The 56,482-nt window shown below is 68.3% G+C and carries 54 protein-coding genes and 1 pseudogene (1 of these 55 cut by a window edge); 37 read left to right on the forward strand and 18 right to left on the reverse strand.

The features are described 5' to 3' along the window. The 6 genes and pseudogenes from LWW89_RS05170 to LWW89_RS05195 form a co-directional block, all read left to right on the forward strand. A pseudogene (locus LWW89_RS05170) lies at positions 1-131 on the forward strand (acetyl-CoA C-acyltransferase); the annotation flags it as partial. A 185-nt stretch (positions 132-316) separates the two neighbouring features. Beyond that, positions 317-1,783 (forward strand): HAMP domain-containing sensor histidine kinase, encoded by a 1,467-nt coding sequence (locus LWW89_RS05175; RefSeq protein ID WP_293262189.1) that lies wholly within the window; start codon positions 317-319, stop codon positions 1,781-1,783. A gap of 31 nt (positions 1,784-1,814) precedes the next feature. Further along, positions 1,815-2,324, forward strand: coding sequence for a hypothetical protein (locus tag LWW89_RS05180; RefSeq protein WP_293262192.1), 510 nt, complete (start codon positions 1,815-1,817; stop codon positions 2,322-2,324). 1 nt (position 2,325) lies between these two features. Continuing rightward, positions 2,326-3,714: a sigma 54-interacting transcriptional regulator gene (locus LWW89_RS05185; protein ID WP_293262196.1), complete on the forward strand. Its 1,389-nt coding sequence runs from the start codon at positions 2,326-2,328 to the stop codon at positions 3,712-3,714. 624 nt (positions 3,715-4,338) lie between these two features. After that, entirely contained in the window at positions 4,339-4,764 is a 426-nt protein-coding gene (locus LWW89_RS05190) for a hypothetical protein (RefSeq protein ID WP_293262199.1), read from the forward strand. A gap of 43 nt (positions 4,765-4,807) precedes the next feature. Then, positions 4,808-5,572: a glycine zipper 2TM domain-containing protein gene (locus LWW89_RS05195; RefSeq protein WP_293262202.1), complete on the forward strand. Its 765-nt coding sequence runs from the start codon at positions 4,808-4,810 to the stop codon at positions 5,570-5,572. A gap of 175 nt (positions 5,573-5,747) precedes the next feature. Here LWW89_RS05195 and LWW89_RS05200 read toward each other — a convergent pair whose 3' ends face one another. After that, on the reverse strand, positions 5,748-6,560 hold the full coding sequence (locus LWW89_RS05200) for an inositol monophosphatase family protein (RefSeq protein ID WP_293262205.1): 813 nt from the start codon (positions 6,558-6,560) through the stop codon (positions 5,748-5,750). Between the two features lie 174 nt (positions 6,561-6,734). Here LWW89_RS05200 and LWW89_RS05205 point away from each other — a divergent pair, with 174 nt between their 5' ends. The 13 genes from LWW89_RS05205 (at position 6,735) to LWW89_RS05265 (ending at position 16,400) form a co-directional block, all read left to right on the forward strand. Next, positions 6,735-7,556 (forward strand): RNA methyltransferase, encoded by an 822-nt coding sequence (locus LWW89_RS05205; protein ID WP_293262208.1) that lies wholly within the window; start codon positions 6,735-6,737, stop codon positions 7,554-7,556. A gap of 143 nt (positions 7,557-7,699) precedes the next feature. Then, the gene (gene cysE / locus LWW89_RS05210) at positions 7,700-8,461 is read left to right on the forward strand and encodes a serine O-acetyltransferase (protein WP_293262211.1); all 762 of its coding nucleotides are present in this window, start codon (positions 7,700-7,702) and stop codon (positions 8,459-8,461) included. Positions 8,462-8,606: 145 nt separating this feature from the next. Then, on the forward strand, positions 8,607-9,122 hold the full coding sequence (iscR, locus tag LWW89_RS05215) for a Fe-S cluster assembly transcriptional regulator IscR (RefSeq protein ID WP_293262214.1): 516 nt from the start codon (positions 8,607-8,609) through the stop codon (positions 9,120-9,122). A 33-nt stretch (positions 9,123-9,155) separates the two neighbouring features. Then, positions 9,156-10,316 (forward strand): cysteine desulfurase family protein, encoded by a 1,161-nt coding sequence (locus LWW89_RS05220; protein ID WP_293262217.1) that lies wholly within the window; start codon positions 9,156-9,158, stop codon positions 10,314-10,316. A 67-nt stretch (positions 10,317-10,383) separates the two neighbouring features. Further along, entirely contained in the window at positions 10,384-11,592 is a 1,209-nt protein-coding gene (locus LWW89_RS05225; RefSeq protein ID WP_365781105.1) for an IscS subfamily cysteine desulfurase, read from the forward strand. A gap of 55 nt (positions 11,593-11,647) precedes the next feature. After that, a complete protein-coding gene (gene iscU, locus LWW89_RS05230; RefSeq protein WP_054620627.1) occupies positions 11,648-12,034 on the forward strand; it encodes a Fe-S cluster assembly scaffold IscU in 387 nt (128 codons plus the stop codon). A 71-nt stretch (positions 12,035-12,105) separates the two neighbouring features. Further along, on the forward strand, positions 12,106-12,429 hold the full coding sequence (iscA, locus tag LWW89_RS05235) for an iron-sulfur cluster assembly protein IscA (RefSeq protein WP_293262233.1): 324 nt from the start codon (positions 12,106-12,108) through the stop codon (positions 12,427-12,429). Then, positions 12,429-12,959 (forward strand): Fe-S protein assembly co-chaperone HscB, encoded by a 531-nt coding sequence (gene hscB, locus LWW89_RS05240; protein WP_293262236.1) that lies wholly within the window; start codon positions 12,429-12,431, stop codon positions 12,957-12,959. Before iscA ends, hscB begins: the two co-directional genes overlap by 1 nt. Before the next feature lie 131 nt (positions 12,960-13,090). Continuing rightward, positions 13,091-14,995 (forward strand): Fe-S protein assembly chaperone HscA, encoded by a 1,905-nt coding sequence (gene hscA, locus LWW89_RS05245; RefSeq protein ID WP_293262239.1) that lies wholly within the window; start codon positions 13,091-13,093, stop codon positions 14,993-14,995. Continuing rightward, positions 14,992-15,333, forward strand: coding sequence for an ISC system 2Fe-2S type ferredoxin (gene fdx / locus LWW89_RS05250; protein ID WP_293262242.1), 342 nt, complete (start codon positions 14,992-14,994; stop codon positions 15,331-15,333). The genes hscA and fdx overlap by 4 nt, the downstream gene beginning before the upstream one ends. A gap of 5 nt (positions 15,334-15,338) precedes the next feature. Beyond that, positions 15,339-15,542, forward strand: coding sequence for a Fe-S cluster assembly protein IscX (gene iscX / locus LWW89_RS05255; protein ID WP_293262245.1), 204 nt, complete (start codon positions 15,339-15,341; stop codon positions 15,540-15,542). A gap of 40 nt (positions 15,543-15,582) precedes the next feature. Then, a complete protein-coding gene (locus LWW89_RS05260; protein WP_334158856.1) occupies positions 15,583-15,975 on the forward strand; it encodes a DUF2237 domain-containing protein in 393 nt (130 codons plus the stop codon). A gap of 134 nt (positions 15,976-16,109) precedes the next feature. Then, positions 16,110-16,400, forward strand: a complete 291-nt coding sequence (locus LWW89_RS05265; RefSeq protein WP_293262250.1) for a YkgJ family cysteine cluster protein — start codon at positions 16,110-16,112, stop codon at positions 16,398-16,400. Between the two features lie 27 nt (positions 16,401-16,427). On the opposite strand, the gene LWW89_RS05270 is transcribed toward LWW89_RS05265, so the two are convergent. From LWW89_RS05270 to LWW89_RS05295, 6 genes are all read right to left on the reverse strand, one after another. After that, positions 16,428-18,014 carry an MFS transporter gene (locus LWW89_RS05270; RefSeq protein ID WP_293262253.1) on the reverse strand — a complete coding sequence of 529 codons (1,587 nt, stop codon included), beginning with the start codon at positions 18,012-18,014 and terminating at the stop codon, positions 16,428-16,430. Beyond that, a complete protein-coding gene (locus LWW89_RS05275) occupies positions 18,011-18,484 on the reverse strand; it encodes a DoxX family protein (protein WP_293262256.1) in 474 nt (157 codons plus the stop codon). Before LWW89_RS05275 ends, LWW89_RS05270 begins: the two co-directional genes overlap by 4 nt. A 10-nt stretch (positions 18,485-18,494) precedes the next feature. Then, positions 18,495-20,384, reverse strand: a complete 1,890-nt coding sequence (locus tag LWW89_RS05280) for an amidohydrolase (RefSeq protein WP_293262259.1) — start codon at positions 20,382-20,384, stop codon at positions 18,495-18,497. Next, positions 20,381-20,659 carry a XapX domain-containing protein gene (locus tag LWW89_RS05285; protein ID WP_293262262.1) on the reverse strand — a complete coding sequence of 93 codons (279 nt, stop codon included), beginning with the start codon at positions 20,657-20,659 and terminating at the stop codon, positions 20,381-20,383. Before LWW89_RS05285 ends, LWW89_RS05280 begins: the two co-directional genes overlap by 4 nt. 129 nt (positions 20,660-20,788) lie before the next feature. After that, positions 20,789-21,484 (reverse strand): hydrolase, encoded by a 696-nt coding sequence (locus LWW89_RS05290; protein ID WP_293262265.1) that lies wholly within the window; start codon positions 21,482-21,484, stop codon positions 20,789-20,791. Positions 21,485-21,631: 147 nt separating this feature from the next. Further along, positions 21,632-22,333 carry a pirin family protein gene (locus tag LWW89_RS05295; RefSeq protein WP_293262268.1) on the reverse strand — a complete coding sequence of 234 codons (702 nt, stop codon included), beginning with the start codon at positions 22,331-22,333 and terminating at the stop codon, positions 21,632-21,634. 142 nt (positions 22,334-22,475) lie between these two features. Here LWW89_RS05295 and LWW89_RS05300 point away from each other — a divergent pair, with 142 nt between their 5' ends. From LWW89_RS05300 to LWW89_RS05310, 3 genes are all read left to right on the forward strand, one after another. After that, positions 22,476-23,402 carry a LysR family transcriptional regulator gene (locus LWW89_RS05300; protein ID WP_293262271.1) on the forward strand — a complete coding sequence of 309 codons (927 nt, stop codon included), beginning with the start codon at positions 22,476-22,478 and terminating at the stop codon, positions 23,400-23,402. A 1,173-nt stretch (positions 23,403-24,575) separates the two neighbouring features. Continuing rightward, positions 24,576-25,073, forward strand: coding sequence for a hypothetical protein (locus LWW89_RS05305; protein WP_293262274.1), 498 nt, complete (start codon positions 24,576-24,578; stop codon positions 25,071-25,073). 108 nt (positions 25,074-25,181) lie between these two features. Continuing rightward, a complete protein-coding gene (locus tag LWW89_RS05310) occupies positions 25,182-25,679 on the forward strand; it encodes a hypothetical protein (protein ID WP_293262277.1) in 498 nt (165 codons plus the stop codon). A 211-nt stretch (positions 25,680-25,890) separates the two neighbouring features. Here LWW89_RS05310 and LWW89_RS05315 read toward each other — a convergent pair whose 3' ends face one another. From LWW89_RS05315 to LWW89_RS05335, 5 genes are all read right to left on the reverse strand, one after another. Continuing rightward, positions 25,891-26,757 carry a cation diffusion facilitator family transporter gene (locus LWW89_RS05315; protein WP_293262280.1) on the reverse strand — a complete coding sequence of 289 codons (867 nt, stop codon included), beginning with the start codon at positions 26,755-26,757 and terminating at the stop codon, positions 25,891-25,893. A 143-nt stretch (positions 26,758-26,900) separates the two neighbouring features. Further along, entirely contained in the window at positions 26,901-27,746 is an 846-nt protein-coding gene (gene serB, locus LWW89_RS05320; protein WP_293262283.1) for a phosphoserine phosphatase SerB, read from the reverse strand. Between the two features lie 68 nt (positions 27,747-27,814). Beyond that, positions 27,815-28,888 (reverse strand): 3-deoxy-7-phosphoheptulonate synthase, encoded by a 1,074-nt coding sequence (locus tag LWW89_RS05325; protein WP_293262286.1) that lies wholly within the window; start codon positions 28,886-28,888, stop codon positions 27,815-27,817. A 58-nt stretch (positions 28,889-28,946) separates the two neighbouring features. Continuing rightward, complete coding sequence (gene mfd, locus LWW89_RS05330; protein ID WP_293262955.1) at positions 28,947-32,399, reverse strand: transcription-repair coupling factor; 3,453 nt, start codon at positions 32,397-32,399, stop codon at positions 28,947-28,949. Positions 32,400-32,601: 202 nt separating this feature from the next. Continuing rightward, positions 32,602-33,033 carry a DUF2721 domain-containing protein gene (locus LWW89_RS05335; protein ID WP_293262289.1) on the reverse strand — a complete coding sequence of 144 codons (432 nt, stop codon included), beginning with the start codon at positions 33,031-33,033 and terminating at the stop codon, positions 32,602-32,604. A 121-nt stretch (positions 33,034-33,154) separates the two neighbouring features. Here LWW89_RS05335 and LWW89_RS05340 point away from each other — a divergent pair, with 121 nt between their 5' ends. Continuing rightward, positions 33,155-34,171, forward strand: a complete 1,017-nt coding sequence (locus LWW89_RS05340; RefSeq protein WP_293262292.1) for a TOBE domain-containing protein — start codon at positions 33,155-33,157, stop codon at positions 34,169-34,171. Between the two features lie 16 nt (positions 34,172-34,187). On the opposite strand, the gene LWW89_RS05345 is transcribed toward LWW89_RS05340, so the two are convergent. Then, positions 34,188-34,883 carry a hypothetical protein gene (locus LWW89_RS05345; RefSeq protein WP_293262295.1) on the reverse strand — a complete coding sequence of 232 codons (696 nt, stop codon included), beginning with the start codon at positions 34,881-34,883 and terminating at the stop codon, positions 34,188-34,190. Between the two features lies 1 nt (position 34,884). Beyond that, positions 34,885-36,165, reverse strand: coding sequence for an MgtC/SapB family protein (locus LWW89_RS05350; RefSeq protein WP_293262298.1), 1,281 nt, complete (start codon positions 36,163-36,165; stop codon positions 34,885-34,887). A gap of 266 nt (positions 36,166-36,431) precedes the next feature. Here LWW89_RS05350 and ispD point away from each other — a divergent pair, with 266 nt between their 5' ends. From ispD to LWW89_RS05375, 5 genes are all read left to right on the forward strand, one after another. After that, positions 36,432-37,157, forward strand: coding sequence for a 2-C-methyl-D-erythritol 4-phosphate cytidylyltransferase (gene ispD / locus LWW89_RS05355; protein WP_293262301.1), 726 nt, complete (start codon positions 36,432-36,434; stop codon positions 37,155-37,157). 39 nt (positions 37,158-37,196) lie between these two features. Further along, positions 37,197-37,709 carry a 2-C-methyl-D-erythritol 2,4-cyclodiphosphate synthase gene (gene ispF, locus LWW89_RS05360; protein ID WP_293262304.1) on the forward strand — a complete coding sequence of 171 codons (513 nt, stop codon included), beginning with the start codon at positions 37,197-37,199 and terminating at the stop codon, positions 37,707-37,709. Positions 37,710-37,751: 42 nt separating this feature from the next. Then, positions 37,752-39,149, forward strand: a complete 1,398-nt coding sequence (locus LWW89_RS05365) for an HD-GYP domain-containing protein (RefSeq protein ID WP_293262307.1) — start codon at positions 37,752-37,754, stop codon at positions 39,147-39,149. A 115-nt stretch (positions 39,150-39,264) separates the two neighbouring features. Next, positions 39,265-41,757 carry an EAL domain-containing protein gene (locus LWW89_RS05370; protein ID WP_293262958.1) on the forward strand — a complete coding sequence of 831 codons (2,493 nt, stop codon included), beginning with the start codon at positions 39,265-39,267 and terminating at the stop codon, positions 41,755-41,757. Then, complete coding sequence (locus LWW89_RS05375) at positions 41,757-42,605, forward strand: HDOD domain-containing protein (protein ID WP_293262310.1); 849 nt, start codon at positions 41,757-41,759, stop codon at positions 42,603-42,605. The genes LWW89_RS05370 and LWW89_RS05375 overlap by 1 nt, the downstream gene beginning before the upstream one ends. A gap of 103 nt (positions 42,606-42,708) precedes the next feature. Here LWW89_RS05375 and LWW89_RS05380 read toward each other — a convergent pair whose 3' ends face one another. Both LWW89_RS05380 and ompR read right to left on the reverse strand, forming a co-directional pair. Beyond that, entirely contained in the window at positions 42,709-44,091 is a 1,383-nt protein-coding gene (locus LWW89_RS05380) for an ATP-binding protein (protein WP_293262313.1), read from the reverse strand. Beyond that, entirely contained in the window at positions 44,088-44,849 is a 762-nt protein-coding gene (ompR, locus tag LWW89_RS05385) for a two-component system response regulator OmpR (RefSeq protein WP_293262316.1), read from the reverse strand. Before ompR ends, LWW89_RS05380 begins: the two co-directional genes overlap by 4 nt. Before the next feature lie 214 nt (positions 44,850-45,063). On the opposite strand from ompR, the gene LWW89_RS05390 reads away from it, so the two are divergent. From LWW89_RS05390 to LWW89_RS05430, 9 genes are all read left to right on the forward strand, one after another. Continuing rightward, on the forward strand, positions 45,064-45,630 hold the full coding sequence (locus tag LWW89_RS05390; RefSeq protein ID WP_293262319.1) for a DUF3106 domain-containing protein: 567 nt from the start codon (positions 45,064-45,066) through the stop codon (positions 45,628-45,630). A gap of 147 nt (positions 45,631-45,777) precedes the next feature. Further along, positions 45,778-47,334, forward strand: a complete 1,557-nt coding sequence (locus LWW89_RS05395) for a DUF1800 domain-containing protein (protein ID WP_293262322.1) — start codon at positions 45,778-45,780, stop codon at positions 47,332-47,334. Positions 47,335-47,343: 9 nt separating this feature from the next. Further along, positions 47,344-48,567 (forward strand): DUF1501 domain-containing protein, encoded by a 1,224-nt coding sequence (locus LWW89_RS05400; protein WP_293262325.1) that lies wholly within the window; start codon positions 47,344-47,346, stop codon positions 48,565-48,567. Positions 48,568-48,705: 138 nt separating this feature from the next. After that, a complete protein-coding gene (tsaB, locus tag LWW89_RS05405; protein ID WP_293262328.1) occupies positions 48,706-49,434 on the forward strand; it encodes a tRNA (adenosine(37)-N6)-threonylcarbamoyltransferase complex dimerization subunit type 1 TsaB in 729 nt (242 codons plus the stop codon). Further along, complete coding sequence (rimI, locus tag LWW89_RS05410; protein WP_293262331.1) at positions 49,431-49,904, forward strand: ribosomal protein S18-alanine N-acetyltransferase; 474 nt, start codon at positions 49,431-49,433, stop codon at positions 49,902-49,904. Before tsaB ends, rimI begins: the two co-directional genes overlap by 4 nt. Beyond that, positions 49,901-50,731 carry a uracil-DNA glycosylase gene (locus LWW89_RS05415; RefSeq protein ID WP_293262334.1) on the forward strand — a complete coding sequence of 277 codons (831 nt, stop codon included), beginning with the start codon at positions 49,901-49,903 and terminating at the stop codon, positions 50,729-50,731. Before rimI ends, LWW89_RS05415 begins: the two co-directional genes overlap by 4 nt. Positions 50,732-50,876: 145 nt before the next feature. Beyond that, entirely contained in the window at positions 50,877-51,560 is a 684-nt protein-coding gene (locus LWW89_RS05420) for a LemA family protein (RefSeq protein WP_293262337.1), read from the forward strand. Positions 51,561-51,744: 184 nt separating this feature from the next. After that, positions 51,745-52,512, forward strand: coding sequence for a TPM domain-containing protein (locus LWW89_RS05425; protein WP_293262340.1), 768 nt, complete (start codon positions 51,745-51,747; stop codon positions 52,510-52,512). 1 nt (position 52,513) lies between these two features. After that, positions 52,514-53,017: a TPM domain-containing protein gene (locus LWW89_RS05430; RefSeq protein WP_293262343.1), complete on the forward strand. Its 504-nt coding sequence runs from the start codon at positions 52,514-52,516 to the stop codon at positions 53,015-53,017. A 306-nt stretch (positions 53,018-53,323) separates the two neighbouring features. Here the strand turns inward: LWW89_RS05430 and LWW89_RS05435 are convergent, their stop codons facing one another. Beyond that, the gene (locus LWW89_RS05435; protein ID WP_293262346.1) at positions 53,324-54,673 is read right to left on the reverse strand and encodes an HDOD domain-containing protein; all 1,350 of its coding nucleotides are present in this window, start codon (positions 54,671-54,673) and stop codon (positions 53,324-53,326) included. 149 nt (positions 54,674-54,822) lie between these two features. Further along, a protein-coding gene (gene acnA / locus LWW89_RS05440) for an aconitate hydratase AcnA (RefSeq protein WP_293262349.1) crosses the window boundary here: on the reverse strand, positions 54,823-56,482 show its 3' portion. 1,043 nt of this gene lie beyond the right edge of the window; only the last 1,660 of its 2,703 coding nucleotides appear in the window; its start codon lies off the right edge, out of view; the stop codon is at positions 54,823-54,825.

The following is a 56,482-nucleotide window of genomic DNA, read 5'->3' on the forward strand; positions in this document are numbered from 1 at the left end:
TGGGCGCCACCGGGGCGATCCGCACCGCCACCTTGCTGCACGGCCTGAAGCGCACTAAGGGCAAGTACGGCATGGTGACCATGTGCATCGGCACCGGCATGGGCGCCGCGGGGGTGTTCGAGGCGCTGTAGCCCCCATGGCGCGGGCGGACGGCGGGGAGGTCCGTGCCTCGTGCATCTGCCCATGCCTCCGGCAAGCCGCAACCCGGCGCAACTAGGCGCCGGGCAAGGCTTGGCAGGGAAGTCGCCGGGCCGGAAAAACGGGCCGGAGGCGGGCGTGTAGAATCGGCGGGTCGTTTTTTGCGCTGTCCGTCCCTTTGCCCTCCCGTCCCTCCGTTCCCCGCCGCCGCCTCGTCGCCCCGTCGTTCCGCACCCTGCTGACGGTGGCCTTTCTTCTGGCGGCCTTGCCCCTGGTCGGCGCCCTGGTGGAGAGCGTCACCGGCCTGGAGCGGTTGTCCGGCGAAGCCCGCCAGGCGGTCACCCAGGCCGCCGCCGGCGCCCGGGCCAGCCGGCAGCTGGCGGACCAGGCCCTGACCCTGGAGCGCATCGCCCGGCAGGTGGAAATCCTCGCCGACGCGAGCCTGATCGACGATTACAGCACGGTGCGCCAGCGCTTCAAGGCCACCTCCAGCGAACTGGCCCTGCTGCCCCTGTCCGAGGACCAACTGGCCACCCTCAACCGGGCGGTGGAAAGCGAGGAGGCCCTGTTCGCCCGCCTGTCCGGCGCGGCCCGGGAAGGCACCCGCATGGCCGGCCTGGCCGAGGGCTACCGCAGCCTGTCGGACAGCGCCACCCGGCTCCTGGCGGCGAGCAACGAGATCAACGACCGGGAAGTGACCCGTCTCGCCACCCTGGCCGCCGACACCGAGCGCCAGCTGTGGTGGCGCCTCACCGCCATGATCGGCCTGTCCCTTACCGGCGCGGTGCTGGCCTCCTGGCTGGTGGCCCGTCCCCTGAAAGCCCTGGACCGGGCGGTGCGTCGCCTGGGGGAGGGGGATTTTTCCCGGCCGGTGGCGGTGAGCGGCCCCGCCGACTTCGAGGAGCTGGGCCGCCGCCTGGAATGGACCCGGCAGCGCCTGGCCGACCTGGAAGACCAGAAGCAGCGCCTGCTGCGCCACGTCTCCCACGAACTGAAAACGCCCCTCACCGCCCTGCGCGAGGGCGCGGCCCTGCTCAAGGAGGGCGCCCTGGGCGATCTCAGCCCGGCCCAGGGGGAGGTGGTGGGCATCCTGGACGACCAGGCCCGTCAACTCCAGGCCCTGATCGAGCGTTTTCTCGACTACCAGCGCGCCCTCCAGGACCTGGGGCGGGTCGAACTGATCCCCCTCGACCTGGCGGAACCCCTGCGGACGGCGGTGGATGCCCAGCGCCTGGCCGCCCAGGCCCGGGGCGTCGGCATCGCGGTGGCGGCCCCGGCGGCCCTGCGGGTGCGGGGCGACGCGGACAAGCTGGCCACGGTGATGGACAACCTGCTTTCCAACGCGGTCAAGTATTCCCCCGAAGGCGGCCAGGTTGCGGTGTGGCTCGCCGCAGAGGACGGCGCCGCCGTGCTGGAGGTCTGCGACCAGGGTCCGGGCATCGCGCCCGAGGCCCGGGACCAGGTCTTCCAGTGGTTCTACCGTGGCGCGCCGGGACATTCGGCCCTGGCCGGTTCGGGGCTCGGCCTGGCCATCGCCCGGGAGCTGGCCGAAGCCCAGGGCGGCCGCCTGACCCTGGAGGACGGGGCCGACCCGGACTACCCCGGCGCCGCCTTCCGCCTGACTTTGCCCTTGCTGGCCGATTGATCGGAAACACGCCGAATCCACCGGCCGGCCCATGAAAGACGCAACGATGATCCATTTCGACCCAACCGCGGCCCGGCGCTGGCTGCCCCGCCTGGCCCTGATCGCCCTGCTGCCCCTGGCGGCCTGCCAAAGCCTGCCGCCCCCCGCCAGCATGACCACCATCCCCGGCACCGAGGGTGCCCGGGTGCTGGACGCCCTGGCCCTGGGGCAGCGCGCCGCCCAGGCCGGCGGCGACGAGCAAAAGCGCGAGCTGACCCACGCCCAGCAGGCCTACGGTCGGGACAAGAGCCTGGAAAACCGCCTCAACCTGGCCACCCTGCTGGCCCTGCCCACGCCGACGCTGGGGGACGACGCCCGGGCCATCGCCCTGCTCGAACCGGTGGCCGGCGGCACCCCGGGGCCGGCCCGGGACTACGCCGGCTATCTGCTCGCCCAGTTGCGCGAGCGGGTGCGCGAGACCAAGTCATCCCGGCAGTTGAAGGACCAGGTGGATGCCCTGAAATCCCTGGAGCGCCAGTTCATCGAACGGGGAGGGCGCTGACATGGCCGCTGCCCCGTCCTCGTCCCCATCCAAGGCCCTGGCCGTGCCCGACATCCTGGTGGTGGACGACGAGCCGGACCTGCTGCGCCTGATCGGCCTGCGCCTGACCGCCGCCGGCTACACGGTCCAGTCCGCCGCCAGCGGCGAGGCCGCCCTGGCCCTGTTCGACGCCCATGCCGGCGCCCGGCCCCGGCTGGTGGTGACCGACCTGAAGATGGGCGGCATGGACGGCCTGGCCCTGTTCGACGCCCTGCAAAAGCGCGCCCCGGGCCTGCCGGTGATCGTGCTCACCGCCCACGGCACCATCCCCGACGCGGTGGAGGCGGTGCAGCGCGGCGTCTTCGGCTTCATCCCCAAGCCCTTCGAGGGCTCCACCCTGCTCGCCGAGGTGGAGCGGGCCCTGGCCCTGTCGGCCTTGCCGCCGGCCGCCGCCGGAGGAGGGGACTGGCGCGAGGGCATCATCGCCGTGGGCCCGGCCATGCGCACGGTGCTGGAGCGGGCCGAACTGGTGGCCGCCACCGACGCCCCGGTGCTGGTGCTGGGCGCCAGCGGCAGCGGCAAGGAAGTGCTGGCCCAGGCCATCCACCGGGCCGGCCCCCGGGCGGCCCGGCCCTTCGTCGCCATCAACTGCGCGGCGATCCCCGAGCACCTGCTCGAATCCGAACTGTTCGGCCACCGCAAGGGCGCCTTCACCGGCGCCGCCTACGACCACAAGGGCCTGTTCCAGCAGGCCGAGGGCGGCACCGTCTTTCTCGACGAGATCGGCGACATGCCCCTCATCCTCCAGGCCAAGCTGCTGCGTGTGTTGCAGGAGCGGGAGGTGCGCCCGGTGGGGGCCGCCGCCTCGGTGCCGGTGGATGTGCGGGTGATTTCCGCCACCCACCGCAACCTGGAGCAGGCCATCGCCGAGGGGCGCTTCCGCGAGGACCTCTATTACCGCCTCAACGTGGTGTCCCTGGTCCTGCCCCTGCTTTCCGAGCGGCGCGAGGACATCCCGGCCCTGGCGCGCCACTTCCTGCAACAGGCGGCGCAGCGCTACGGCCGCCCGGTGAGCGGCTTTGCCCCGGAGGCCCTGGAGTTGCTGGTGGCCGCCCCTTGGCCGGGCAACGTGCGCCAGTTGCAGAACGCGGTGGCCCAGGCCGTGGCTCTGACGCCCTCCGGCGTGGTGCCGGCGGAACGGGTGCGGGAGGCCCTGCGCGACGAGCCGGTGGCCCTGACCCCCCTGGACGAGGCCAAGCTGGCCTTCGAGCGGGACTACCTGGTGCGCCTGCTCAAGCTCACCGCCGGCAACGTCACCCAGGCCGCCCGCCTGGCCGAGCGCAACCGCACCGAGTTCTACCGGCTGCTGGAACGCCACAGCCTGGACCCCAAGCACTTCAAGGACGCCTGAGCCGGCCGGGGCCTGGGCCGGCACCTCGCCGGCCTAAGCCTGCCCGCACCTATCCGCACCTGTCCGACCTTCTCTGCGCTGGCATGGGCTTGTACGGGCCGAATCCGCCTGCGGCCGGCCGGTGTCGTGGCGGGGTTTTTTAGGACGATGTATTAATAAAATTCAAGTAACCGGCCGATGCAAAAGCAAAGGTCCGCGCCAGTTATCGACTTTGGCGCAACGCCTTCCTGAATGTATTAAAAAAATTCAAGTATCGGGCGCGGAAGCCCCGGCATCCCGGTAGAAAGTTCGGGGCCGCCGGCCCCGGTTCGCGTATTGGAAAAACGGCGGGGCGGTACTGGCTCCGGGAATGCCGTCGGGACTGGACGACAGGTTGTTTTTCCAGGCGGAACAATGGCTTGCCGGCGTTTTCTCATGCCGGCTGTTTCCAGGTGTCGTCCCGGCCCGACAGGTTTGCTGGGCGCAGGTGGGCTGCGGGCCTCGCCAGGGTCTTGTCCGTTCGGCCTGTTGTCATGCAGGTAATTGATTCATCGCGGTTTTCTCCATTGCGGCAGCGGCTTGGCACGGCTGTTGCGATGTAGGGAGCAACGGTGCCTGTTCGGTACCGACCCTGGAGAAAACAACATGTCTCGCTCTCGTTTCCTGCTCCCCGCCCTGGTGGCCGGCCTGGCCGCCGCCCTGCTGGGTGGCGCGACCCCGGCTCTGGCCTACGGCGGCGGCGAAGCCGTCCTGGGTGGTGCCATCGGCGGCGCCGCCGGGGCCGCCGTCGGTTCGGCGGTCGGCGGCCGCAACGGCGCCATCGTCGGTGGCGCCCTGGGCGCGGCCACCGGCGTGGTCGTCGCCTCGTCTCCGGCGCCTTATTACGCGCCGCCGCCCCGGCCGGCCTACGTCTATGCCCCGCCGCCCCCGGTGGTCTATGCACCGCCTCCGGCGCCGGTCTATGTGGTGCCGAGCTACGGCCGTCCCGTCTATGCGCCTTACGGCTACTACGGCCCCCCGGGGCACTGGGGGCGCGAATGGCGCCATCACCGCCACTGGGATCGGGACTGATCCGCCCTGCCTTTTGCACCGATAAAAACACAGGAGATCCATCATGAACGCTTCCCCTGCCATCACTCCGACTTCCCTGGCTGCCGAGCAGCCTGCCAGCGCCGCTCCCGCCGCCAAGCCCCGCCTGCATCCGTTGCTCACCGCGGCGGCGGTGTCCGTCACCGTGTTCAGCCTGCTCGGCATCGCCGCAGTGACCGGCCTGCTGCCCCATGCCCAATCCACGGCGCCCTCCAGCCAGAGCGCCGCCGCCGAGGGGGCCGCCAAGGCCCTGATGTCCCCGGACGGGGCGTCCGGCCCGGCGCCGGCCGCTGCCACGGGCGGCCAGGCCGCTGCGCCTGTTGCACCATCTGAAACCCGGCCGGTGGCAGCGCCGCGCAGCCATCGCCAGGCGCCCTTGCAGGTCCGCTCCGGCGCGGGCGCCCAGCCCATGGCCAGCGCGGCCGAGGGCGCTCCGGCGGCTTCGGCTTCCGTCTGCGCCAGTTGCGGCGTGGTGGAGTCGGTGCGCGCCGTCGAGGTGGAAGGCAGCGGCAGCGGCCTGGGGGCTGTGGCCGGCGGCGTGACCGGCGGCCTGGTGGGCAACCAGATGGGCAACGGCAACGGCCGTACCGTCATGACCCTGCTGGGCGCGGTGGGCGGTGCCTTTGCCGGCAACGCCATCGAGAAGAACGTGCGCAAGGACACCGTGTACCGCATCACGGTGCGCATGGACGACGGTTCCTACCGCACCGTGTCCCAGTCCCACGTGCCGGCGGTGGCCGTGGGCGACAAGGTGAAGGTGATCAACGGCAGCGTGTCCGCCCGCTCCTGATTCCTATAGCAGTCCCCCGTATCGACTCCTCTTTCGATTCCTCCCGGTTCCTCCCTCTTGCCCGGCGCTTCGCTTTGCGACGCCGGGTTATTTTTTGGTGTGGAGGAGGCTGCATCCCAAGAAAAAACGGGAGCCCGCGGGCTCCCGTTTTCATTGGCGCGTTGCCATGGGCCGGTCAGGCCGGCAGGCGTTCGTCCCGGTGGCTCTGGATGATCTGCAACAGCTGGCCGAACACCTTAGGGTTGCCCGCCACCACGTTGCCGCTGTCCAGGTAGTTGGCTTCGCCGGCCAGGTCGGAGATCAGGCCGCCCGCTTCGAGGATGAGCAGGGAGCCGGCGGCGCTGTCCCAGGGGGCCAGGCCGAATTCCCAGAAGCCGTCGAGGCGGCCGCAGGCCACGTAGGCCAGGTCCAGGGCGGCGGCGCCCGGGCGACGCACGCCGGCGGTCTTTTCGGTGACTTCGCGGAAGATGTTCAGATAGGTATCCGCGTGGTCGAAGGTGCGGAAGGGAAAGCCGGTGCCGATCAGGGTGTCGGCCAGCTTGGCGCGGTTGGAGACGCGGATGCGGCGGTCGTTGAGGAAGGCGCCCCGGCCCCGGGTGGCGGTGAACAGCTCGTTGCGGTTGGGGTCGTAGACCACCGCCTGGGTGACCACGCCCTGGTGGGCGAGGGCGATGGAGACGGCGTACTGGGGAAAACCGTGGATGAAGTTGGTGGTGCCGTCCAGGGGATCGATGATCCACTGGAATTCCGCGCCCTGGGCGCCGCTGCCGGGGAAGGCACCGGTCTCTTCTGCTAGAATTCCGTAATTCGGATACGCTTCGCGCAGGACTTCGAGAATGGCCGCTTCGGCCGCCTGGTCCACCTCGGTGACGTAATCCTTGGGGCGCTTGGCCGCAACCCGGACGCTCTCCAGGTCCATGGAGGCACGGTTGATGATCTGACCGGCGCGGCGCGCCGCCTTGATGGCGATATTCAGGGCTGGATGCATGATGATAAAGAACCGAAGTGCGGAACCGGCAGGCCGGTTCCGTAGATGCGGGGCTGGTTGCCGGGCCGGACTGGAAGCCCAGCGGACCCGAGATCGCCAACCGCGCGAAACAAAATAGCAAATCGGGCGGCGCTTGCAGGCGCCGCCCGACTCGTTTGATGGCCGCATTTTACTATGAACACCGCAACCTCGCCTCTCCTTCCTTCCCCGGGTGCCGCAGACACAGCCTCGACGGCCCTGGCACTCATCCGCATCGTGCTGTGCCGGCCCAGTCATCCGGGCAACATCGGCGCCGCCGCCCGGGCGTTGAAGACCATGGGGCTGTCCCGCCTGGTGCTGGTGACCCCCAAGCTCTTCCCCGATCCCGAGGCCACCGCCCGGGCCGCCGGCTCCCAGGATGTGCTGGAGGCCGCCCGGGTATGCGACACCCTGGACGAGGCCCTGGACGGCACCGTCATGTCCCTGGCCCTGTCGGCGCGCAAGCGCGAGGTGGGGCCGCCCCCGCTGCCCGCCCGGGAGGCCGCCGCCGCCCTGGTGGACTTCGCCTCCCGGCCAGACGAAGACGGGGGAGGGGAGGTGGCCCTGGTGTTCGGCAACGAGACCGTGGGGCTGTCCAACGAAGAAGCGATGCGTTGCAGCCGGCTGGTGACCATTCCCGCCAACCCGTCCTACAGTTCCCTCAACCTGGGGGCGGCGGTCCAACTGCTGGCCTGGGAAGTGCGCATGGCCGCCTATGCCGGGCGGCCACCGGAATCCACTGTCGCCACGCCGTTCTCGTCCCCCGTCGCCACCTTCGGCGACGTGGAGGGGTTTTACGCCCACCTGGAGCGGGTGATGATCGACAGCGGCTTCCACAACCCGGACCAGCCCAAGCGCCTGGTGCCCAAGCTGCGCCGCCTGTTCGCCCGGGCCGGGCTGGAGCGGGACGAGGTGAACATCCTGCGCGGCCTGCTGTCGGCGGTCGAAGCGAAAATGTCCGGCCCCGGCGGCAAATAGTTGAGCAAAAAAGTCGGGTAATTTAGAATTCAGTTAATCGAAACGCCGTCGCGGCCAGGCGGGGCAGGGGTTGTCCCGCGGTTGTCACCGCAGTTGTCAAACATCCGGGCGCGTTTCACCACTTGAGAAAAGACCGTTCCATCATGTTCAAGCGCATGCGCGAAGACATCCGTTCCGTGTTCGACCGGGATCCGGCCGCCCGTTCCATGTGGGAGGTGCTGACCTGCTACCCGGGCATGCACGCGGTGTGGATGCACCGGGCCGCCCACTGGCTGTGGGGCCACCGGCTGCGCTGGCTGGCCCGCTTCACCTCGCATCTGGCGCGCTTCTTCACCGGCATCGAGATTCACCCCGGGGCCACCATCGGCCGCCGCTTCTTCATCGATCACGGCATGGGCGTGGTGATCGGCGAGACCGCCCTGATCGGCGACGACGTGACCCTCTATCACGGCGTCACCCTGGGGGGCACCTCGTGGAACAAGGGCAAGCGCCATCCCACCCTGGAAGACGGGGTGGTGGTGGGGGCCGGCGCCATGATCCTGGGACCCATCACCATCGGCGCCGGCGCCAAGGTCGGCTCCAATGCCGTGGTGGTCAAGGAAGTCCCGGCGGGCGGCACCGCAGTGGGCAACCCGGCCCGGCTGGTGCTGCGCGAGGATGCGGACAAGGACAAGGCACGCCAGGAAATGGCCCAGCAGATGGGCTTTTCCGCCTACGCCGTGGCCCGCAACGACGACGATCCCCTGGCCAAGGCCATCCACGGCCTGCTCGATCATGCGGTGGAAACCGACCGCCGCCTGGCGGTGCTGATCGCCCGCCTGGAACAGATGGGCTTGTCGGCGGAAGAGGCCCTGGCCACCGCCGACAAGTTCGACCCCAAATACTTGAGCAAAATAGTCGACTAAATAGTTGACTAAAAATGGAGGGTATCGGTATAGTTGACTAAACAAATCGGGTATTGGCGCCAGGCAAGGCTTGGGGCTGTCCGGTTGTCTCACGTCATCGAATCACCGAATTCCGGGTACCAAGTTACTCGACTGCGAGGTTGTCATGCGACTCACCACCAAGGGACGTTTTGCCGTCACGGCCATGATCGACCTGGCGCTTCGCGGTCAGGACGGGCCAGTCACCCTGGCCGGCATCAGCGAGCGGCAGAAGATTTCCCTCTCCTATCTCGAACAGCTCTTTGGCAAGCTGCGCCGCCACAAGTTGGTGGAGAGCGTGCGTGGCCCCGGCGGCGGCTACTGCATGGCCAAGCCCCTGGACCAGGTGTCCGTGGCCGACATCATCCGCGCCGTTGACGAGCCTCTGGACGCCACCCAGTGCGGCGGTCGCGAGAATTGTCACGGCGAGCACCGCTGCATGACCCACGACCTGTGGACCACCCTCAACACCAAGATGTACGAGTACCTGAGTTCGGTCTTCCTGGCCGACCTGGTGTCCCAGCAGCAGGCCCGTTTGGCCGAGGCCGAAGGGGCCGAGGCTGGCGGCGTGGCCGGCGGGGTGGCGAGCATTCCCGCCGCCAGCCTGCACCGCAATTCGGCCAAGTCCCTGGCTGCCGTGTGACCACCGGACGTTTGGCGATTTTCCGAGGCTGACGTGTTCGCCCCCACCTACCTGGACCACAACGCCACCACCCCGATTGCCCCGGAGGTGCTGGACGCCATGTTGCCCTACCTGCGCGAGCAGTACGGCAACGCCTCCAGCCGTCACGAGTACGGCCGGGCGGCGCGGCGCGCCGTGGACGAGGCCCGGGAGCAGGTGGCGATCGCGGTCGGCGCCCATCCCACCGAGGTGGTGTTCACCAGCGGCGGGTCGGAAGCCAACAACCTGTTCATCAAGGGCCTGTCCGCCGGTCACGCCCCGGGTGCCCTGGCCGTGTCGGCCATCGAGCACCCCTGCGTGATCAAACCCGCTGAGCAGTTGGCCCGGGCCGGCTGGGACCTGACCAAGATCGGCGTGGACGGCCTCGGGCGCATCGACCCGGCCGCCTACGGCGCGGCCTTGGCCAAGCGCCCGCTGTTCGCTTCCGTGATGCTCGCCAACAACGAGACTGGCGTGATTCAGGACGTGGCCGCCCTGGCGGGCCAAGCCCGGGACGCCGGCGTCTGGTTCCACACCGATGCGGTCCAAGCCCTGGGCAAGCGCCCGGTGGATTTCCGCGCCCTGGGCGTGGCGGCCATGACCGTGTCGAGCCATAAGATTTACGGCCCCAAGGGCGCCGCGGCCCTCATCCTCGACAAGCGGGTGGAGTTGCAGCCTTTGATCGCCGGCGGCGGCCACGAGCGCGGCCTGCGCTCGGGTACCGAGAACGTGGCGGCGATCGTCGGCTTCGGCCGCGCCTGCACCCTGGCGGCGGAACGCCTGGAGGCCCGCGCCACCCATGCCCGGGCCTTGCGCCGGCGCATCGAGGCGGGGCTGGCCGAGTTCGGCGCGACCCTGTTCGGCGCCCCCGCGGACGAGGCGCAGCGCCTGCCCAACACCACTTATTTTGCCTTTCCCGGCATCGACGGCGAGACCCTGGTGGGCAAGCTCGACCGGGACGGTTTTGCCTGCGCCAGCGGCGCGGCCTGCTCGTCGGCCAACCCGGAACCGTCCCACGTGCTCGCCGCCATGGGCGTGGAACCCGGCCTGGCCCGGGGCGCGGTGCGCCTCAGCGTCGGCGAGGGCAACACCCCGGACGACGCCGAGCGCTTCCTGAAAACTTTGAAACAGACGGTGGAACGCTTGAAAAGCCTATCCGCCCTGACTACTGCCTGAGCGGGCGCAGGCGGTAAAATACCGCCCGCCTCGCGATTACCCTGACTCAACGGAGCACAGAAAAATGCTGAAATTGCCGATCTACCTGGACTATTCGGCCACCACCCCGGTGGATCCCCGGGTCGCGGAAAAGATGATCCCCTTCCTGGTGGAGAATTTCGGCAACCCCGCTTCCCGTTCCCACTCCTTCGGCTGGACCGCCGAAGCGGCGGTGGAAGAGGCCCGGGAGCAGGTGGCGGCCCTGGTGAACGCCGATCCCAAGGAGATCGTGTGGACCTCCGGCGCCACCGAGTCGAACAACCTGGCGATCAAAGGCGCGGCGAATTTCTATTCCGGCAAGGGCAAGCACCTGATTACGGTGAAGACCGAGCACAAGGCCGTGCTCGACACCATGCGCGAACTGGAGCGCCAGGGTTTCGAAGTCACCTACCTGGACGTCCAGGACAACGGCCTGCTCGACCTGGAAGCGTTCAAGGCGGCGATCCGCCCCGACACCATCCTGGCCTCGGTGATGTACGTGAACAACGAGATCGGCGTGGTCCAGCCCATCGCCGAACTGGGCGAGATCTGCCGCGCCAAGGGCGTGATCTTCCACGTGGATTCCGCCCAGGCCACCGGCAAGGTGGACATCGACCTGAGCACGCTCAAGGTGGACCTGATGAGCTTCTCCGCCCACAAGACCTACGGCCCCAAGGGCATCGGCGCCCTGTACGTGCGCCGCAAGCCGCGCATCCGCCTCGAAGCCCAGATGCACGGCGGCGGCCATGAGCGCGGCATGCGCTCCGGCACCCTGGCCACCCACCAGATCGTCGGCATGGGCGAGGCCTTCCGCCTCGCCAAGGAAGAGATGGCCAGCGAGAATGCCCGCATCGCCAAGCTGCAACAGCGCTTGCTGAAGGGCCTCACCGACATGCAGGAAGTCTATGTGAACGGCGACCTGATCCACCGGGTGCCCCACAACTTGAACATTTCCTTCGCCTACGTGGAAGGCGAGTCGATGATCATGGCAGTCAAGGACCTGGCCGTGTCGTCCGGCTCCGCCTGCACTTCCGCCTCCCTGGAGCCGTCCTACGTGCTGCGCGCCCTGGGCCGCAACGACGAACTGGCCCACAGTTCGATCCGCTTCTCCATCGGCCGCTTCACCACCGAGGAAGAGATCGACTACACCATCGACCTGATGCACAAGAAGATCGGCAAGCTGCGCGAACTGTCGCCGCTCTGGGAAATGGTCCAGGAAGGCATCGACCTGAACACCGTGCAGTGGGCCGCCCACTAAGCCATCCGTAGCGCCAACAACGCGCCCGCGCACCCCCGACCCTAGGAGAAACATCATGGCATACAGCGTCAAAGTGCTGGATCACTACGAAAACCCCCGCAACGTCGGCTCCTTCACCAAGGACGAAGAAGGCGTCGGCACCGGCATGGTGGGCGCCCCCGCCTGCGGCGACGTGATGAAGCTGCAGATCAAGGTGGGCAAGGACGGTGTCATCGAGGACGCCAAGTTCAAGACCTACGGCTGCGGCTCCGCCATCGCCTCCAGCTCCCTGGTGACCGAATGGGTCAAGGGCAAGAGCCTGGACGAGGCCCTGGAGATCAAGAACACCCAGATCGCCGAGGAACTGGCCCTGCCGCCGGTGAAGATCCACTGCTCCATCCTCGCCGAGGACGCCATCAAGGCGGCCGTGGCCGACTACAAGAAGAAGCAGGACGACAAGTAATCCCGCCGCGGGCCGCTCACGAGGCGGGCCCGCCGGACTTCCGTTCTTCTTCGTCTTCTTCAGGAGTCATCATGGCTATCACTCTCACCGAAAGCGCCGCCAAGCACGTCACCGGCTTTCTTACCAAGCGCGGCAAGGGCGTCGGCCTGCGCCTGGGCGTGCGCACCAGCGGCTGTTCCGGCATGGCCTACAAGCTTGAGTTCGTCGACGAACTGGGCGACGAGGATCAGGTGTTCGAGAGCCATGGCGTCAAGGTGGTGATCGACCCCAAGAGCCTGCCCTACCTGGACGGCACCGAACTCGACTACGCCAAGGAAGGCCTCAACGAGGGGTTCAAGTTCAACAACCCCAACGTCAAGGATGAGTGCGGCTGCGGCGAGAGCTTCAAAGTCTGATGGACCTGAGCGCCAACTACTTCGCCCTGTTCGAGCTACCGACCACCTTCGAACTCGACCGGGCGGCCCTGGACAGCCGCTACCGGGTGTTGCAGGCCGAGGTCCATCCGGACCGCTTCGCCGGCAGCACCGACGCCGAGCGGCGCCGCTCGATGCAGTGGGCCACCCGGGTGAACGAGGGCTACCGCGTACTGCGCCGCCCCCTGGACCGGGCCCGCTACCTGCTCGAACTGCAGGGCTTCGACGTGGATGCCGAGCGCAACACGGCCATGGACCCCGAGTTCCTCATGGAGCAGATGGAGTGGCGCGAAGGCGTCATGGAGGCCCGGGCCGCCAGCGATCTGGCTGCCCTGGAGGACATCCACCGCCGCCTCAAGCACACCCTGGAAGCGCGCTACGACGAACTGGGCGAGTTGATCGACCAGCGCCAGGCTCATGCCGAGGCCGCCGGCAAGGTGCGGGAACTGATGTTCCTGGAAAAGCTGCTCAGCGAAGTGGACGACGCCCTGGCCGACCTGGAAGACGCCTGACCCGCACCCGAGCCGGCCGCCTGCCTTAGCCTGTACGCGCTACGGTCCGCCTCATTGGCGCCGGGCGGGGCAGGGCAGCCCCGGCTTGGTGTTTGGTTTCCACCGTATTCACCCTTTCTACTCCAAGACCCATGGCCCTTCTCCAGATCGCCGAACCCGGCCAGTCCGCCGCACCGCACGAACACAAGCTTGCCGTGGGCATCGACCTGGGCACCACCAATTCCCTGGTTGCTACCGTGCGCAGCGGCATGGCCAAGGTGCTCAACGACGAACAGGGCCGCTCCATGCTGCCCTCTGTGGTGCGCTACCTGCCCGACGGCAGCATCGAAGTGGGCCGGGAGGCCCAGCGCCACCAGGCCGACGATCCGCGCAACACCATCGTCTCGGTCAAGCGCTTCATGGGCCGCGGCCTTCAGGACATCGCCCATTCCGAGGCGCTGCCCTACGAATTCGAATCCGCCCCGGGCATGGTCCGGGTGCGCACCCGCGCCGGGGTGAAGAGCCCGGTGGAAGTCTCGGCGGAAATCCTCAAGTCCCTCAAGGGCCGGGCCGAGGCCGCCCTGGGCGGCGACCTGGTGGGGGTGGTGATCACCGTTCCCGCCTATTTCGACGACGCCCAGCGCCAGGCCACCAAGGACGCCGCCAAGTTGGCCGGCCTGAACGTGCTGCGCCTGCTCAACGAACCCACCGCCGCGGCCATCGCCTACGGCCTGGACAACAAGTCCGAGGGCGTTTTCGCCATTTACGACCTGGGCGGCGGCACCTTCGACATCTCGATTCTGCGCCTGGCCAAGGGCGTTTTCGAGGTGCTGTCCACCGGCGGCGATTCGGCCCTGGGCGGTGACGACTTCGACCACCGCATTTATTGTTGGATGCTGGAGGCGGCCAAGATCAGCCCGCCGTCCGCCGAGGACGCCCGCCGCCTGATGGAGCGCGCCCGGGAAGCCAAGGAATACCTGACCACCCACGACAACGCGCCGATCAACCTGCGCTTGAAGAGCGGCGAGACGGTGGACGTGGTGCTGACCACCGAGATCTTTACCGAGATCACCCAGACCCTGGTGTCCAAGACCATCCAGCCGGTGAAGAAGGCCCTGCGCGACGCCGGCCTGCGCCCGGACGACATCCAGGGCGTGGTGATGGTAGGCGGCGCCACCCGCATGCCCCAGATCCAGCGCGCCGTGGCTGAGTATTTCAAGCAGGAGCCTCTCAACAACCTGGACCCGGACAAGGTAGTGGCCCTGGGCGCCGCCAAGCAGGCCGACCTGCTCGCCGGCAACCGCACCAGCGACGACGATTGGCTGCTGCTCGACGTGATCCCCCTGTCCCTGGGGCTGGAAACCATGGGCGGGCTGACCGAGAAGATCATCCCGCGCAACTCCACCATCCCCATCGCCCGGGCCCAGGAATTCACCACCTTCAAGGACGGCCAGACCGCCCTGGCGGTGCACGTGGTCCAGGGCGAGCGCGAACTGGTGGCCGACTGCCGTTCCCTGGCCCGCTTCGAGCTGCGCGGCATCCCGCCCATGGTGGCCGGTGCCCCGCGCATCCGCGTCACCTTCCAGGTGGATGCGGACGGCCTGCTCTCGGTGACCGCCCGGGAGACCATCTCCGGCGTGGAATCCAGCGTCACCGTCAAGCCGTCCTACGGCCTGAGCGACGACGAGATCACCACCATGCTCCAGGACTCCATGGCCCACGCCAAGGATGACGCCTTCCTGCGCGCCCTGACCGAATCCCGCGTCGAAGCCCAGCGCCTGATCGAGGCCACCCAGGTGGCGCTCCATGAGGACGCCCACCTGCTCGATGCCGCCGAGCGCGAGAAGATCGACCAGGCCCTGGCCAAGCTCGCCGAGGTGATCCAGGGTGACAACCGCCGCACCCTCAACATGACCATGGACGCGCTGGTGGACGCCACCAACGAATTCGCCGCCCGTCGCATGGACCAATCCATCCGCCGCGCCCTGGCCGGCAAGAAAGTGACCGAAGTCGCCGACAGCGCCCTGGGCGCCGCGGCCGGAGAAGAAAAGCAATGACCCAGATCATCGTCCTGCCCCACGTCGAACTCTGCCCCGAAGGCGCCGTCATCGACGCCGAACCCGGCCAGAGCATCTGCGAGGCCCTGCTCAAGCACGACATCGAGATCGAGCACGCCTGCGAGATGTCCTGCGCCTGCACCACCTGCCACGTGGTGATCCGCGAAGGCTTCGAGAGCCTCGAAGATGCCGAGGAAACCGAGGAAGACCTGCTCGACAAGGCCTGGGGCCTGGAACCGACCTCGCGCCTGTCGTGTCAAGCCAAGGTGGGCCATACGCCGCTGACGGTGGAAATCCCCCGCTACTCGATCAATATGGCCAAGGAAGGGCACCGGTGAGCACCATGAGCGGATTCAAGTGGACCGACACCCTGCGCATCGCCGAAGAACTGGTCGATGCCTACCCGGAAGTGGACCCGACCAAGGTCAACTTCGTCGACCTGATGAACTGGGTCATGGCCCTGCCCGATTTCGCCGACGACCCCAAGCACTGCGGCGAACGCATCCTGGAAGCCATCCAGGCCGCCTGGATCGAAGAGCAGGAGTAAGGGCGCTAAGGACGCCAATGCGGGAACCGTCATGAGCACCATGTCCGACCTGCCCGGTGGCGGGCCCCAGCTCAACGTCTTCGGCGACCCCCTGGCCCCGTGCAGCGGCCGCGGATCGCCGCGCACCGGCTTCTACCGCACCGGCTGCTGCGAAAGCGGCCCGGACGACGTGGGCAGCCACACCGTCTGCGCGGTGATGAGCGCCGAGTTCCTCGAATTCTCCAAGGCCCGGGGCAACGACCTGTCCACGCCCCGGCCCGAATACGGCTTCCCCGGCCTCAAACCCGGCGACCGCTGGTGCCTGTGCGCGCCGCGCTGGCAAGAAGCCTTCCTCGCCGGCCACGCCCCCCAGGTGGTGCTGGCCGCCAGCCACTACGGTGCCCTGCAATACGCCAGCCTCGACGACCTGCGCCGGTTCGCGGTGCAGGGGTAGGGCGGACACTCGGGCAGTGCGCTGCGCCACTGCCGCTGAGTGAAGGCGGACTCAGCAAAATCCCCGTTCCCTGCCGCAAGCACCCTTGCTTGCCTTCCCGGCGACGGCTCCGCCGCCGGCCTCTCACCCCTCACATGAATGATATCGAATCCCCCGCCGTCACCTGTTCCACCTGCCAGGCCTGCTGCTGCCGGCTGGAAGTGATGCTGATGGGCGACGACGACGTGCCCGAGGTCCTCACCGAGCAGGACGCCTGGGGCGGCTGGGTCATGGCCCGCCGTGACGACGGCTGGTGCGCCGCCCTGGACCGGGCCACCATGCTCTGCCGCATCTACGAGCGGCGCCCCTTCATCTGCCGTGAGTTCGCGATGGGGGAGAGCGATTGCCTGACGGAGCGGGCGTCGCTTGAACCGGCGCGAGGCTGAACCGGCCGGCGCCGGCACCGGGCCTGGCTACACGGACAGCAAGTGACGCACGATGGGCGGCGTGTCTCCCCGGTGGAAGCGTAGTACCTCGTCCTGGACATCCGCCGCCGCCTTGGACACGCGCCGGTGCTGGCGCAGGTGTTCCGCCCAGGATTCGACCTTGAACCATTCGAGCATCGCGGCGGGGTCCGAGGCGTCTTCGCTCACGCCCCAGTCGTAGGCACCGTCGCGGCGGCGGTCCGCCGACAGCCGGGTCAGGCAGGCCAGGAAGGCTTGCCGCTCCATCGGGTCGATCCGGTATTCGATCAGGATCAGCACCGGCCCCCGGTCGTACTCCACGGGGGCTGCCGTCAACGGCTCGGGCCAGTGGTTGGACGGCACCAGGTCCGCATCCCCCTTGGGCAGCTTCAGCCGGTGGAAGGCCAGGGCGACGATCACCAGTCCGACGGCCCCGGCCACCAGGGTCAGCGGCACTCCGATGGCGCTGGCGATGCCGCCCCAGGCCAGGCTGCCGGCCGTCATGGCACCGTTGAACACGGTGAGATAGACGGCCAGGGAACGCCCCCGCACCCAGTTGGGCAGGATGGATTGGGCCACCCCGTTGAGGGTGGTGAGGGCCGAAATCCAGGCGGCGCCGAGGGCCAGCAGGGCGATCAGCGCGGCCCACTGGGGCGGCGCCAAGGAGAGGAAAACCATCACCGCCGCCGTGACGACGGCGGCCATCAGCACCATGCCGTCCGGGCTCAGGCGCTCGCGCAGCCGGGGCATCAGCAGCGCACCTCCGATCGCCCCTAGGCCGACCGCGCCGAGCAGCAGTCCGTAGAAGCCGGCGCCGCCACCCAGCAGCTTCCTGGCCACCAGGGGCAGCAGCGCCCAGACCGAGCTGGCCAGCATGAAGAAGAAAAAGGCGCGGACCAGCACCACATGCAGTTCGCGGCTGGCCCGGGCATAGCGCAGCCCGGCGCGGAAGGCGCCCAGAAACTGCTCCGACAGGTCGTCCTCGCCCGCCGCCGGGCGGCGCCACCACAGCAAGGCGGCGACCACGAACACGTAGCTGATGACGTCGACGCCATAGGTCACCGCGGCCCCCAGGCTGGCCAGGACCACGCCGCCGAGGGCGGGGCCGATGGCCCGGGCGATGTTGATGCCCAGGGAATTGAGCGCCACGGCGCCCTTGAGGTCTTTCTTGTCCACCAGCTCCGGCACGATGGCCTGCCAGGTGGGCCCCATCAGCGCCGCGCCGACGCCGCCCAGGAAGGTCAGCCCGATCAGGGAGGCGACCGATTGCAGGCCCGTGGCCGACAGCAGCATCAGGCAGATGCTGACGGCGGCGAGCAGCACCTGGATGCCGATCAGGAATTTGCGCCGGTCAAGGATGTCGGACAGCACCCCGGCCGGGATCGCCAGCAGGAAGACCGGCAGGGTCGCCGCCGCCTGCACCATGGCCACGGCGGCGGGGGAGGCCGACAGGTCGGTCATCAGCCAGGCGCTGGCCACGTCGCGGATGAAGCTGCCGGTGTTGCCGATCACCGTCGCCGCCCACAGCACGGCGAAGAGTTTTTGCCGGAGGGGGGCGAAACCGCCGCTGGGGGCTGCTGCGCGTAGTTCGGTCATGGCTGGCGGGACTCCGTCGCATATTGTTCCGTCGGCTGCCGTTCGGTCAGGTCGAGCCAGGCGACCAGCAGAAAGCCCCCGGCCAGGCCGAGGTGCTCGAAGAAGGCATTGGCCGCCATGAAGCGCTCCTGCCCCGGGGGTAGTTCCCAGAAGCGCAGGGCCAGCAAGGTTGCCAGCAGCGTGAATCCGGACAGCGCGACGGCGCCGAGCCAGCGCCACCGCCCGGTCAGGATCAGCGCCGATGCGCCCAATTCGAGCAGGATGACCAGGGCGGCAAAGAGTGGCGCCGGGGCAAGCCCGGCATGGGCCATTTCTGCGACGGCTCCTGGGAAGTCATGGAGCTTGACCAACCCGCCTTGCAGGTAGGCGGCGCACAAACCGAGGTAGGCGGCGAAGCGTATGGCGTGGGAGGCAAAAACCGGCCGCGCGCAGGCGGCCAGTTTGTTGCCGATTGGGGTTGAGGCGGCCATGGGTGGATGCCTACACGGCCCAGCAGGAGCAGCCCAGGGCGCCGAAAAAGCCCTTCAGATCCGACACCGGCACCTTCGCACCCCAGGCCCGGGCGTGGTCGTGACCATGGAGGCCGCAGGCGCTGGCGCAGCCGCAGGAGGCGATCGCCTGGCGGCGCAGGGAATTTCGGCCCGCGCCCTCCGGCTCACCCCAGGCCGCGTAGCCCTTGAAGGTGCGCACCGGCGACCAGTCCGGCATGGCCGGCGGCACCGGGTTGTCGTCCAGGGGGGCGAACTCTCCCGCGCCATAGACGACGCGCCCGCCGACCATGGTCAGCTCGGAGGTGAGGAAGGAAAGCTCATCCTCGGCGCAGGCGAAGAAATCCTTGTCCGGCACGATCAGGTCGGCAAACTGCCCCGCCGCGATGCGGCCGCGCTTGCCTTCCTCGTTGGAAAACCAGGCCACCTTCTCGGTCCACATGCGCAGCGCCGTCTCCCGGCTAAGGCAGTTGCGGCGCGGATACATCTGCAATCCGCCCACCGTCTTGCCGGTGATCATCCAGGCCAAGGACACCCAGGGGTTGTAGGAGGCGACCCGGGTGGCGTCGGTGCCGGCGGAAACCTGCACGCCCTTTTCCAGCATGCGGGCGATGGGGGGCGTGGCCTCGGCGGCAGCGGCGCCGTAGCGCTCGACGAAGTACTCGCCCTGGTAGGCCATGCGATGCTGCACGGCGATGCCGCCGCCCAGGGCGGCGATGCGGTCGATGGACTTGTCCGAGATGGTTTCGGCGTGGTCGAAGAACCAGTTCAGTCCCTTGAGGGGAATGTCCTGGTTGACCTTCTCGAACACGTCCAGGGCCCGGGAGATGGTTTCGTCGTAGGTGGCGTGGAGCCGCCAGGGCCAGCGGTTCTGGGCCAGGATGCGCACCACTTCTTCCAGTTCGCCTTCCATTTCCGGCGGCATGTCCGGCCGGGGCTGGCGGAAGTCCTCGAAGTCGGCGGCCGAGAACACCAGCATCTCGCCGGCGCCGTTGTGGCGGAAGTAGTCGTCGCCCTGCTTGTAGGTGACGGAGGAGGTCCAATTGAGGAAGTCCTCCTTCTCCTGCTTGGGCTTCTGGGTGAACAGGTTGTAGGCCAGGCGTACCGTCATCTGGCCCTCGTCGGCCAGCTTCTGGATCACGGCGTAGTCGTCCGGGTAGTTCTGGAAGCCGCCGCCGGCGTCGATGACCCCGGTCACGCCCAGCCGGTTGAGTTCGCGCATGAAGTGGCGCGTGGAATTGACCTGGTAGTCGAAGGGCAGCTTGGGGCCCTTGGCCAGGGTGGCGTAGAGGATGGCGGCGTTGGGCTTGGCCAGCAGCAGGCCGGTGGGATTGCCGCTGGTGTCGCGGGTGATTTCGCCGCCCGGAGGTTCAGGTGTTTCCTTGGTGTAACCGACGGCGCGCAGGGCGGCGGCGTTGAGCAGGGCGCGGTCGTAGAGGTGCAGCAGGAAGACCGGGGTATCGGGGGCGATGGCGTTGATCTCGTCGATGGTCGGCAGGCGTCGTTCGACGAACTGGTGCTCGGTGAAGCCCCCCACCACCCGCACCCACTGGGGTGCCGGAGTGATCGCCACCTGGCGCCGCAGCATGTCCATGGCGTCGGCCAGGGAGCGCACGCCGTCCCAGCGCAACTCCATGTTGTAGTTGAGGCCGCCGCGGATCACGTGGGTATGGTTGTCGATCAGGCCAGGCAGGACGCTGCGTCCCTTGAGGTCGATGATGCGGGTGCCGCTGCCCGCCAGGGGCATCACCGCCTGCTCGTCCCCCACGGCCAGGAACTTGCCGTCCTTGACGGCAACGGCGCTGGCGGTGGGATTGCCGGTGTCCAGGGTGGTGAAGCGGCCGTTGCGCAGAACGACGTCGGCGGTGGGGCGGGTCGTCATGATTGCTTCTCCTCGGGGGTTTTGCCGTGCTGCATGGCCTGGCGGCCGGGTAGCTGGCCAAAGACATGGGTCGTAGCCTGGGTTTTGGTGCAGGCGGAGGCGAATGCCGACCCCCTCAGCAATTGCTTGCCGACCGGAATGATTTGCTCGCCGATCAGGATGCCGAGCAGCCCCACCAGGGCCACCAGCGGCGGCGCGGGGGAGCGCACGTCGAGCAGGCTGTAGACGATGCCGACCAGCAGGCCGGCACCCAGGGACAGGACGTAGAGTTTCATGGGCCATCCTCGCGCTGGGGCCGCTGATGGAAACCCCGCCGCACCGGCCGCTGGATACCAAGGGGCCGGGGAAGAAAGGCGGCGCCGCCCCAGCAGCGCCGCCCGACGGGGCCGGTAAGGTGTCCCGGCTTACTTCTTGGCCGGGTTGGGGCCGATGCGCTCGCCGTGCTTCACGCGCTCGGGGGCCTTGTGCACCATGGTGTAGGCGTAATCCACCCCCATGCCGTAGGCGCCGGAATGCTCCTGGACGAGGGCGATGACCGCATCGTAGGTTTCCTTGCGCGCCCAGTCCCGCTGCCATTCCAGCAGCACCTGCTGCCAGGTCATGGGGACAATGCCGGCCTGGACCATGCGGTCCATGGCGTACTTGTGGGCATCCGCCGAGGTGCCGCCGGAAGCGTCGGCCACCATGTAGATCTCGTAGCCGCCTTCCAGGGCGGCGCTCAAGGCGAAGGTGGTGTTGCACACCTCGGTCCACAGGCCCGCGACGATCACCTTCTTGCGGCCGGCAGCGGCGTTGGCGGCCAGGGCGTCGCGCACGTTCTGGTCGTCCCAGGAATTCATCGAAGTGCGTTCGAGAATCTTGTGCTCAGGGTAAACGGCCAGCAGCTCCGGATAGGTGTTGCCGGAAAAGCCATCGGTCTCGACGGTGGTGATGGTGGTCGGGATGTTGAAGATCTTGGCCGCCTTGGCCAGTCCCACGACGTTGTTCTTGAGGGTCTGGCGGTCGATGGACTGCACGCCGAAGGCCATCTGGGGCTGCTGGTCGATGAAGATCAGCTGGCTGTTCTGGGGGGTGAGGACTTCCAGGTACTTGTTCGACATGGTTTGCTCCTTGCTGGTTGGGGGGGCGCATGCCGATCATGCCGGCACACTGTTACGGTTCGCGGCAGGCGCCGGGGCGCTTGGGCGGGCCGTGCGCGGGGGGCACCGCAGAAGGCCCCCCGTGCTGGGTTCGGTTGGGGGAGGGGATCAGCCGGCCGCGTCCACCAGGACGATTTCGGCGTCTTCGAGGGCGGTGACGCGGATGGTCTCCTCCTGGCGGATGGCGGCGCCGTCCCGGGTCTGGAGGGCAACGCCATTGACCTCGACCTGGCCGGCCGCCGGCACTAGGTAGCCATAACGCTCCGACCCCAGGCGGTACTCGGCGGTTTCGCCGGCCTTGAGGGTGGCGCCCAGGACCCGGGCGTCGGTGCGGATGGGCAGGGCGTCGTCGTCCCCCGCGATGCCGCTGGCCAGGGTGATGAACTGGCCCGAGCGGTCCGCCTTGGGGAAGGGTTTGGAGCCCCAGGAGGGCTGCTCGCCGCGCCGGTCGGGGAGAATCCAGATCTGGAAGATGCGGGTGATGCCCGGCTCCAGGTTGTATTCGGAATGGCGGATGCCGGTGCCGGCGCTCATCACCTGCACGTCGCCGGCCGCGGTGCGGCCCTTGTTGCCCAGGTTGTCCTGGTGGGTGATGGCCCCTTCGCGCACGTAGGTGACGATCTCCATGTCGGCGTGAGGGTGGGGCGGAAAGCCGGTGCCCGGGGCGATGGTGTCGTCGTTCCACACCCGCAGGGCGCCCCAGTTGAGGCGGGACGGGTCGAAATACTCGGCGAACGAAAAGTGGTGCTTGGCATCGAGCCAGCCGTGGTTGGCACCACCCAGGCGGTCGAAGGGACGTCGTTCGATCATGTGAATCCTCGTAGCGTTGCGCGTTGATGGACTCACTATAGACATCGGCATTAATGTTTAGAATGGAATGAATGGCATTTCATCGTTTCCATTTTTGATGTCAAATGCTCCGCATCGCCAGCCCGACCCACGAAGGAACCCCATGAAGCGGCTACCCGATCTCGAAGCCTGGGCCATCTTTGCCAAGGTGGCCGAAACTACCTCGTTCGCCCGGGCGGCGGACGAACTCGGCCTGGCCCAAGCCACGGTTTCCAAGGCGGTCCAGCGCCTGGAGCAGCGCATGGGGACCATGCTGCTGCACCGCACCTCCCGGCGCATGTCGCTGACGGACAGCGGCTATGCCGCCCTGGAGCGCGCCACCCGCATCCTGGCGGAAGGCGAAGCCGTGGAAACCGAGGTGGCGGAACAGTCCACCAGCCTGCGCGGGCCGATCCGCGTCACCGTCCCCATGTCGTTCGGCCTCTCGTACCTGGCCCCGGTGCTGCCCGAATTCATGGCGCGCTTTCCGGAGGTGGCCTTCGACTTCAATTTCAGCGACGAGATCGTCGACCTGGTCGCCAACCGTTTCGACATCGCCCTGCGCATCTCGACCCTGGCCGATTCCAGCCTGCTGGCGCGGCGGCTCTACGCCGTGCGCATCCTGCTGGTCGGCGCCCCGGCCTATTTCGAGCGCTTCGGGCGGCCCAAGCATCCCCGGGATCTCGCCCAGCACCGGGCACTGCACTATTCCAACTCGCGGACGGGCAGCTGCTGGCGCTTCAAGCACCCCGAGCATGGGGAATTCGCCCAGGCCATGCCGCTGCCCTTGCAGGCGAACAACGCCGAAGCCCTGGTGCCCGCCCTGCGGGCCGGGCTCGGCCTGGCCCTGCAACCGGAGTTCCTGGCTTGGCAGGACCTGCAATCCGGCGTGCTGGAAACGGTGATGGACGACTGGCAGGTCGATCCCATCGCCCTGCACATCGTCACCCCGCCAGGGCGCAGCCGCCCGGCCCGGGTCCAGGCCTTCATCGACTTCCTGTCCGAGCGCTGCGCCCAGGCGCCCTGGGTGCAGAAGATCGACGGAGCGTGACGGCGCGCCTTCCGTCAGGGGCACCGTGGCCTTGCTTGCCAAGGCATAACTGCGCCTACGCTGGCCCTACGTTACGTACTCCGGTTTCGTTACCCCGGTAGATTTCCGCTCCTTCGGCCTTGGCCTGAGGCGTGATGGCCGAGAGGGGGCTTGCGGCCAGGCTATCCCTCGGATTTTGCGCGTAAGTCCGAGCGAACTGCCTTTGTAAATCCATGTGTGGCGCTATCTGCACAATTTAGGCGTAGCTATAGCCCTTCATATGCATACCAAGCGCTGTCTTGCACTTCTTCTTCGTCTTCTGCCGTTTTGGCTGAGTTTGCAGGGTGCTGTTTGATTTATGCAAAAATCATAAAAAATCGTCTTGTCAATCCAACAGCCTAGTCACGTCGAAGGTACTGCAGCGTTTCACAATTCACAGCTTCACTTTGACAAACACATCGCCTTTGCTTGCTGTACATGGTTTTGATGTTCCATTTGACATGAAATTTTGCTGTTGGCATTATCGCCGAGTGGTGGTGAGGTGAATTATGTTCCATGCTTTTGAATTGTTTGGAATGTTTTTTTGCTTTGAATAAGCCGCAGGCCTTCCTCCTCGTATTGAGCGCTGCCGAGGGAGGGAAAAATAATCTCAACACTATAGATGGACTGGGTAGCTGCCCTTCAAACCGTCCATTCAAATTTATGAAGTGCCTGTCTAGGGGGGGAATGAGTCGGATTCTCTTCGTATGGGAATTGGGGGCTCACTTTGGCCACCTTAGCCGCGATATTCCTGTTGCTCAACGGCTGTGTGAAGAAGGGCATCAAGTTCGTTTTGCAGTACGCGATACCAGAGCAGCTGCCGGAGAGATGGGGGGAGGGGGGCTGTGTTAAGTAGAAAATTAAGGGAACGGAGTAGTTTTTGGGGAGGTAGTAGATTTGAAAATCAGGCTCTCAATTAATATTGAAAGTTGCCATCTTTATTATCTAGTGCGGGGCCTTCAGCTTTATGTATGTCTGATTACGTCTCAGCTGTACGCCAAGAGCGAGCCACCCAACGGTCCGGCTGGGTGAGGAAGTCGTTATGTGCTTACAATTTGCCCAAATTTACTATGGTAATTTCTGATGCTTTGTACGGATTTTTTTGGTGAGTATTAATGAATTTAAAATTTGTGTTGTGTGAAAGTGGGGGCTAATGTGGAAGGCTTGAAGAAATTGTTTGGTTATTTTCTTTTGATGGTTTTTCTTCAATTGACCTCCGGGTGCGCTAGTCGAGGGGATGTTGTTTGGCATGGTTTTGCATTTAATTTTCTAGTGGATAGTCCTGATGCAGTACTGCTTGATTATCGTTATGGGGATTCAAAGAATCCAGCGGCCAGAAATGCTCCCGCCTTGAGGGATAGAGGTAAGTCTGATCAACAATCTACAACTTCAGGCGACATGCTCCGGGGGGATGATCTCTATGTGAAATGGAGATTGAAAGATACCGGGGAGGTTTTTGAAGATACCGTTGATTTGAAGGCTCGTTTGCCAAAAAATATTGAAGAATGCAGGATTTATTTCCTGGTGCGTGGCCCTCAGCTTTATGTGTATCTGATTACACCTCAGCTGCGTGCCAAGGATGAGCCGCGTAATGGGCCGGCTGGCTGGTCATATCGTCATGTTTTGACGATTTACCCCGACCTCGTTAAATAATATTTAAAATTGTATCAGGGAGATAAGAGATGACCATTGCTGTCGATGTTGGTGATGTTATTGCGCAAATGGATTTAAACATGGTGTTGTGTGGAAATGGGGGCTAATGTGGAAGGCTTGAAGAAATTATTTGGTTATTTTCTTTTAGTGGTTTTTTTTCAATTGACCTCCGGGTGCGCTAGTCGAGGGGATGTTGTTTTGCATGGGTTTGCATTTAATTTTCCAGTGGATAGTCCTGATGCAGTACTGCTTGATTATCGTTATGGGGATTCAAAGAATCCAGCGGCCAGAAATGCTCCCGCCTTGAGGGATAGAGGTAAGTCTGATCAACAATCTACAACTTCAGGCGACATGCTCCGGGGGGATGATCTCTATGTGAAATGGAGATTGAAAGATACCGGGGAGGTTTTTGAAGATACCGTTGATTTGAAGGCTCGTTTGCCAAAAAATATTGAAGAATGCAGGATTTATTTCCTGGTGCGTGGCCCTCAGCTTTATGTGTATCTGATTACACCTCAGCTGCGTGCCAAGGATGAGCCGCGTAATGGGCCGGCTGGCTGGTCATATCGTCATGTTTTGACAATTTACCCCGACGTTGTTAAATAACCATTAAGACCGTGCAAGATGGATGGGGGATGGTTGTAAATGTCGGCGCTCTTATTCCGCAAGGTGTTCTCAAGGTGGTTGTTTATTGATTTCATGGCGTCTTTTGTTCGGAAAGTCTTGATGAAAAAAATGGCTGACCCCGAAAAGGAATCAGCCATTTTTTGTAATTTCTTTAATAGACCACTCCCCAGAGTGTTCTTCGGAGTTTTTCCTAGCGCGGTTCCAGGTGCGTCGTCGCCACCAGATCGGGCAGGGTGGCTTCCAGCCGGGCTTCGACCTTGTCGAGCAGGTCGTGCCCCCGGGTGACGCTCCAGTCGCCGGGGACCAGGATGTCCACCTGGACGAAGGACTGGGCGCCGGCGCGGCGGCTTTTCAGGTTGCGGTAGATGGCTTCCGGGGGCAGCGTTGCGTCCAGGGCGGCGGTGAGTTGGGCCAGCTGCTCGGGCTCCAGGCTGCGGTCCATCAGGCCGTCCACCGAGGTTTGGCCGAGGCGCCAGCCCTCCAGCATGATGTGCAGGCCCACGGCGATGGCGATGAGGGGGTCGAGCCAGTTCTGGCCGGTGAGGGCCACCAGCAACACGCCGGCCACTACCCCCACCGAGGTCCACACGTCGGTCATCAGGTGGCGCGAGTCGGCGGTCAGGGCAATCGAGTTGAAGCGCTTGCCGGCCCGGGCCAGGGTGAGGGCCACGGCCAGGTTGATGAGGGTGCTCAGGATCGAGAAGGCCATGCCCCAGCCCAGGGCTTCCAGGGGTTCCGGGTGGAGCAGGCGCTGCACGCCGGTGCCGACGATGGCCAGGGCGGCGACGAAGATCAGGCCGCCCTCGAAGCCGCTGGAAAAGTATTCCGCCTTGCCGTGGCCGAAGGGGTGGCCGTCGTCCGGCGGGGTGCGGGTGACCAGGATCACCCACAGGGCGAAGCCGGCGCCGGCCAGGTTGACGAAGGATTCTAGGGCGTCGGAGAGCAGGCCCACCGAGCCGGTGATCCACCAGGCCCCGGTCTTGAGGCTGATGGTGAGGATTGCGGCGGCGATGGAGAGCCAGGCGTAGTGGTGGCGTTGGGCGGTATCGGGCAGCACGGTTTTTAGGGGCAGTCCGGAAAGCCGCGCCAGTCGGGCATCTTCAGGCAGGGTGCCTGGAGATGCCCGACTGGCGCGGGGTTGCAGGCAGGCAGGTCGGAGCGCCAATGGTGGCGCGGCTTTGTGACCTGCCGGCGACAGGGTCAGGCGAACAGGTTGACCAGGCCGTCCAGGCCGACGTGGTTGAAGGCCACCGAGGCTTTTTCCCGGGTGGCCGGCTTGGCGCGGAAGGCCACCGACAGGCCGGCCTCATTCATCATCATCAGGTCGTTGGCACCGTCGCCCACGGCGATCACCTGGTCCCGGGTGAGGCCCAGTTCGTCGCGCAGGCGGCACAGGTGGTGGGCCTTGGCGCTGGCGTCCACGATGTCGCCGACCACCCGGCCGGTGAGCTTGCCGCCGGCGATCTCCAGTTCGTTGGAGGTGGCGAAGTCGAAGCCCAGTTCGATGCGCAGGCGCTCGGTGAAGTAGGTGAAGCCGCCGGAGAGGATGGCGGTACGCAGCCCGGCGGCCTGGACCGCTTCGAGCAGGGGGCGGGCGCCGTCGGAGAGCAGCAGGCGCTCACCATAGACCCGGGCCAGCACCCGGGCATCCAGCCCGGCCAGCAGGGCCAGGCGGCGGCGCAGGCTTTCCCGGTAGTCGATCTCGCCGCGCATGGCGGCCTCGGTCACCGCCGCCACCTCGGCCTTCTTGCCGGCGAAATCGGCCAGCTCGTCGATGCACTCGATGGTGATCAGGGTCGAGTCCATGTCGAAGCAGATCAGGCCGTAGTCGGACAGGGCCTTGCCGGCGGGGACGAAGGCCCAGTCGAGCTTTTCGGCGGCGAGCAGGGGCTCCAGGGTGGCGGCGAAGTCGGCCGGCCGAGTCACGCCGTAGAGCCGGTGCAGTTGGGGCGCGCGGGGCTCGGCCCGGGCGGCGCCGGTGGCCTGGACGAGGCGGTCGAGAAGGAAGGTGGGCAGGGGGCCGCCCTGGATGACGAGGTCGAGCATGGCAGAAAGTCGTGCGGCGGCCGAGGGGCCGCCGCGGTAGGGGTGAGGAAGTCGGGAACGGAGAAGGATCAGCCGCGGCGGTTGGGCAGCACGTCGCGCAGCAGGGTGGCGGCGTCGCGCAGCATCTTCTCGGTGGTGGCCCAGTCCACGCAGCCGTCGGTGACCGAACAGCCGTACTTGAGCTGGGACAGGTCGGCGGGAATCGGCTGGTTGCCGGCCTCGATGTTCGATTCGATCATGGTGCCGACGATGGACTTGTTGCCCAGGCGGATCTGGTTGACCACGTCGGCCATCACCAGGGGTTGCAGCTCGGGCTTCTTGTAGCTGTTGGCGTGGGAGCAGTCCACCACGATGTTGGCCGGCAGCTTGGCCTTGGTCAGGGCGGCCTCGGCCAGGTTGATCGACACCGTGTCGTAGTTGGGCCGGCCGTCGCCGCCGCGCAGCACCACGTGGCCGTAGGGGTTGCCGGTGGTGCGCACGATGGTCACGCCGCCGTCGTAATTGATGCCGAGGAAGGAGTGGGGCCGGGAGGCGGACAGGATGGCGTTGACCGCCACGGTCAGGTCGCCGCTGGTGCCGTTCTTGAAGCCCACCGGGGTAGAGAGGCCGGAGGAAATCTCACGGTGGGTCTGGGATTCGGTGGTGCGGGCGCCGATGGCGGTCCAGGCGATCAGGTCGCCCAGGTACTGGGGCGAGATCGGGTCCAGGGCCTCGGTGCCGGCGGGCAGGCCAAGCTCGTTCACGTCGCGCAGGAACTGGCGCGCCTTGGCCATGCCTTCGTCGATGCGGAACGAGTCGTCCATGTACGGATCGTTGATGTAGCCCTTCCAGCCTACGGTGGTACGGGGCTTTTCGAAGTAGACGCGCATCACCAGCACCAGGGTGTCGGACACCTCGTCGGCCAGGGCCTTCAGGCGCCGGGCATAGTCCAGGCCGGCCACCGGATCGTGGATGGAGCAGGGGCCCACCACCACGAAGACGCGGGGGTCGGTGCCGTCCAGGATGGCCTTGAGGGTTTCCCGGCCCTGCACCACGGTGGTGGCGGCGGCCTCGGTCATCGGGATCCGGTCCAGGACCTCCCGGGGCGTGGGCATGGGGTCGAATGCGGCGACGTGCAGGTCTTCGATGGCTTGCTCAATCATGGCGTTGGCTTCTTGCGCTTTCTTGCGTTAAGGGGCGCCCGGGAAGAGCGCCGGTGCATCAGGCGGTCAGTTTCTTGAACAGGTCCTTCACCGCGGCCACTCGGTCGGCAAGGGTCGGGCAGGAGCGGGAAAGAGCGAGTTTATCCTGTCCGGCCAGCTTGTAGTTCCGGTCGGTCTGGATGAGGTTGATGATCTTGATCGGCTCGATGGGCGGATTCTTCGAAAATTCCGGGCTGAACTGCACCGTCACCTGCTCCCGGGTGGCATCGAGCTTCTGCACGCACAGGGGCTTGGCCAAGAGGCGCAGGCGATGGGTGGCGAGCAGCGACTGGGCCTGGGCCGGCAGCTCGCCAAAGCGGTCCACCAGCTCTTCCTGCAAGGCGGTGATCTCGTCGTCGGCCTCGCAGTTGGCCAGGCGCTTGTACAGGGACAGGCGCTCGTGCACGTCCGGGCAGTAGTCGTTGGGCAGCAGGGCCGGCACATGCAGGTTGATTTCGGTGGCCACCCCAAGGGGCTGGGCCAGGTCCGGCTCGCGGCCCTGCTTGAGCGCCGCAACGGCACGGTTGAGCATCTCGGTATAGAGGTTGAAGCCCACCTCCTGCATCTCGCCGGACTGGTTCTCGCCGAGCACCTCGCCGGCACCACGGATCTCCAGGTCGTGCATGGCCAGGTAGAAGCCCGAACCCAGCTCTTCCATCATCTGGATCGCTTCGAGGCGCTGCTTGGCCTGTTTGGTCAGGGCCTTCTCGTCGAACACCAACAGGTAGGCGTAGGCCTGGTGATGGGAGCGGCCGACCCGGCCGCGCAGCTGGTGCAGCTGGGCCAGGCCGAACTTTTCGGCCCGGTTGATGAGGATGGTGTTGGCGTTCGAAATGTCGATGCCGGTCTCGATGATGGTGGTGCACAGCAGCAGGTTGGCCCGGCCCTGGGTGAAGTCGCGCATCACCCGCTCCAGCTCCCGCTCCGGCATCTGGCCGTGGCCCACGGCGATGCGCGCTTCGGGCAGCAGCTTGGTCAGCTTGTCGCGCATGTTGTCGATGGTGTCGACCTCGTTGTGCAGGAAGTACACCTGGCCGCCGCGCTTGAATTCGCGCAGCACCGCTTCGCGGAGGATGCCGTCGGAGAACTTGGAGACGAAGGTCTTGATCGCCAAGCGCTTCTGCGGCGCCGTGGCGATGGCCGAGAAGTCCCGCAGCCCTTCCAGGCTCATGGCCAGGGTGCGGGGGATCGGCGTGGCGGTCAGGGTCAGCACGTCCACCTCGGCGCGCAGGGCCTTCAGGGCCTCCTTCTGGCGCACGCCGAAGCGGTGTTCCTCGTCGATGATGACCAGCCCCAGGTTGGGGAACTTCACGTCCTGCTGGATCAGCTTGTGGGTGCCGATCAGGATGTCGATCTTGCCCTCGGCCAGGTCCTTCACCGCCTGGGCGGTTTCCTTGGCAGTCTTGAAGCGGGAGATTTCGGCGATCTTCACCGGCCAGTCGGCGAAACGGTCGCAGAAGGTCTGGTAGTGCTGCTCGCACAGCAGGGTGGTGGGGCACAGCACCGCCACCTGCTTGTTGCCGGCCACGGCGATGAAGGCGGCGCGCAGGGCCACCTCGGTCTTGCCGAAGCCCACGTCGCCGCACACCAGCCGGTCCATGGGCTTGCCCGACTTCATGTCGTCGATCACCGCGGCGATGGCGGCGGCCTGGTCCGGGGTCTCCTCGAAGCCGAAACCGTCGGCGAAGGCGTCGTAGTCGCTGGCCTTGAAGGCGAAGGCATGGCCCTGGCGGGCGGCCCGGGCGGCATACAGGGCGAGCAGTTCGGCGGCGGTGTCGCGGGCCTGCTCGGCGGCGCGGCGCTTGGCCTTTTCCCACTGGCCCGAACCCAGGGTGTGCACCGGGGCAGCATCCGGGTCGGCGCCCGAGTAGCGGGAGATGACGTGCAACTGGGACACCGGCACGTACAGCTTGGCGTCGTTGGCGTATTCCAGGTGCAGGAACTCGGTGTTGCCTTCCCCCAGGTCCAGGCTCACCAGCCCCAGGTAGCGGCCGATGCCGTGCTGCTCGTGCACCACCGGGTCGCCGACCTTGAGCTCGGTCAGGTCCTTCAGCCAGTTGTCCAGGCTGGCCTTCTTCTGGGCCGCGCGCTTGGCCCGGCGGGGGCTGCCGGCATACAGCTCGGTCTCGGTGACGAAAGCCAGGGCCTCGCTGCCGCTACCGACGATGAAGCCGGTTTGCAGCGGGCCGACCCCCAGGGCCAGTTGCGGCGCCCCCGGGCTGGCAAAGGCCGCCAGGTCGGGGCAGGGGGCGGGGCGCACCCCATGGTCCACGAAGGTTTCGTTCAGAGTTTCGCGTCGGCCGGCGGATTCAGCCAGTAGCAGCACTCGGCCCGGGAATGCGGCGGTGAAGGCCTTGAGGGCCGCCAGTGGGTCCTCGGCGCGGCGGTCCACCGCCACGTTGGGCAGGGGGGCGGCCAAGGCGGCGCTATCGGCGGCCGCCGATGCGGGGCGCAGGGCCAGCCGGCCGTAGCCCTTGGCGGCGATGAAGAAGGCTTCCTCGTTGAGGAACAGGGTCTCCGGCGCCAGCAGGGGCCGGGCCTTGTCCCCCTGGAGCAGGTTGTAGCGCGACTGGGTGTCCCGGGCGAAGTCGCGGATCGCCTCATCCACCGCGCCGTGCAGGCAGAGCAGGGCGTCCTTGGGCAGGTAGTCGAACAGGGTGGCGGCGTCCCCTTCCTCGAAGAACAGGGGCAGGTAGTACTCGATGCCCGCCGAGGGGATGCCGTTGGAGATGTCCTTGTAGATGCCGGACTTGGCCGGGTCGCCCTCGAACACCTCGCGGAAGCGCTGGCGGAACAGGGTGCGGCCCCGGTCGTCCATGGGGAATTCCCGGGCCGGCAGCAGCTGCACCTCGGGCACCGGGTAGAGGCTGCGCTGGGAATCGGCGTCGAAGGCGCGCAGGGTCTCGATTTCGTCGTCGAACAGGTCGATCCGGTAGGGCAGCGGCGAACCCATCGGGAACAGGTCGATCAGCCCGCCGCGGATCGAGTATTCCCCCGGGGAGACCACCTGGGTGACGTTGGTGTAACCGGCCAATGTGACCTGGGCGCGGAAGGCTTCGGCGTCGAGCTGCTCGCCCTTCTTGAAGTGGAAGGTGTAGGCCGCCAGGAAGGCCGGCGGGGCCAACCGCACCACGGCGGTGGAGGCCGGCACCAGCACCACGTCGAACGCGCCCTTGTACAGCGCCCACAGGGTGGCCAGGCGCTCGGACACCAGGTCGTGGTGGGGCGAGAAGTTGTCGTAGGGCAGGGTCTCCCAGTCCGGCAGCAGGCAGACCCGCAGCCCCGGGGCGAACCAGGGGATCTCGTCGAGCAGGCGCTGGGCGTCCTGGGCCGAGGCGGTGACCACCGCCAGAGGGCGCTTCAACCGGGTGGCCGCGGCGGCCAGGTAGAGGGCGTCGGCGGAGCCGGGCAGGGCCGGGGCGTCGATCCGTTCGCCGGGAGCGGGCAGGCGGGCGGGCAGGGCGGCGTTCATCTGCGCCAGCAGGGCCGGCGCCGGGGAAGGGGAGGATGCAGGGGCAGTCAACGCAAAACGGGCCCAGGGCGGGGGCCGTGGGCCGGAAAAATGACGGAAAGGAAGGATTATAGGCCCTGCCCGGGAGGGCAGGGGCGGTGCGCCGGAGATGGCCGGAAAAACGGCCGGAAAGACCCGCGGCTCCGCCGGGGGCGCTGGGACATCACGGCAGGTGGTGGGTGGCGTTGCTCACGGCGAGGAACACTTCGCGCAAGAAGATGCCCAGGCTGGCGATCAGGGCCACCATGGCGAGGATGAACAGCACCGCCACCGCCCGGGCCAGATCCACCGAGAGCAGGGCGCCGAGGAAGGCCCCGGCCACCACCAGGCAGACCAGCAGGGCCCCGGCCACCGCCGCCAGGATGGCGAAGTAGATCAGGCGAATGCGTTGGAGCAGGACGCGCAGTTCGTCCCGGTCCAGGGCGGCGTGGGGGTCGCCCTGGGAAATCCGGTCCTGGAGCAGGCGGCGGCGATCCACGTTGCGGCCCAGGCGCACGTTGAGGGTGGCGACCAGGGTGGCCAGGGCGGTGAGCAGGAACACCGGGGCCACAGCCAGCTGGATGACCCGGGAAATGTCGGTGAGATGGGTTTCCATGGTTGGCGCTTTTTGGGTGATTTTTGCGGCAGCTTAAGGCAAGGACCGGAGAGAGGTCCTAAAATTCGCTATTCTTTTTATATATAGCGCGCCCGATTCCGGGGGCGCTCAGGAGTACGCCATGCCCCCTTCGACCCGCAGCAGCGACGGAGCGACCCTCAACCCCGTCGGCGCCGCCCCCACCGGCATCGCCTCGCCCCGGGCCCAGGCCGTCCTGGCGCCGGGGGACTTGGCCCCGGGCCCGGTGCCCCTGGGCCTGCATCTGGAAGGGCGCTTCTGGCTGACCATCGGTGCCTCCGGCTACGCCGGCGAGGGGCGGGTGGCGCTGCTCGAGGCGATCGACCAGCACGGCTCCCTCAACAAGGCGGCCAAGGCCCTGGGCCTGAGCTACAAGTCGGCCTGGGATGCCCTCCAGTTCCTCAACAACGCCGCCGGGGTGTCCCTGGTGGATGCCAGCACCGGCGGCCGGGGTGGCGGCGGCAGCCGCCTCACCCCTTCCGGGCGCTGGCTAGTGGAAGTGTTCAATCGGGTGAAGAGCGTGCATCGCCAGTTTCTCGACGCCCTGGCCGCCGCCGTGGCGCGCAGTGCCGAGGCCGGCCAGGGAGCGGGCGCCCCGGGGGCGCTGGAGCGGCTGTTCCTGCGTACCAGCGCCCGCAACCAGTGGCTGGGCACGGTGGCCGAAGTGCGGGAAGAGGGAGTTTCGGCGGAAGTGACGGTGGAACTGGGCGGGCAGACCCTGCGGGCCCGACTGACCGCCGGCAGCGTGCGCGAATTGGGGCTGGAACCCGGCACCGCCGTCTGGGCCCTGGTCAAGGCCCAGGGCGTTGCCTTTCTCGCGCCCGGCGAAGCGCTGCCCGACGCCCAGCGGCACTTCAACCGGCTGGCGGGGACGGTCGTTTCTGTCACCAGTGCCGGCGCCATGGACCGGGAGGTGGCCCTGGCCCTGCCCGGCGGCAACATGCTCTACGGTGTGGTGGCGAAGGAGCGGGCGGAGGCCCTGGGCTTGCCGGAAGGTTTCGTTGCGCAGCCGGAAGGCGAGGGTGGCGAGGGTGGCGAGGAAGCCGAACCCATGCCCCAACTCCAGCCCTTGTCGGCCGCGTTCGATCCGGGCCTGGTGATCCTGGGCGTTCTGGCCTGATTCGCCAGGGGCGCCGTCAGGCGGACGCTCCCGCCGGGGGCAGCCAGCGGCGGACCCAGTCCGTGGTGGCCCGGGCGCTTTCCTTCCGTCCGGGGCAGCGGACCAGTTCGTGGGGCGCCTGCACCAGGGACAGGGCATTGACCGCCGCGGCGGTTTCCCGGGTGTCCTGGGGCGCCTGGGGCGGCCGTTCCTCGGCCAGGTAGAGCAGGGGCACGGGCAGAAAGCCCAGGGCATGGCGCCCGGCCAGGTCGATGAAGCCGTTGCGGCACACCAGGGCCCGGCACGGCCCCTGGCGGGTGGCGGTCAGGCGCAGGGCCGCTGGGGCGCCGCCGCCGCTGGCGACAATGACCAGGGGCAGGTCCGGCGGCAGGCCGAGAAGGCGGCAATCCTTGCCTTGCAGGTAGCTCAGGCAGGCGGCCAGCCGGTTTTCCAGCAGGGGCACGTCCCGCACCAGATCCGGGTAACGGGTATCGAGGGGCGTCAGCAGGTCGATCCGGCACACGGCCAATCCCGCGCCGAGCAGGGCCTGGGCGATGGCATAGGGGCCGCCGTCCTGCTGGGAGGTGGGCTGGACCACCAGCGCCAAGGCCTGGGCCGGCGCGGCGGGCAAGGCCAGTTCTCCGGCCAGTTGGGCGGCGTCGCTGCGCAGGGTGAAGGGAAAGGCGGCGGCCGGTTCGGTCACTGGCGAAAGGGGCGATGGGGGGGCAGGCATGTCAACCTCCGGCCAGGGCGTGGAGGCCCAGCCACCAGCCGGCGAAGCCTCCCCCGGCCACAGCGGAAAAGCCCAGGGCGATCCGTCCGGCCAGCCGGCGTCCCGCCACCACGGCGACCACTGCCAGCTTGAAGCCTAGGTTGGCCAGCACGGCCAGGCCCACGGCGGTCACCGCCTGGGTGGCATTGACCCGCTCCAGGGCGAAGAGGCGCAGGCTCGACAGGGTGATGGCATCCACGTCGGTGAGGCCCGAGGCCAGGGCCACCAGGTAAAGGCCCCGGCTGCCGGCGATGTCGGCCAGCCAGGCGGACAGGAACAGCACGGCGGCGTAGATGGCGCCGAAGGTCAGGGCGGCGCGGATCTCGGTGGGGTTGCGCAGTTCCAGCTGGGGCAGGGAATCCTGGCGTTCCATGCGGCGCCACATGACCACCGCTACGATCAGGCCCGCCAGGGCGCCGCCGGCCATGGTGGGCAGCAGGTGGGGCACCAGGGCGGGCTGGACCACGGCGGTGAGGGCCACCAGCCGCACCAGCACCACCAGGTTAGCGGTGAGGATGACGGTCAGGGCCAGTCCGCCCAGGGCTGGGGTTTCCCGGCTATGGCGGGAATAGACCAGGGTGGTGGCGGTGCTCGACACCAGGCCGCCCAGGATGCCCAGCAGCGGCGCCCCATGGCGCTGGCCGGCGATGCGCAGGGCGCCGTAGCCGGCCAGGGATACGCCGGAGATGAGCACCACCATCCACCACACCTGGTAGGGGTTGATGGCCTGGTAAGGGCCGAAGCCCTGGTCCGGCAGCACCGGCAGGATCACTAGGGAGAGTACGGCGAATTGCAGGATGGAGATGATGTCCCGCTCCGTCAGCCGGCTGGTCAGGCGTTTGAGCTGGGCCTTGAAGTAGAGCAGCACGGTGCTGAGGATGGCCAGCATCACCGCCTGGGTGCGGTATTCGTCGTACCAGGCCATGGCGCCGAAGCCGAAGGCCAGCAGCAGGGCCACCACCGAGGTGGTGCCCGGGTCGTCCTGGTCCGGGCGCACGGCGTAGCTGGCGATCATCATGGCCGCCACCGCCAGCAGGCCGGCGGCGATAAGCCAGGGCGAATCGAATTCGCCGGCGAGCAGGGCGCACACGGCGCCGAGCAGGGAGGTGAGGCCGAAGGTGCGCAGCCCGGCCCGGGAGGTGGCGCGCCGCTCTCGTTCCAGGCCCATGAGCAATCCCAGGCCCAGGGCGGTGAGAAAGCCGTGGGCGAATTCGAGGCCGACGTCGCTGAGTGGAGTGGTCATGATGGATTCAGCTTAGCGGATGGCAAGGGAAGGAACAGCAGTTGCTCCCCGGCGGCCGGATTTGATCGGCGTGGCGGGAAGGGCGGTTGGCTTCCGGTAGAATCGCGGCCTCGGCCGCCTTCGCGGGGCCGGCGTTTTCCGGCGCAACCGCCGCGGCAGCCAAGGTGGCGGGCAACGGCATATGCTGTCATTGTGCCTCAACAGCGAGGCGCGAGGCCGCGCCGGCACCCACGCATTCCCCCAGCCAAAACCACCCGATATCGTCCATGTCCGTCGTTTCCCTGCCTCCCACGCCCGGCCACGCCCGCCACTATGCCATCGTGCCGGCGGCCGGCCACGGCAGCCGCTTCGGCAGCGAAACCCCCAAGCAATACCTGTCCCTGCTCGGTCGGCCCCTGCTGCACCACACCCTGGCGGTGCTGTGCGCCTGCCCGGCCATCGACCGGGTGTTCGTCGTGCTGGCGCCGGACGACGACTGGTGGGGGGGGTTCGATTGGAGCGCCCTGGGCAGCAAGCTGGAAACCGTGCGCCAGGGCGGCGCCACCCGGGCCGCCAGCGTCCAGGCCGGGCTGGCGGCGGCCGCCACCGCGGCGGCCGACGACGATTGGGTGCTGGTCCACGACGCGGCCCGGCCCTGCCTGTCCGCCTCTGCCCTCAACCAGTTACTCCAGACCCTGGCCGACGACCCGGTGGGCGGCCTGCTGGCGGTGCCGGTGGCCGACACCCTGAAGCGCTCCGACCAGCGTGATCGGGTGGCCGGCACCGTGCCGCGAGACGGGCTGTGGCAGGCCCAGACGCCCCAGATGTTCCGCTATGGCCTGCTGCGCGACGCGCTGCAACGCTTTCCCGACGTGACCGACGAGGCCGGCGCCATGGAAGCTACGGGCCACGTGCCCCGGCTGGTGCGGGGCGAGCTGGCCAACCTGAAAGTCACCTACCCCGCCGACCTGGCCTTGGCCGAGCGCTTGCTCGCCACGGCGCCCCGGGGCTGATTCCACTTACTTCTTACAGTTCTCACAGGAAATTTCATCGTGCTCAGAATCGGACAAGGCTACGACATCCACGCCCTGGTGCCCGGGCGGCCCCTCGTCATCGGCGGCGTGACCCTTCCCTTCGACCGGGGGCTGCACGGCCACTCGGATGCCGACGTGCTGATCCACGCCATCATCGACGCCCTGTTCGGCGCCGCCGGCCTGGGCGACATCGGCCGCCACTTCCCGGACACCGATCCCCGGTTCAAGGGCGCTGACAGTCGCGCCCTGCTGCGCGAGGCCATCGCCCGGGTGACCGAGGCTGGCTACGGCATCCTCAACCTCGACAGCACCGTGGTGGCCGAGGCCCCCAAGCTGGCGCCCCACATCCCGGCCATGGTAGCCAACATCGCCGCCGACCTGGGTCTGCCGGAAAAGGACATCAACGTGAAGGCCAAGACCGCCGAGAAGCTTGGGCCGGTGGGCCGCGGCGAGGGCATCGAGGCCCAGGCCATCGTCCTGCTCGGCGAGCTCGCCGACGAGGACGAGCATGATCACGACCACGATCACTAACCCTTTTTCTCTCCAACCTCCGCACCCTTTTCCGCCTTCGCCATGATCAAGAAAATCCCCGTCGCCCAGTTGCGGATCGGCATGTTCGTCCACGACTTCAACGCCGGGTGGATGGACCATCCCTTCCTCTTCAACCGGGTCATGATCAAGAGCGAGGGCGACCTGGCCAAGGTGCGCAACAGCCGCATCCAGGAACTGTTCATCGACACCGAGCGGGGCCTGGACGTGGAGGACGAGGCAGCAGCGGAAAAGCAATCCCGTCCCGAAACTTCTGCCCCGGCGGAAGCGCCGGTTGCGGCCGCGCTGGAAGCCGTGGCCGCAGTGGCCGGGCCGGGGGTGGCCGCCGATACGGCGGGTGGGGGCGGCGAGGCACCCCGGGAAACGGCCCTGGAGGCCGCGCCGGAGAAAGTGTCGGAGAAAGTGTCGGAAAAGGCGCCGGCCCCCGGCGAGCGCCTGGCCGCTACCGTGCGGGTCCCCACGGGCAACCCCGGTGGCGTTTCGCCCGGGGTGTCCCTGGGGGCGGAGATGGGCCGGGCCCGGGCCGCTTTCGGCGAGGCCACCCGGGCCGTGCGCTCGGTGATGGACGACGTGCGGGTCGGGCGCCAGGTGGAGCAGGCTCCGGTGCGGGCGGCGGTGGAAAAGATCACCGCCTCGGTGCTGCGCAACAGCCACGCCATCCTCACCCTGCGCCGCCTCCAGCAGCGGGTGGACGACTACACCTACAACCACGCGGTGGGGGTGTGCGCCATGCTGGTGGCCTTCGGCAAGTCCCTGGAACTGGACGAGGCCATGCTCCACCAATTGGCCCTGGGCGGCCTGCTCCACGACGTGGGGCTGATGAAGCTGAGTACCGAGCTGATCACCAAGCCGGGCAAGCTGACCGAGGACGAATTCAAGGTGGTGCGTTCCCACGTGGTGATGGGCCTGGACGTGGCCACTACCTTGCCCGGCCTGCCGCGCCACGCCCTGGAAGTGCTGGCCGAGCACCACGAGCGCATGGACGGCACTGGCTATCCCAAGGGGCTCAAGGGCGAGGCCATTTCCCTGGCGGGGCGCATGGCGGCCATCGTGGACGTCTATGACGCCATGACTTCGCCCCGGGCCTACCGGGGGCCCACCCCGGCGTCCGACGCGGTGCGCCGCCTGTTCGAAGGGGGCGGCACCTTGTTCGATGCCGATCTGGTGAAGGCCTTCGTCAAGAACGTGGGCATCTACCCGGTGGGTTCCCTGGTGCGCCTGGAAAGCAACCGGCTGGCGGTGGTGGTGGCCCTGCACCGGGACAACCTGCTCACCCCGGTGGTACGCATCATCTATGACGCCAAGCGCATGTACTACCTGCCGCCCGAGGACATCGACCTGGCCAAGCACGGCAGCGAGCGCATCGCCGGGGCCGAAGATGCGACCAAGTGGGGCATCGACGTGGCCCGCTTCCTGATCTGATTCCCGGGTCCCGGCGGCCGCCCGCGATTTTTTACCTCCTTTTACTCGCCCTCGCCGCCTTCCCCCCGTAATATCCAGCGTTATAAAAACGATCACGCTGAAGGGACACACCTTGGTGGACGAAAGGGAGATGGAGGAGGGCACCGTTCAATCGGTGCTGGAGCAGGTCCGCTTCGAACAGCTGGCCGACAACCTGCCGGAAAGCTTCTGGCTGATCGACACCGCCGCCAAGCAGGTGGTGTTCGTCAATGCCGCCTATGAGCGCCTGTGGGGCGGCAGCCGGGAGGATCTGTGCCGGGACCGCTTTTCATGGCTGTCCTGCGTCCATCCGGACGACCGGCCGCGGCTGCGCCGGGTGGTGGCGGAAAACCGCTTCGGCGGCGTCAATGAAACCTTGCGCGCCTTGCATCCGGACGGCAGCGTCCGCTGGCTGCAATTGCGCAGCTTCGCCATGGCCGACGAGGCCGGGCGCATCCACGGCGTCGGCGGCATCGCCCTCGACATCACGCCCCTGGTGCAGCAGCGCGACGAGCTGGCGGCGAGCATTTCCACCAACCGTTCGATTCTCGACGCCCTGCCGGCCCACATCGCCCTGCTCGACGAAACGGGGCGCATCCTGGCGGTCAACGCCGGCTGGCGCCATTTCGCCGAGGAGAACGGCTATCCGGACGATTCCGCCGGGGTCGGTCTCAACTACCTGAGCCTGTGCACCGGCGACGGGGTGGCGGTGGCGGCGGCCTCCGAGCACGTCCAGTCGGGCCTGCACGCCGTGTTGTCGGGCGCCCGCGACGAGTTCTCCACCGTCTACTCCTGCCACGGCAAGAACGCCGAGAGCTGGTTCCGCCTCCTGGCCACACCCCTGCGCGCGCCGGGCAAGGGCGCGGTGGTGATGCACATCAACGTCACCGAGAGCGTCAAGGCCGAGCGCCAACTGGCCCAGGCCGCCCACTACGACGCCCTGACCGGTCTGCCCAACCGGCTGCTGGTGCGCGACCGGATCGAGCAGGCCCTGGCCAGCGCCCACCGGGAAGGCAAGCGGGCGGCGGTGATGGTGGTGGACCTGGACCGCTTCAAGCTGGTCAACGACACCTTCGGCCACGGCGTCGGCGATGCCCTGCTGGTGGCTGCCGCCGACCGCATCGCCACCGTGCTGCGGGAGAGCGACACGGTGGGGCGCATGGGCGCCGACGAATTCGCCATCGTCGTTCCCGACCTGGAGTCCAGCGAGGACGCCACCATGGCCGCCCAGCGCATCATGGAGGCCCTGGCCCGGCCGATCCACGCCGAGGGCCAGGAACTGTACGCCCAGGCCAGCGTCGGCATCGCCCTCTACCCGGACGACGGGATCGAGGCCGAGGCCCTGATCCGCAACGCCGACACCGCCATGTACCGGGCCAAGGAACTCGGGCGCAACGGCATGCAGTTCTACACCGCCTCGATGAATACCCGGGCCCAGGGCCAGTTGCAGATGGTCATCGACCTGCGCCGCGCCCTGGAGCGGGACGAATTCGTCCTGCACTACCAGCCCAAGGTCAGTTGCGCCAGCGGCGCCATCGTCGGCTTCGAGGCCCTGCTGCGCTGGCGTCATCCGGCCCGGGGCCTGGTGCCGCCGGACCAGTTCATTCCCCTGCTCGAAGACACCGGCGGCATCATCGCCGTGGGCGCCTGGGTGCTGCGCCAGGCCTGCGCTCAGGCCGCCACCTGGCACCGGGAGGGGCTGGGCGCCCCGTCGGTGGCGGTGAACCTGTCGGTGCGCCAGTTGCTCCAGCCCAACCTGGTGGAGATGGTCGGCGCCGAACTGCGCCGCGCCGGCTTGCCGGCCGGCGCCCTGGAGCTGGAGATCACCGAGAGCATGCTGATGCACAACGTGGAGGATGCCATCGCCACCCTGGACGGCCTCAAGCAACTGGGCCTGCGCATCGCGGTGGACGATTTCGGCACCGGCTACTCCAGCCTCTCTTACCTGAAGCGTTTTCCCCTGGATTCGGTCAAGGTGGACCGCAGCTTCGTCCAGGACATCGTGGCCGATCCGGGCGACGTCTCGATCACCCGGGCGATCATCACCCTGGCCCACAACCTCAAGCTGAGGGTGGTGGCCGAAGGGGTGGAAACCGAGGCCCAGCTGGCGCTGCTGTCGAGCAACGGCTGCGACGAGATTCAGGGTTACTACTTCAGCCGCCCGGTGCCGGCGGAGGAAGCGGGCGACCTGCTGCGGGCCGGCCGCCGCCTGCCGGAGGCCCTGCTGTCGCGCCATCCGGCGGGGACGGACCATGCCATCGGGCTTGAAGCCCTGCTCCAGCGGACTACCCTGGATGTAACCCAGGAAGTGGTGGAGATGTTCCCCTGGCCCCTGTTCGGCATCGACAACGAGGGGCTGGTGGTCGCCGCCAACGGCGAGGCCCAGCGCTTGGCTGGACGGGGTGCGCTGGTGGGCGAGCCGGCTGCCGCCTGTCTCCCGGCGGCTGTGATGGATCTCTTGGCACAACGGGAGGCAACCCCGCACCGGGTGGACTGCGCCCAGGGCCGTTTTCTTGTATTCTGCCGCCCCCTGGGGCCGGCCGTCGAGCCCCGGGGCTGGCTGTTGCTGGCTTTACCCGAGGAGCGATGATGACCTTAAGCCCCCTGACCCTGGCCGAGCTCGAAGGGAGCCTGGGCCGGCTGCCGTCGATGCCGGCGGTGGTGACCGAGCTGCTGCTGCGCCTCGAGGATCCGGAACTGGACACCCGCCGCCTGGCCCACGACATCGCCCGGGACCAGTCCCTGGCGGCCAAGACCCTGCGTATCGCCAACTCGCCCTTCTACGGCCTGCGCGGCCGGGTGGCGAGCATCCAGGACGCGGTGACCCTGCTCGGCCTGCACACCATGCGCACCCTGATGCTGGCCGCCGCCGCCGGCGAGACCCTGGGGCGCCTGACCGCCGAGGGGTTGGATACAGCCACCTACTGGCGCCACTGCACGGCGGCGGCGGTGGTGGCCAGGGTGCTGGCGCCCCGCGCCAAGGTCAATCCGGAAAGCGCCTTCGTCGTCGGGCTGCTCCACGACATCGGCCGGCTAGTGATCGCCACCAACTACCCGGCCCACTACAAGGCGGTGCATGAACGGGCCAGAGCCGAGGGCCTGCCCCTGATCGATGCCGAACGCCTCTGCCTGGGCATCGACCACGTCCAGGTCGGGGAACTGCTGGCGCGGCGCTGGGTATTCCCCGCCACCATCGTCGACGGCATCGCCGGCCACCATGCGCCGGAACGCTGGCCCGAGCAGCCCCTGGCCGCCGTGGTCAGCCTGGCTGACAGCGGCGCCTACGAACTCGGCCGGCACCTGGCCGGCGCCTGGAATCCGCCTCCCCGCTCCGAATACGCCTGGAACGCCCTGGGTCTGGATGAAGCCACCTGGCAAGCGGCCCTCGACGAGGCCCGGCCGGGGGCCGAGGAATTCTCCCTGGTGTTCGGCGCCTGAGGCTGTTGCAGCGCCGTCTTCGGCGCTGCGCGATCCGGCGGGGGAGGGGGCACCGTAATCTGGCCGGCGTCTGCCCTCTGTTCTTTCCCGCTTTTTCCGTGCCCTAGCCCTGGCGCGGCAGGACGATCCTGGCACGCAGGCCGCCCCCTTCCCGTGGCAGCAGGTCCAGGCGGCCGCCGTGGGCCCGGGCGGCGGCATCGACGATGGCCAGTCCCAGGCCCGTGCCCGAAACACCGCCCCGGGCGCTGTCGCCGCGCATGAAGGGGCGCTTCAGGGCTTCCGCCAGGGCCGGGTCGATGCCCGGGCCCCGGTCGAGCACTTCCAATACCACCTGGCGCTGCCGGCCGCTGCCTTCCTCGTGCAGACGGAAGGTCAGCCCGGGGACCATCGAGCCGTTGGGGGTGTCGACGCCGGCATAGCGCCGGGCGTTCTCGCCCAGGTTGGTGAGCGCCCGTTCCAACACCCGGCGCTTGACCGGCAGCGGCGCTACCGTCTCCAGTTCCAGGCTGGCTTCGGGGAAGCGCCGCGCCACGCCGGTGATGATTTCGCCCGGATCGTAGGGCTGGGGCGTTTCTTCCCGGGCGCCCCGGGCGTAATCGAGAAACTGGGTGAGCAGCCCGTCCATGGTTTCCACGTCGGCCACCATGCCGCCCTTGAGTCCATCGTCGCTGGTGCTCATCTCCAGGGCCAGGCGCAGCCGGGCCAGGGGGGTGCGCAGGTCGTGGGAAATGCCGGCCAGCACCTGGGCACGCTCGTTCTCGTTGCTGGCCAGGTCGGTGGCCATGCGGTTGATTGCGCTGGCCAGCACGGCCAGTTCCAGGGGGCCGTCCTCGTTCAGGCGGGCGGGGCGTTCGCCCCGGCCCACGGCCACGCACACCCGGGCCATCTCGGCCAGGGGGCGGCCGACCCGGGCAACGATGAACCAGGCGCCGGCCAGGGCGAAGGTCAGGGCCAGGGCGCCCCAGCCCAGCCATTCCCAGGGCGTGCGCCGCTGGGCGCGGTTTTCCGGCAGCACCACCCAGTATTCGTCCTCGGGGTCGTCGGCGGCCACGTGGAAGCTGGTCCACAGCCCCGGCTCATCGTCCAGAGCGATGGCGAAGCGGGTGGAAAAGCCCAGGGCCAGGCGCACCTGGCTGGCGTAGGTGGCGAAGAAGGGGTTGTCCGGCAGGGGCGTCAGCTTGTCGCCGGCATCCGCAGGAATCACCCGGATGCCCTCGCGCAGGGCCAGGTCGTCGAGGAGCGCCAGGCGCTCGCTGGGGGCGGCGTGGAGGAGGGCGGAGCGGGTCAGGTTGACCACGCTGGCGGTCAATTCCGCCAGCTGCCGGGCCCGGGGTTCCCGTTCCGAATAGCGTAGCAGCAGGGCCCAACTGGTGACCGCCAGGATCAGCACCAGGGCGATCAGCAGGAAGGTGCGCCACAGCAGGGTACGGGGCCACAGCTGGCCCCAGTAGAGGCGCCAGGAGGATGGGCGGTCCGGATCGGTCACGTAGCGTGCGGGGTGGGGGCGGCAGGGGCTCCGATGCCGCCGGGCTCGTCGGGCACGAACACGTAGCCGAAGCCCCACACGGTTTGCAGGTAGCGCGGGTTCTGCGGGTCCGGCTCCACCAGCTTGCGCAGGCGGGAGACCTGGACATCGATGGCCCGGTCGAAGGGGCCGTGCTCCCGTCCCCGGGCGAGCTGGGTGAGGCGGTCCCGGGACAGGGGCTGGCGCGGGTGCTCCATGAGCACCTTGAGCACGGCGAACTCGCCCGTGGTGAGGCGGGTCACTTCGCCCTGGCGGGCGATCTGGCGGGTGGACATGTCCACTTCCACGTCGCCGAAGCCGATCACCCCGGGCTTGGACGCCGGGGCGCCCGGCGGGGGCAGGCCGCGCCGGCGCAGCACGGCCTGGATGCGAGCTACCAATTCCCGGGGATTGAAGGGCTTGGGCAGGTAGTCGTCGGCGCCCATCTCCAGGCCGACGATGCGGTCGATCTCGTCGCCTTTGGCGGTGAGCATCAGGATGCCCAGCTGGGCATCGGCCGAGCGTAGGCGCCGGCATATCGACAGGCCATCCTCCTCGGGCAGCATCAGGTCCAGCACCAGCAGGTCGAAGGCCTCCCTGGAAAGCAGCCGGTCCATGGCCGCGGGGGATTCGGCCGCCTTGACGGTGAAACCCTGTTCGCCGAGGTAGCGGGTCAGCAGGTCGCGCAGTCCCTGGTCGTCGTCTACCACCAGGATGCGTTTGGGCGTGATCGTGTTCATGGTGGTTATCGTAGCGTGGTCAATGCCGGGTGGATAGGGCGTGGTTGGGGGCAGATGGAGAGAATCGTCAGCAGGTGTTTCGGAAACGCCGTGGCGTCACATTTTCTTACAACTCGACGCAGGGAGAAATGGGCAGGGGGCGGCGCTGCCGCTAAGATTCGGTCATGACGAGTGGTCCCCGACATGGCCCGGACCACGGTTTTTGGAGCGTTGAATGCAATCCCGCCGTTTTTCCCCGTTTTTCGGCAATGTCCTGCGCCAGACCGCTCTGGCCTGGGGGCTTGCCGCCAGCTTGGGCAGCCTGCCGGCCCTGGCCCAGACGGGAACGGCGCCGACGGTTTCCGGCAGCACCGCCAGCGCTCCGGGGCCGGTGGCGCCCATGGTGAGCCTGGAAAAGTGGAAGCGCATGACGGCGGACGAGCGCCGCGCCGAGCGTGAGCGGGTGCGTAGCCAGTGGCCGCGGATGAGCGACGCGGAGCGCCAGGCCGCCCACCAGGCGATGCGTGAGCGCCTCGACTCCTTGTCTCCCGAACAGCGCCAGGAAATGCGTCAGCAACTGCGCCAGGAAGGGCGGGAAGCCTGGGAGAAACTGTCGCCGGAAGAGCGCCAGGCCCGCCGCGAGGCGATCCGGGAACGCTGGCAGAGCATGCCGCCCGAGGAGCGCCAACAGTTGCGCGACAAGCTGCGCGAGCGCCGGGCCCTGGAAGGGGTGCCGGCGAGAGCGGAGCCGCCACCCACGCCCCCCCTTTCCGGCCCCCGGCCGTTGCCGCACCGGCCCTGATCCCCAGCCGATCTTCGCTGTAGTTTCCAGCCCGGCTCGCCACCCCTGATTCTTTTCAGTCTTCTTTCCGGTGCCCTCGCCATGCCAATCGATCATGGATTTTCCCCAGGCCGCCGCCGTTGGCTGAACCGCACCGGAACGGGCCTCTTGGCCCTGCCCCTGGGGGCCTCCCTCGGCCTGGCCGCGCCGGCCTGGGCGGCCCGCCGCGAGAACGATGCGGTACTGGGTGAAGCCGGCGCCCGCCACCTCCTGGCCCGTACCGGCTTCGGCGGCCGGCCGGCGGACTTGGCCGCCTACGCCGGGCTGACCCGCGTCGCGGCGGTGGACCGCCTGCTCGCCCGGCCCCCCACGGCGCCTCTGCATGCGCCCCCGGCCGACGCCCTGGAGTACGTCTCGCCCCAGCGCCTCAAGGAAATGCGCGAGGAGGACCGCAAGGCCTTCCAGCAGGAACGCTTCCGCGTCGGTGCCGAGATGCGCGCCTGGTGGCTCCAGGAGATGATCGAGGCCGATCCGTCCCGGGCCCTGGTGGAGCGGATGACCCTGTTCTGGCACAACCATTTCGTTTCCAGCGACCAGAAGGTCCACGCCCATTCGTTCATGGTCCGCCAGAACCTGCTGTTCCGGGAAAACGCCCTGGGCAATTTCGGCGACCTGCTCCACGCCGTGGGCAAGGACCCGGCCATGCTGGTGTACCTGGACGGCGCCCAGAGCCGGCGCGAGAGCCCCAACGAGAACTTCGCCCGGGAGGTGATGGAACTGTTCACCCTGGGCCGGGGGCATTACCAGGAAGGCGATATCCGCGAAGCGGCCCGGGCCTTCACCGGCTGGAGCATCGAGCCCCAGACCGGGGAGTTCCGCTGGCGGCCCTTCTTCCACGACACCGGCGTCAAGACCGTGCTTGGCCGCAGCGGCAATTTCGACGGCGACCAGGTGCTCGACATCCTGCTCGCCCAGCCGGCCTGCGCCGAGTTCATCGCCGCCAAGCTGTGGCAGGACTTCGTCGCCCCCCCGGGGGACGATCCCGCCCAGGCCCGGGCCATCCAGCGCCTGGCGGCGGTGCTGCGCGACAGCGGCTACGACCTGCGCGCCACCCTGGGGGCCCTGCTGCTGTCCGAGGCCTTCTGGGCGCCCCAGAACCGGGGGCGACTGGTCAAGTCGCCGGTGGACCTGGTGGCCGGCACGGTACGCACCCTGGACGTGACCGTGCCCGACGCCCTGCCGCTGGCCTTCATCGTGCGCAACCTGGGCCAGGACCTGTTCGCCCCGCCCAATGTGCGCGGCTGGCCGGGGGGCGAAGCCTGGATCAATTCCACCTCCCTGCTGGCGCGCAAGGCCTTTCTCGAACGGCTGCTGCGCGGCGAGGACTTCGTCGAGCCGATGCGCCATTTCGACGGCCAGCAGGCCCGCTACGACGACGCCACGCCAGTCATGAAGCGGCGCACCGCCCAGTTGCGCGAAGCCTTCGGCCAGGTGGGCGGCCGCATGGACGGCGACGCCCGCTTCCGCCTGGTGGCGGCCTGGTCGGCGGTACGGGTGGACAGCAGCCGCCTGCTCGACCGCTTTCCCGACCACCGCGGCCTCGAAGCCGCCCTGCTGGCGGTGCCTCCGGTTAACCCGCTTGCCGCCGGCGGGATGAACGATGCACCCACCGGCCTCGCCCTGATCCGGGCCCTGGCCCTCGATCCCGCCTACCAGCTTCTCTAGGAGACTGCCATGGACCGCCGCAGCTTCCTCTTCGGCCTCGGGGCCGCCAGCCTCACCGTGCTGAGTGCAACCTCCCGGGCCGCTCCCCAGATGGATTCTTCCAGAATGCCCGCCAGCGGCGGCGCGCCGGACATGCCCCGGGGCAGCCCCCATTACGAGCGCCTGCTGGTGCTGGTGGAACTCAAGGGGGGCAACGACGGGCTGAACATGGTGGTGCCCTACGCCGACCCCCGCTACGCCGCCCTGCGCCCCCGGCTGGGCTTAAAGCGCGAACAGGTCCTGCCCCTGAGCGAAGCCGCCGGCCTGCACAACGCCCTGGAACCCCTCCTGCCCCTGTGGCGCGACCGCCAGCTGGCGGTGGTCCAGGGTGTGGGCTACCCGGACCCGGACCTGTCCCACTTCCGCTCCATCGACATCTGGGAGACCGCTTCCGGCGCCCACGAGACCCGCAGCGACGGCTGGCTGGCCCGGGCCTTCGCCAAGGCCCCGGTGCCCGCCGCCTTCGCCGCCGACGGAGTGGTGCTCGGCGCCGCCGACATGGGGCCCTTTGAAGGCCCGGGCAGCCGGGCCATCGCCCTGGCAAACGCTGACCAGTTCCTGCGCCAGGCCCGGCTCGCCCAGCCCGGCGGCGAGGCTGCCCGGGCCAACCCGGCGCTCGCCCACCTGCTCAAGGTGGAGCAGGACGTGAGCACGGCGGCCAACCACCTGGCCGGCGCCGCCAGCGCCTCGCCCTTGAAAACCGCCTTTCCCGGCGGCCCCTTCGGCCAGGCGGTGAAGACTGCTTGCCAGCTGGTGGCGAGCAACGCCGGGGTGGCCTGCCTACGCATCACCCTGAACGGCTTCGACACCCACCAGAACCAGGCCGGCGCCCAGGCCGGCCTGCTGCGCCAGCTGGGCGAGGGCCTGGCCGCCCTGCGGGCCGGCCTCGCCGAGTCCGGCCGCTGGAACGACACCCTGGTGATGACCTATGCCGAGTTCGGCCGCCGTCCCAAGGAAAACCAGTCCGGCGGCACCGACCACGGCACCGCCGCGCCCCATTTCGTCCTCGGTGGCCGGGTGGCCGGCGGCCTCTACGGCGCCGAGCCGGCACTGGACCGGCTCGACGGCAACGGCAACCTGCCCTTCGCCGTGGACTTCCGCCAGCTCTACGCCACCGCCCTGGACAACTGGTGGGGCATCCCCTCCCGGGACATCCTGGGCGGGCGCTTCGCATCCCTGCCGTTGCTCGCTTGAACCGCAAGGCAGGGGAGGGCAGCGGTTCGCCCCGGCCCGTCTTCAGCGGCTCGTTCGCGCCGTAAAAGCGTCGGCCGGGTACGCCACGCCCATGCCCGCCGGGGCGGAGTGGCGGGCTAACAGGGTACAATCCGCCCCATGAAACTGCTTGCCCTGGACACCACCACCGAGGCCGGCTCCTGCGCGCTCTGGCTCGATGGCCGGGTGATCGCCCGGGACTGCCCGGCGGGACGCTCCCACTCCGAAACCCTGCTGCCCCTGACCCGGGACCTGCTCGCCGAGGCCGGCGTACCGTTTTCCGGCTTGGACGCCATCGCCTACGGCGCCGGCCCTGGGGCCTTCACCGGGTTGCGGGTGGCCTGCGCCGTGGCTCAGGGCCTGGCCGTGCCCTTCGACCTGCCGGTGGTGCCGGTGGGCTCCCTGCTCACCCTGGCCACCGCCTGCGGCGCAGCCACCGGGGCGCAGCGGGTGCTGGCCCTGCTCGATGCGCGCATGAACGAGGCCTATGCCGGCCGCTATGTGCGCGGCGCCGATGGTGCCTTTCACCCGGAGCACCCGGAAGGGGAGGACCGGGTCGGTCCGCCCCAGGACATCGAATTGCCCGACCCGGCCGAGGGCTGGGTGAGCGCCGGCAACGCCCCGGCAGCCTACCCGGCCCTGGCCGAGCGCCTGGCTGCCGCCGCCATCCCCCACCACCCGGCGTTGCCCCAGGCCGCTACCGTGGCGGCCCTGGCCGCGGCCCGGCTGGCCGCCACGCCCCGGGCCGACTGGGGCCAGTTCGACGCCGCCCTGGCGGCGCCGGTGTACGTGCGCGACAAGGTGGCCTTCACCGTGGCCGAGCGGCTCGCCCAGGGAGGCAAGGCGTGAGCCTGGCGGCCGAAACCCGGGAGCTGACACCCATGACCGAGGGCGACCTGGACGCGGTGCTGGCGATCGAGGCCGCCACCGCGGCTTTTCCCTGGCAGCGTGGCCATTTCGCCGATTCCCTCAAGGCCGGCTACAGCGGCTGGACCCTGCGAGTGGGCGGCCAGGTGGTGGGCTACGCCATGATCATGGCGGCGGTGGACGAGGCCCACCTGCTCAACATCGCCATCGACCCGGCCTTGCAGCGCCGCGGCCTGGGCCGCTGGCTGCTGGTACGGGCCATGGATGCGGCGCGCCAGTCCGGCATGTTTTCCATGCTGCTCGAAGTGCGGCCCTCGAACGAAGGCGCCCGGGCGCTCTATGCCGCCCTGGGCTTTGCCGAGATCGGCCGGCGCAAGGGCTACTACCCGGCGGCGGATGGCCGGGAGGACGCCATCGTGATGCAGCGCGCCCTGGTGGAGGCCCAGGCATGAAGCCGGTGCTGCTCTCCCGGGAAGCGATCCTGGCCGAAATGGGCATCGGCCCGGTGTGGGTGCCGCGCCAGGGCGGTGAGACGCCCGATGCCATGGCCGAAGCCGCCGTGAGCACTGCGCCCGAAGCGCCCGCCGCCCCTGAAATCCCTGCCGTCGACCGCCCCGCCCGGTCCTTCCCGGGCCGCCCCGCTGCACCAGTGAACGCGCCTCGGCCCGCGGCCGAGGCTGCGCCCCGCGTGGCTACCCCGGTGACGATTCCCCCCGGCCTGTCCTGGCCCGAGCTGCGCCAGACGATTGCCGATTGCCGGGCCTGCGGGCTGTGCGAAAAGCGCACCCAGGCCGTGCCCGGGGTGGGGGACGAGCAGGCCGACTGGCTGTTCATCGGCGAGGGCCCGGGGGCGGACGAGGACGCCCAGGGCGAACCCTTCGTCGGCCAGGCCGGCAAGCTGCTCGATGCCATGCTGGCGGCCATCGACCTGAAGCGCGGCGAGGACGTCTACATCGCCAACGCGGTGAAGTGCCGCCCGCCCGGCAACCGCACCCCGGAGCCGGCCGAGATGGCCGCCTGCCGGCCGTTCCTCACCCGCCAGATCGAGTTGCTCCAGCCCAAGCTGCTGGTGTTGCTCGGCCGGGCCGCCGCCGACAGCGTGCTGGGCCTGGAAAAACCCCTGGCCGCCATGCGCGGCCGGGTGCACGAGTACCAGGGCATCCCGGTGGTGGTGACCTACCACCCGGCCTATCTGCTGCGCAACCTGCCGGAGAAGGCCAAGGCCTGGGAAGACCTGCTCTTCGCCCGGCGCACCATGGCCCGCCTGAAGGGGCACTGAACCCGTGACCCGCGCGGCGCCCCTTGCAGGATCGGCGCCGCGCCCCTACCTTGACGGCATGAGACTGGATCGGACCGATCCGCCGCTGCCGAGCCGTCCCCGTCATTTCGCCCATCGCCTTATCGCTTCTCCCCCCGGAGGTCCCATGCGTTTCCGCCTGATCGCCCTGTTCGCCCTGGCCGTGTCCCTGCTCTCGGGCTGCGGCTACAACGAGTTCCAGCGCCTGGACGAAGAGTCCAAGGCCGCCTGGTCCGAAGTGATCAACCAGTACCAGCGCCGCGCCGATCTGGTGCCCAACCTGGTGAATACGGTGAAGGGCTACGCCTCCCACGAGAAGGAGGTGCTGACCCAGGTGACCGAGGCCCGGGCCAAGGTGGGCAGCCTCCAGGTGACGCCGGAGCTGGCTAACAATCCGGAAGCCCTGGCCAAGTTCCAGCAGGCCCAGGGCGAACTGTCCTCGGCCCTGTCCCGGTTGCTGGTGGTGTCCGAGAACTATCCGCAACTCAAGGCCGACGCTGCCTTCCGCGACCTGCAAGCCCAGCTCGAAGGCACCGAGAACCGCATCACCGTGGCGCGCAACCGCTACATCCAGTCGGTGCAGGTCTACAACACGGCGGTGCGCTCCTTCCCCAACAACCTGACCGCCATGGCCTTCGGTTACAAGCCCAAGGCCAATTTCAGCGTGGATAACGAAAAGGCCATTTCCACGGCCCCCACCGTGGATTTCGGCGGCGCCAAGCCTGCCGCGCCTGCCCCCGCGCCCGCTCCTGCGCCGGCCGAAGCCCCGGCCAAGGCGCCGGGTGGGGCAGCGCCGGTGTCGGGCTACTGATTCGCCTGGTCGGACCATGGTCGCCAGCACAGGCATCACGTTGGGTTCTTTTCGCGTGGTCCGCCAAACTCCGCGCCAGTGCTTGATCCTGGCGTGGTGCCTGCTGATCGCCGCATGCTGCCTCGTTCTCCCGGCCTGGGCTGCGGAGAATGAGGCGGGGCGCGGCCTTGCGCCCATCCCGCCGTTGACCGCCCGGGTCACCGACACCACCGGTACCCTGCCCGCCGACCGCCGCCAGGCCCTGGAGGCCAAGCTGGCCGCCTTCGAGAAGGACAAGGGCGCCCAGATCGCCGTGTTGATCGTGCCCACCACCCAGCCCGAGGCCATCGAGCAGTATTCGCTGCGGGTGGTGGAGGCCTGGAAGCTGGGCCGCACCAAGGTGGACGACGGCCTCTTGCTGGTGGTGGCCAAGAACGACCGGCGCCTGCGCATCGAGGTCGGCTACGGCCTGGAAGGAGCGGTGCCGGACGCCATCGCCAAGCGAGTGGTCAGCGAGGTGATCGCGCCCCGTTTCACCGCTGGGGATTTTCCGGGGGGCATCGAGGCTGGGGTGGATGCCCTGATCAAGATCGTCTCCGGCGAACCCCTGCCGCCGCCCGCCGCCAAGGCGCCGTCCGGGCAGGGGGCGGAAGGGGATCTGGAATCCCTGTTCGTGCTGGTGATGATCATGGCCCTGGCCGTGGGCCAGGTGCTGCGCGCCGTGTTCGGCCGCCTGTTCGGCTCCCTGGCCGTGGGCGGCGCCACCGGCGCCCTGGCCCTGCTGATCGCCGGCAGCCTGGGCATGGCGGCCCTGGCCGGCCTGGCCGCCTTCGTCTTTTCCCTGCTCGGCCTGAGCCCGGCCATGCTGCGCGGCGGCGGCCTGGGTGGGGGAGGCTTCGGCGGCTCCCGGGACGGCGGGTTTTCCGGCGGTGGCGGCCGTTTCGGCGGCGGTGGCGCTTCGGGAGGATGGTGAAGTGACGGTAACCCGCGTGTTCAAGCATCTGCTCGTCCCCGGCTGGTGGGGGCGGCGCCACTTTCCCTCCGGCAGCCTGGCGCGCATCGAGGCGGCCATCGCCGATTCCGAGGCGCGCCACGGCGGCGAACTGCGCTTCGTGGTCGAGACCGCCCTGCCGCTGGCCTACCTGCGCCGGGGCGAGGCCGGCATCCGGGAACGGGCCCTGGACCTGTTCTCCCACCTACGGGTGTGGGACACCGAGGGCAACACCGGCATCCTGGTCTATGTGCTGCTGGCGGACCGTCGGGTCGAGATCGTGGCCGACCGGGGCATCCACGCCCGGGTCGGCGAGGCGGCCTGGACGAAACTGTGCCGCCAGATGGGCGAGGCCTTCCGCGCCGGCAATTTCGAGGCCGGTACCCTGGCGGCCCTGGCGGACATCACCGTCCTGCTCGAAGCCCACGTCCCGCCGCCGCCGGGCAATCCCAACGAACTGCCCGACCGTCCCCTGGTGCTGGGCTGACCGCTACGCCTCCGGTGCCGGAGGCGCTCAATCCCGATCTGAAGAATGCACGCCCGGCGCCCTGGATGGCGCACCCGGGCCGGTGCCGTGCCGGCTATAGGGGCCGGTCCGGCCGGGAACAGGTTTGCGTCTGGGGAGGGCGTCGGCGCCGAGGAGTCTGGCTGGCGATGTATTAATAAAATTAATACGTTGGGCTGACGGAAAATCGAAGGTTCGCGCCAGTTGCGGAGTTTGTCTTTTCGGCCGCCGGGAAACATGAAGAAAATTAATGTATCGGCCGGCAGCCGGTGGCCGGGGCGGGGCGTGTCAGGTCGACTGGGGCGTGAGGGCTTCCTCGGCCCAGGCCAGGGCTGTCCGGTGGGCGTCGTTCAGGGTGGCAGCATCCAGGCCGAGTTGGGCGGCCAGGTCGGCGGTCCGGGCCGCTTGGCCCTTTTCCACCGCCAGGGCGAGCATCAGGAAACGGGCGTAGGGGCCGGTATTGGTCAGCAGCACCTCGCTGACGTCTTCCGGCAGGCGCAGCTTTTCCAGGACCCGGGGCAGGGGCTGGGCCAGCAGCAGTTCGAACAGGGAAAGCAGGCCCACCAGGAACAGTTCGTCGCAGGCGCTGCGGGGCAGGGCGTCTGCCGCCGCGATTTCGAGGAAGCGGGCGCGGCACAGGGCGACTTCGAGCAGGGCCTCGTCCCGGTCCCGGGTCTGGCCGACGCGGAACATGGAGACGGTGAGCCAGCGGTAGAGCCGGTCCCGGCCGAGGACCAGGATGGCCTGCTCGATGCTCGCCACCGGGCTGGTGAGGCCGGCGGCGGGAGAGTTGGCCAAGCCCAGCAGCTTGAGGGCTACTCCGGGGTCTTTCTTGGCGATCACGCCGAGCTCGGCCGGGTCGGCGTCGCTGCGCAGCAGGTTGAGCATTTCGATGAGCACCAGCCGGCTCTGGTCGAGTCGGCTTTCCTGCTCGTCCTGGTCCGGGGTGGTGAGGAAATCGCCCAGGCAGTAGTCGAAGCCCCGGCTGGCGACCATGCGCCGCTCGGGCCAGGCGTGCACGTCCTCGGCGGCCAGTTGCAGCCCGGGCCGGATCGCCTTGAGCTGGCGGGCCATCTTCTCGAAGGCTTGCAGCGGGTAGTCGCGCAGGGAAAGAAACACCACGTCGGCGGAAGCGGCGTGGAGCAGGGTGGCCGGGGCCAGGTCCACGCCGGCGAGGGCGGCCCGGGCGCCGCTGTCGCGCAGGCGCTGGATCACCGCGGCGCCGGTGTCGCTGGCGATGAAGCCGGCGGGTTCGCGGCGCAGATCGAGCAGGAACAGGGTGTGGGGCGCTGCCAGGGGCAGGTGTTCGTCGCGCAGCACCGCGTCGGCGGTGATCGGAATCACCGCCAGGCGGCGCTGGGCGAAGGCGGCAATGCCGGCGTCGGCCAGGGCCGCCAGCAGCAGGGACGAGGCCCCCGGGGCGGTGTCCGACTGGTAGGTGAAACGGTAGCCGTACAGCCGGTTGCGCTCGTCCACTACTTCCTCGCGGCGCAGCAGGGCCTCGGCGACCTGGCGGCGGGCCGCGTCGGGGGCCGGCGCAGGCATCGCCGCCGGTTTGCCGGGAGCGGGGGAGGGCGCGGAGGAAGGGGGGGCGTCGGCACCGTCGTCGCGGCGCTTGAAGAAGCGGCTGAAAAGCATTGGTTCCCTGATGCGCGTTATGCGCGTTATGGATTATTCCGGCGTCTGGCGCGCCGTATATGGTGAAACGCTAATTTTATGCCCCGCGCCGGTGCGTCGGGAGGAATTACGGCACGTTCCTTCCGGCGCGGGGCATGAGCAGCAGGCGGTCAGGCCATCAGCTGGCGCAGCACGTAGGGCAGGATGCCGCCGTGGCGGTAGTAGTCCACCTCGATCGGCGTGTCGATGCGGCAGGTGACGGCAATCTCCCCCGCCGTGCCGTCGGCACGGGCGATGCGCAGGCCCAGGGGCTGCTGGGGCTTGAGGGTGTCGTCCAGTCCGATCACGTCGAAGGTTTCGGTGCCGGTGAGGCCCAGGGACTGGATGCTGTCCTGGCCTTGGAACTGGAGCGGCAGCACGCCCATGCCCACCAGGTTGGCCCGGTGGATGCGCTCGAAGCTTCTGGCCACCACCATCTTCACCCCGAGCAGCTGGGTGCCCTTGGCCGCCCAGTCCCGGGACGAGCCGGTGCCGTATTCCTCCCCGGCCAGCACGATGGTCGGAATGCCGCGTTGCAGGTAGGCGCTGGCGGCCTCGAACACCGAGGTCTGCCGGCCGTCGAGCAGGGTGTAGCCCCCTTCGACCCGGGTGCCGTCCGCCTTGGGCGGCAGCATCAGGTTCTTCACCCGCACGTTGGCGAAGGTGCCGCGCACCATCACGTCGTGGTTGCCGCGGCGGGAACCGTAGGAGTTGAAGTTGAGGGGCGTCACCCCCTGGCCTTGCAGCCACTGGCCCGCCGGGGTGGAAGCCTTGAACGAGCCGGCCGGCGAGATGTGGTCAGTGGTCACCGAGTCCCCCAGCAGCAGCAGGGGCTTGGCTCCGGCGATGCCCTGGATCGTGCCCGGCTGCATGGAAAAGCCGTCGAAGAAGGGGGGCCGGGCGATGTACGTGGAGGCCGGCCAGCCATAGACCTGGCCGGTGGGGGCGGGCACCGCGTTCCACAGGTCGTGGTCCTTGGTGAAGTCGGCGTAGAGCCGTTGGTAGGTGGCCGGGTCCTGGGCATAGGGCAGCACGGCGTTGATCTCGTCGCTGCTCGGCCAGATGTCGCGCAGGTACACCGGCTGGCCGTCACGGCCCGTACCCAGGGGCTCGGCAGTGAGGTCCACGTTGGCCCGCCCGGCGATGGCGAAGGCCACCACCAGGGGCGGCGACGCCAGGTAGTTGGCACGGATGCTGGGGTGGATGCGGGCCTCGAAGTTGCGGTTGCCCGAGAGCACGGCGGCGGCCACCACGTCGTTGCCGGCGATGGCCTCGTTGAACTCCGGCGCCAGGTCGCCGGAGTTGCCGATGCAGGTGGTGCAGCCGTAGCCGGCCAAGGCGAAGCCCAGCTTGGCGAGGGGTTCCAGCAAGCCGGCTTTTTCCAGGTACTCGGTGACCACCCGGGAGCCAGGGGCCAGGGAAGTCTTGATGTGGGGCTGGACCGTCAGGCCCTTGTCCACCGCCTTCTTGGCCAGCAGGCCTGCGGCGATCAGCACCGCCGGGTTGGAGGTGTTGGTGCAGGAGGTGATGGCGGCGATCAGCACGTCGCCGTGGTGCAGGCTGACGCCGGGCATGGCCGTGGCCACGGTCTCGCCCAGGGCCTGGGCGCTCTTGCCGAAGCCGTTGTCGGCCACCGGGGCGGAAAACAGCCGGTCGAAGGTGCGGCCCATCTCGGGCAGGGGGATGCGGTCCTGGGGGCGCTTGGGCCCGGCCAGGGACGGCACCACGGTGGCCAGGTCCAGGGTGAGCATCTGGGAATAGTCGATCTGCCCGGCCCGGGGAATACCGAAC

It is taken from the genome of Oryzomicrobium sp., from assembly GCF_021287045.1.
Taxonomy (GTDB): domain Bacteria; phylum Pseudomonadota; class Gammaproteobacteria; order Burkholderiales; family Rhodocyclaceae; genus Oryzomicrobium.

Coding starts and splice junctions, on each gene's coding strand:
- LWW89_RS05180 (WP_293262192.1), top strand. CDS start 1,815: ATGAAAGACGCAACGATGATCCATTTCGACCCAACCGCGGCCCGGCGC.
- LWW89_RS05185 (WP_293262196.1), top strand. CDS start 2,326: ATGGCCGCTGCCCCGTCCTCGTCCCCATCCAAGGCCCTGGCCGTGCCC.
- LWW89_RS05190 (WP_293262199.1), top strand. CDS start 4,339: ATGTCTCGCTCTCGTTTCCTGCTCCCCGCCCTGGTGGCCGGCCTGGCC.
- LWW89_RS05195 (WP_293262202.1), top strand. CDS start 4,808: ATGAACGCTTCCCCTGCCATCACTCCGACTTCCCTGGCTGCCGAGCAG.
- LWW89_RS05200 (WP_293262205.1), bottom strand. CDS start 6,560: ATGCATCCAGCCCTGAATATCGCCATCAAGGCGGCGCGCCGCGCCGGT.
- LWW89_RS05205 (WP_293262208.1), top strand. CDS start 6,735: ATGAACACCGCAACCTCGCCTCTCCTTCCTTCCCCGGGTGCCGCAGAC.
- cysE (WP_293262211.1), top strand. CDS start 7,700: ATGTTCAAGCGCATGCGCGAAGACATCCGTTCCGTGTTCGACCGGGAT.
- iscR (WP_293262214.1), top strand. CDS start 8,607: ATGCGACTCACCACCAAGGGACGTTTTGCCGTCACGGCCATGATCGAC.
- iscU (WP_054620627.1), top strand. CDS start 11,648: ATGGCATACAGCGTCAAAGTGCTGGATCACTACGAAAACCCCCGCAAC.
- iscA (WP_293262233.1), top strand. CDS start 12,106: ATGGCTATCACTCTCACCGAAAGCGCCGCCAAGCACGTCACCGGCTTT.
- hscB (WP_293262236.1), top strand. CDS start 12,429: ATGGACCTGAGCGCCAACTACTTCGCCCTGTTCGAGCTACCGACCACC.
- hscA (WP_293262239.1), top strand. CDS start 13,091: ATGGCCCTTCTCCAGATCGCCGAACCCGGCCAGTCCGCCGCACCGCAC.
- fdx (WP_293262242.1), top strand. CDS start 14,992: ATGACCCAGATCATCGTCCTGCCCCACGTCGAACTCTGCCCCGAAGGC.
- iscX (WP_293262245.1), top strand. CDS start 15,339: ATGAGCGGATTCAAGTGGACCGACACCCTGCGCATCGCCGAAGAACTG.
- LWW89_RS05260 (WP_334158856.1), top strand. CDS start 15,583: ATGTCCGACCTGCCCGGTGGCGGGCCCCAGCTCAACGTCTTCGGCGAC.
- LWW89_RS05265 (WP_293262250.1), top strand. CDS start 16,110: ATGAATGATATCGAATCCCCCGCCGTCACCTGTTCCACCTGCCAGGCC.
- LWW89_RS05270 (WP_293262253.1), bottom strand. CDS start 18,014: ATGACCGAACTACGCGCAGCAGCCCCCAGCGGCGGTTTCGCCCCCCTC.
- LWW89_RS05275 (WP_293262256.1), bottom strand. CDS start 18,484: ATGGCCGCCTCAACCCCAATCGGCAACAAACTGGCCGCCTGCGCGCGG.
- LWW89_RS05280 (WP_293262259.1), bottom strand. CDS start 20,384: ATGACGACCCGCCCCACCGCCGACGTCGTTCTGCGCAACGGCCGCTTC.
- LWW89_RS05285 (WP_293262262.1), bottom strand. CDS start 20,659: ATGAAACTCTACGTCCTGTCCCTGGGTGCCGGCCTGCTGGTCGGCATC.
- LWW89_RS05290 (WP_293262265.1), bottom strand. CDS start 21,484: ATGTCGAACAAGTACCTGGAAGTCCTCACCCCCCAGAACAGCCAGCTG.
- LWW89_RS05295 (WP_293262268.1), bottom strand. CDS start 22,333: ATGATCGAACGACGTCCCTTCGACCGCCTGGGTGGTGCCAACCACGGC.
- LWW89_RS05300 (WP_293262271.1), top strand. CDS start 22,476: ATGAAGCGGCTACCCGATCTCGAAGCCTGGGCCATCTTTGCCAAGGTG.
- serB (WP_293262283.1), bottom strand. CDS start 27,746: ATGCTCGACCTCGTCATCCAGGGCGGCCCCCTGCCCACCTTCCTTCTC.
- LWW89_RS05325 (WP_293262286.1), bottom strand. CDS start 28,888: ATGATTGAGCAAGCCATCGAAGACCTGCACGTCGCCGCATTCGACCCC.
- mfd (WP_293262955.1), bottom strand. CDS start 32,399: ATGAACGCCGCCCTGCCCGCCCGCCTGCCCGCTCCCGGCGAACGGATC.
- LWW89_RS05335 (WP_293262289.1), bottom strand. CDS start 33,033: ATGGAAACCCATCTCACCGACATTTCCCGGGTCATCCAGCTGGCTGTG.
- LWW89_RS05340 (WP_293262292.1), top strand. CDS start 33,155: ATGCCCCCTTCGACCCGCAGCAGCGACGGAGCGACCCTCAACCCCGTC.
- LWW89_RS05345 (WP_293262295.1), bottom strand. CDS start 34,883: ATGCCTGCCCCCCCATCGCCCCTTTCGCCAGTGACCGAACCGGCCGCC.
- LWW89_RS05350 (WP_293262298.1), bottom strand. CDS start 36,165: ATGACCACTCCACTCAGCGACGTCGGCCTCGAATTCGCCCACGGCTTT.
- ispD (WP_293262301.1), top strand. CDS start 36,432: ATGTCCGTCGTTTCCCTGCCTCCCACGCCCGGCCACGCCCGCCACTAT.
- LWW89_RS05365 (WP_293262307.1), top strand. CDS start 37,752: ATGATCAAGAAAATCCCCGTCGCCCAGTTGCGGATCGGCATGTTCGTC.
- LWW89_RS05375 (WP_293262310.1), top strand. CDS start 41,757: ATGACCTTAAGCCCCCTGACCCTGGCCGAGCTCGAAGGGAGCCTGGGC.
- ompR (WP_293262316.1), bottom strand. CDS start 44,849: ATGAACACGATCACGCCCAAACGCATCCTGGTGGTAGACGACGACCAG.
- LWW89_RS05390 (WP_293262319.1), top strand. CDS start 45,064: ATGCAATCCCGCCGTTTTTCCCCGTTTTTCGGCAATGTCCTGCGCCAG.
- LWW89_RS05400 (WP_293262325.1), top strand. CDS start 47,344: ATGGACCGCCGCAGCTTCCTCTTCGGCCTCGGGGCCGCCAGCCTCACC.
- tsaB (WP_293262328.1), top strand. CDS start 48,706: ATGAAACTGCTTGCCCTGGACACCACCACCGAGGCCGGCTCCTGCGCG.
- LWW89_RS05415 (WP_293262334.1), top strand. CDS start 49,901: ATGAAGCCGGTGCTGCTCTCCCGGGAAGCGATCCTGGCCGAAATGGGC.
- LWW89_RS05420 (WP_293262337.1), top strand. CDS start 50,877: ATGCGTTTCCGCCTGATCGCCCTGTTCGCCCTGGCCGTGTCCCTGCTC.
- LWW89_RS05435 (WP_293262346.1), bottom strand. CDS start 54,673: ATGCTTTTCAGCCGCTTCTTCAAGCGCCGCGACGACGGTGCCGACGCC.